The 57,671-nt window shown below is 33.8% G+C and carries 59 protein-coding genes (2 of these 59 running past the window's edge); 42 read left to right on the forward strand and 17 right to left on the reverse strand.

What is annotated here, in order from left to right:
- From RK02_RS01895 to RK02_RS01905, 3 genes are all read right to left on the reverse strand, one after another.
- A protein-coding gene (locus RK02_RS01895) for a fructose-bisphosphatase class III (RefSeq protein WP_016182546.1) crosses the window boundary here: on the reverse strand, positions 1-420 show its 5' portion. It extends 1,491 nt beyond the left edge of the window; 420 of the gene's 1,911 nt are visible here — the first part of the coding sequence; the start codon lies at positions 418-420; the stop codon falls past the left edge of the window.
- Positions 421-529: 109 nt separating this feature from the next.
- Positions 530-1,345, reverse strand: a complete 816-nt coding sequence (locus RK02_RS01900) for a pyruvate, water dikinase regulatory protein (RefSeq protein ID WP_016182547.1) — start codon at positions 1,343-1,345, stop codon at positions 530-532.
- A 16-nt stretch (positions 1,346-1,361) separates the two neighbouring features.
- On the reverse strand, positions 1,362-1,991 hold the full coding sequence (locus tag RK02_RS01905; RefSeq protein ID WP_016182548.1) for a CBS domain-containing protein: 630 nt from the start codon (positions 1,989-1,991) through the stop codon (positions 1,362-1,364).
- A gap of 276 nt (positions 1,992-2,267) precedes the next feature.
- Between RK02_RS01905 and bglB (RK02_RS01910) the strand changes: the two genes are divergently transcribed.
- The 7 genes from bglB (RK02_RS01910) to rhaM (RK02_RS01940) are packed head-to-tail and all read left to right on the forward strand — an operon-like array spanning position 2,268 to position 8,263.
- Positions 2,268-3,368: a beta-galactosidase BglB gene (gene bglB, locus RK02_RS01910; protein ID WP_016182549.1), complete on the forward strand. Its 1,101-nt coding sequence runs from the start codon at positions 2,268-2,270 to the stop codon at positions 3,366-3,368.
- A 13-nt stretch (positions 3,369-3,381) separates the two neighbouring features.
- Entirely contained in the window at positions 3,382-4,392 is a 1,011-nt protein-coding gene (locus RK02_RS01915) for a TRAP transporter substrate-binding protein (protein WP_016182550.1), read from the forward strand.
- A gap of 10 nt (positions 4,393-4,402) precedes the next feature.
- Positions 4,403-4,885 carry a TRAP transporter small permease gene (locus RK02_RS01920; RefSeq protein WP_016182551.1) on the forward strand — a complete coding sequence of 161 codons (483 nt, stop codon included), beginning with the start codon at positions 4,403-4,405 and terminating at the stop codon, positions 4,883-4,885.
- Entirely contained in the window at positions 4,885-6,180 is a 1,296-nt protein-coding gene (locus RK02_RS01925) for a TRAP transporter large permease (RefSeq protein WP_016182552.1), read from the forward strand. Before RK02_RS01920 ends, RK02_RS01925 begins: the two co-directional genes overlap by 1 nt.
- Positions 6,181-6,194: 14 nt before the next feature.
- Positions 6,195-7,022 carry a sugar phosphate isomerase/epimerase family protein gene (locus RK02_RS01930; protein WP_016182553.1) on the forward strand — a complete coding sequence of 276 codons (828 nt, stop codon included), beginning with the start codon at positions 6,195-6,197 and terminating at the stop codon, positions 7,020-7,022.
- Positions 7,023-7,047: 25 nt separating this feature from the next.
- Positions 7,048-7,938 (forward strand): AraC family transcriptional regulator, encoded by an 891-nt coding sequence (locus tag RK02_RS01935; RefSeq protein ID WP_016182554.1) that lies wholly within the window; start codon positions 7,048-7,050, stop codon positions 7,936-7,938.
- A 7-nt stretch (positions 7,939-7,945) separates the two neighbouring features.
- Positions 7,946-8,263: an L-rhamnose mutarotase gene (gene rhaM / locus RK02_RS01940; protein WP_026231328.1), complete on the forward strand. Its 318-nt coding sequence runs from the start codon at positions 7,946-7,948 to the stop codon at positions 8,261-8,263.
- 534 nt (positions 8,264-8,797) lie between these two features.
- Here rhaM (RK02_RS01940) and RK02_RS01945 read toward each other — a convergent pair.
- Genes RK02_RS01945 through RK02_RS01955 form a run of 3 tightly spaced genes read right to left on the reverse strand, consistent with a single transcriptional unit; the run spans position 8,798 to position 9,575 of the window.
- Positions 8,798-8,995 carry a hypothetical protein gene (locus tag RK02_RS01945; RefSeq protein WP_016182556.1) on the reverse strand — a complete coding sequence of 66 codons (198 nt, stop codon included), beginning with the start codon at positions 8,993-8,995 and terminating at the stop codon, positions 8,798-8,800.
- Between the two features lie 54 nt (positions 8,996-9,049).
- Positions 9,050-9,400, reverse strand: a complete 351-nt coding sequence (tnpB, locus tag RK02_RS01950) for an IS66 family insertion sequence element accessory protein TnpB (protein WP_016182557.1) — start codon at positions 9,398-9,400, stop codon at positions 9,050-9,052.
- On the reverse strand, positions 9,381-9,575 hold the full coding sequence (locus RK02_RS01955) for a hypothetical protein (protein ID WP_016182558.1): 195 nt from the start codon (positions 9,573-9,575) through the stop codon (positions 9,381-9,383). Before RK02_RS01955 ends, tnpB (RK02_RS01950) begins: the two co-directional genes overlap by 20 nt.
- A 280-nt stretch (positions 9,576-9,855) precedes the next feature.
- On the opposite strand from RK02_RS01955, the gene RK02_RS01960 reads away from it, so the two are divergent.
- The 24 genes from RK02_RS01960 (at position 9,856) to RK02_RS02075 (ending at position 38,522) form a co-directional block, all read left to right on the forward strand.
- A complete protein-coding gene (locus tag RK02_RS01960) occupies positions 9,856-11,385 on the forward strand; it encodes an extracellular solute-binding protein (protein ID WP_016182559.1) in 1,530 nt (509 codons plus the stop codon).
- Positions 11,386-11,441: 56 nt separating this feature from the next.
- Positions 11,442-12,089, forward strand: a complete 648-nt coding sequence (locus tag RK02_RS01965; protein ID WP_016182560.1) for a DUF1961 family protein — start codon at positions 11,442-11,444, stop codon at positions 12,087-12,089.
- Between the two features lie 5 nt (positions 12,090-12,094).
- Complete coding sequence (locus tag RK02_RS01970) at positions 12,095-12,670, forward strand: DUF624 domain-containing protein (protein WP_016182561.1); 576 nt, start codon at positions 12,095-12,097, stop codon at positions 12,668-12,670.
- A complete protein-coding gene (locus RK02_RS01975; protein ID WP_245555675.1) occupies positions 12,663-15,179 on the forward strand; it encodes an exo-rhamnogalacturonan lyase family protein in 2,517 nt (838 codons plus the stop codon). Before RK02_RS01970 ends, RK02_RS01975 begins: the two co-directional genes overlap by 8 nt.
- On the forward strand, positions 15,166-16,119 hold the full coding sequence (locus tag RK02_RS01980; protein WP_016182563.1) for an ABC transporter permease: 954 nt from the start codon (positions 15,166-15,168) through the stop codon (positions 16,117-16,119). Before RK02_RS01975 ends, RK02_RS01980 begins: the two co-directional genes overlap by 14 nt.
- A 17-nt stretch (positions 16,120-16,136) precedes the next feature.
- Positions 16,137-17,015: a carbohydrate ABC transporter permease gene (locus RK02_RS01985; RefSeq protein ID WP_016182564.1), complete on the forward strand. Its 879-nt coding sequence runs from the start codon at positions 16,137-16,139 to the stop codon at positions 17,013-17,015.
- Between the two features lie 5 nt (positions 17,016-17,020).
- On the forward strand, positions 17,021-17,821 hold the full coding sequence (locus tag RK02_RS01990) for a polysaccharide deacetylase family protein (protein WP_016182565.1): 801 nt from the start codon (positions 17,021-17,023) through the stop codon (positions 17,819-17,821).
- 19 nt (positions 17,822-17,840) lie between these two features.
- Positions 17,841-20,042 carry an AraC family transcriptional regulator gene (locus RK02_RS01995; protein ID WP_245555689.1) on the forward strand — a complete coding sequence of 734 codons (2,202 nt, stop codon included), beginning with the start codon at positions 17,841-17,843 and terminating at the stop codon, positions 20,040-20,042.
- Between the two features lie 8 nt (positions 20,043-20,050).
- Positions 20,051-21,334, forward strand: a complete 1,284-nt coding sequence (locus tag RK02_RS02000; protein ID WP_016182567.1) for a glycoside hydrolase family 28 protein — start codon at positions 20,051-20,053, stop codon at positions 21,332-21,334.
- A gap of 14 nt (positions 21,335-21,348) precedes the next feature.
- Positions 21,349-23,955, forward strand: coding sequence for a beta-galactosidase (locus RK02_RS02005; RefSeq protein ID WP_016182568.1), 2,607 nt, complete (start codon positions 21,349-21,351; stop codon positions 23,953-23,955).
- Between the two features lie 6 nt (positions 23,956-23,961).
- Entirely contained in the window at positions 23,962-24,642 is a 681-nt protein-coding gene (locus RK02_RS02010; RefSeq protein WP_016182569.1) for a rhamnogalacturonan acetylesterase, read from the forward strand.
- The gene (locus RK02_RS02015) at positions 24,642-25,631 is read left to right on the forward strand and encodes an aldo/keto reductase (RefSeq protein WP_016182570.1); all 990 of its coding nucleotides are present in this window, start codon (positions 24,642-24,644) and stop codon (positions 25,629-25,631) included. Before RK02_RS02010 ends, RK02_RS02015 begins: the two co-directional genes overlap by 1 nt.
- 10 nt (positions 25,632-25,641) lie before the next feature.
- Positions 25,642-26,754, forward strand: coding sequence for a beta-galactosidase BglB (bglB, locus tag RK02_RS02020; RefSeq protein ID WP_016182571.1), 1,113 nt, complete (start codon positions 25,642-25,644; stop codon positions 26,752-26,754).
- A gap of 85 nt (positions 26,755-26,839) precedes the next feature.
- Positions 26,840-27,157, forward strand: a complete 318-nt coding sequence (gene rhaM, locus RK02_RS02025; protein WP_026231330.1) for an L-rhamnose mutarotase — start codon at positions 26,840-26,842, stop codon at positions 27,155-27,157.
- Between the two features lie 125 nt (positions 27,158-27,282).
- On the forward strand, positions 27,283-28,032 hold the full coding sequence (locus RK02_RS02030; protein WP_016182573.1) for an IclR family transcriptional regulator: 750 nt from the start codon (positions 27,283-27,285) through the stop codon (positions 28,030-28,032).
- A gap of 156 nt (positions 28,033-28,188) precedes the next feature.
- Complete coding sequence (locus RK02_RS02035; protein WP_016182574.1) at positions 28,189-28,833, forward strand: bifunctional 4-hydroxy-2-oxoglutarate aldolase/2-dehydro-3-deoxy-phosphogluconate aldolase; 645 nt, start codon at positions 28,189-28,191, stop codon at positions 28,831-28,833.
- 4 nt (positions 28,834-28,837) lie between these two features.
- Entirely contained in the window at positions 28,838-29,830 is a 993-nt protein-coding gene (locus RK02_RS02040) for a sugar kinase (RefSeq protein WP_016182575.1), read from the forward strand.
- A gap of 22 nt (positions 29,831-29,852) precedes the next feature.
- A complete protein-coding gene (gene kduI / locus RK02_RS02045; RefSeq protein ID WP_016182576.1) occupies positions 29,853-30,692 on the forward strand; it encodes a 5-dehydro-4-deoxy-D-glucuronate isomerase in 840 nt (279 codons plus the stop codon).
- Positions 30,693-30,719: 27 nt separating this feature from the next.
- On the forward strand, positions 30,720-31,523 hold the full coding sequence (locus RK02_RS02050) for a gluconate 5-dehydrogenase (protein WP_016182577.1): 804 nt from the start codon (positions 30,720-30,722) through the stop codon (positions 31,521-31,523).
- A 306-nt stretch (positions 31,524-31,829) separates the two neighbouring features.
- On the forward strand, positions 31,830-34,220 hold the full coding sequence (locus RK02_RS02055) for a phosphoketolase family protein (RefSeq protein ID WP_016182578.1): 2,391 nt from the start codon (positions 31,830-31,832) through the stop codon (positions 34,218-34,220).
- Positions 34,221-34,385: 165 nt separating this feature from the next.
- On the forward strand, positions 34,386-35,993 hold the full coding sequence (locus tag RK02_RS02060) for an ATP-binding cassette domain-containing protein (RefSeq protein ID WP_016182579.1): 1,608 nt from the start codon (positions 34,386-34,388) through the stop codon (positions 35,991-35,993).
- Positions 35,994-36,144: 151 nt separating this feature from the next.
- Entirely contained in the window at positions 36,145-36,609 is a 465-nt protein-coding gene (locus RK02_RS02065; protein WP_016182580.1) for a MaoC family dehydratase, read from the forward strand.
- 46 nt (positions 36,610-36,655) lie between these two features.
- Entirely contained in the window at positions 36,656-37,327 is a 672-nt protein-coding gene (locus RK02_RS02070; protein WP_016182581.1) for a Bax inhibitor-1/YccA family protein, read from the forward strand.
- 631 nt (positions 37,328-37,958) lie between these two features.
- Entirely contained in the window at positions 37,959-38,522 is a 564-nt protein-coding gene (locus RK02_RS02075; RefSeq protein ID WP_016182582.1) for a GNAT family N-acetyltransferase, read from the forward strand.
- Positions 38,523-38,706: 184 nt separating this feature from the next.
- On the opposite strand, the gene ppdK is transcribed toward RK02_RS02075, so the two are convergent.
- A complete protein-coding gene (ppdK, locus tag RK02_RS02080) occupies positions 38,707-41,319 on the reverse strand; it encodes a pyruvate, phosphate dikinase (RefSeq protein WP_016182583.1) in 2,613 nt (870 codons plus the stop codon).
- A 202-nt stretch (positions 41,320-41,521) separates the two neighbouring features.
- Between ppdK and RK02_RS02085 the strand changes: the two genes are divergently transcribed.
- On the forward strand, positions 41,522-42,040 hold the full coding sequence (locus RK02_RS02085; RefSeq protein WP_016182584.1) for a TetR/AcrR family transcriptional regulator: 519 nt from the start codon (positions 41,522-41,524) through the stop codon (positions 42,038-42,040).
- A complete protein-coding gene (locus RK02_RS02090; protein WP_016182585.1) occupies positions 42,037-42,366 on the forward strand; it encodes an oleate hydratase in 330 nt (109 codons plus the stop codon). Before RK02_RS02085 ends, RK02_RS02090 begins: the two co-directional genes overlap by 4 nt.
- Before the next feature lie 135 nt (positions 42,367-42,501).
- Here the strand turns inward: RK02_RS02090 and tnpB (RK02_RS02095) are convergent, their stop codons facing one another.
- From tnpB (RK02_RS02095) to RK02_RS02125, 7 genes are all read right to left on the reverse strand, one after another.
- Positions 42,502-43,644, reverse strand: coding sequence for an IS200/IS605 family element RNA-guided endonuclease TnpB (gene tnpB / locus RK02_RS02095; RefSeq protein WP_016182586.1), 1,143 nt, complete (start codon positions 43,642-43,644; stop codon positions 42,502-42,504).
- A gap of 16 nt (positions 43,645-43,660) precedes the next feature.
- A complete protein-coding gene (gene tnpA, locus RK02_RS02100) occupies positions 43,661-44,065 on the reverse strand; it encodes an IS200/IS605 family transposase (protein WP_016182587.1) in 405 nt (134 codons plus the stop codon).
- Positions 44,066-44,476: 411 nt separating this feature from the next.
- Positions 44,477-45,895: a HAMP domain-containing sensor histidine kinase gene (locus RK02_RS02105; protein ID WP_016182588.1), complete on the reverse strand. Its 1,419-nt coding sequence runs from the start codon at positions 45,893-45,895 to the stop codon at positions 44,477-44,479.
- Positions 45,886-46,548 (reverse strand): response regulator transcription factor, encoded by a 663-nt coding sequence (locus tag RK02_RS02110; RefSeq protein ID WP_016182589.1) that lies wholly within the window; start codon positions 46,546-46,548, stop codon positions 45,886-45,888. The genes RK02_RS02105 and RK02_RS02110 overlap by 10 nt, the downstream gene beginning before the upstream one ends.
- 23 nt (positions 46,549-46,571) lie before the next feature.
- Positions 46,572-47,312, reverse strand: coding sequence for a lantibiotic immunity ABC transporter MutG family permease subunit (locus RK02_RS02115; RefSeq protein ID WP_016182590.1), 741 nt, complete (start codon positions 47,310-47,312; stop codon positions 46,572-46,574).
- A 6-nt stretch (positions 47,313-47,318) separates the two neighbouring features.
- Positions 47,319-48,068 carry a lantibiotic immunity ABC transporter MutE/EpiE family permease subunit gene (locus RK02_RS02120; RefSeq protein WP_016182591.1) on the reverse strand — a complete coding sequence of 250 codons (750 nt, stop codon included), beginning with the start codon at positions 48,066-48,068 and terminating at the stop codon, positions 47,319-47,321.
- Entirely contained in the window at positions 48,061-48,771 is a 711-nt protein-coding gene (locus RK02_RS02125) for a lantibiotic protection ABC transporter ATP-binding protein (RefSeq protein ID WP_016182592.1), read from the reverse strand. The genes RK02_RS02120 and RK02_RS02125 overlap by 8 nt, the downstream gene beginning before the upstream one ends.
- Before the next feature lie 394 nt (positions 48,772-49,165).
- On the opposite strand from RK02_RS02125, the gene RK02_RS02130 reads away from it, so the two are divergent.
- From RK02_RS02130 to RK02_RS02160, 7 genes are all read left to right on the forward strand, one after another.
- Positions 49,166-49,672, forward strand: coding sequence for an EXLDI protein (locus RK02_RS02130; RefSeq protein ID WP_016182593.1), 507 nt, complete (start codon positions 49,166-49,168; stop codon positions 49,670-49,672).
- Positions 49,673-49,699: 27 nt separating this feature from the next.
- Positions 49,700-50,413: a response regulator transcription factor gene (locus RK02_RS02135; RefSeq protein ID WP_425387161.1), complete on the forward strand. Its 714-nt coding sequence runs from the start codon at positions 49,700-49,702 to the stop codon at positions 50,411-50,413.
- A gap of 1 nt (position 50,414) precedes the next feature.
- Positions 50,415-51,323, forward strand: coding sequence for a sensor histidine kinase (locus RK02_RS02140; RefSeq protein ID WP_016182595.1), 909 nt, complete (start codon positions 50,415-50,417; stop codon positions 51,321-51,323).
- A 136-nt stretch (positions 51,324-51,459) separates the two neighbouring features.
- Positions 51,460-52,383 carry an ABC transporter ATP-binding protein gene (locus tag RK02_RS02145; RefSeq protein ID WP_016182596.1) on the forward strand — a complete coding sequence of 308 codons (924 nt, stop codon included), beginning with the start codon at positions 51,460-51,462 and terminating at the stop codon, positions 52,381-52,383.
- Positions 52,367-53,140 carry an ABC transporter permease gene (locus RK02_RS02150; RefSeq protein WP_245555677.1) on the forward strand — a complete coding sequence of 258 codons (774 nt, stop codon included), beginning with the start codon at positions 52,367-52,369 and terminating at the stop codon, positions 53,138-53,140. Before RK02_RS02145 ends, RK02_RS02150 begins: the two co-directional genes overlap by 17 nt.
- A gap of 6 nt (positions 53,141-53,146) precedes the next feature.
- Positions 53,147-53,932, forward strand: coding sequence for an ABC transporter permease (locus RK02_RS02155; protein WP_016182598.1), 786 nt, complete (start codon positions 53,147-53,149; stop codon positions 53,930-53,932).
- A gap of 30 nt (positions 53,933-53,962) precedes the next feature.
- The gene (locus RK02_RS02160) at positions 53,963-54,850 is read left to right on the forward strand and encodes a metallophosphoesterase (RefSeq protein ID WP_245555679.1); all 888 of its coding nucleotides are present in this window, start codon (positions 53,963-53,965) and stop codon (positions 54,848-54,850) included.
- A gap of 166 nt (positions 54,851-55,016) precedes the next feature.
- On the opposite strand, the gene RK02_RS02165 is transcribed toward RK02_RS02160, so the two are convergent.
- From RK02_RS02165 to RK02_RS02175, 3 genes are read right to left on the reverse strand one after another with little or no spacing between them, the layout of a single operon-like run.
- Complete coding sequence (locus RK02_RS02165) at positions 55,017-55,889, reverse strand: M23 family metallopeptidase (RefSeq protein WP_016182600.1); 873 nt, start codon at positions 55,887-55,889, stop codon at positions 55,017-55,019.
- Between the two features lie 17 nt (positions 55,890-55,906).
- Positions 55,907-56,104: a helix-turn-helix transcriptional regulator gene (locus RK02_RS02170; RefSeq protein WP_425387162.1), complete on the reverse strand. Its 198-nt coding sequence runs from the start codon at positions 56,102-56,104 to the stop codon at positions 55,907-55,909.
- Positions 56,100-56,465 (reverse strand): DUF3796 domain-containing protein, encoded by a 366-nt coding sequence (locus RK02_RS02175; protein ID WP_016182602.1) that lies wholly within the window; start codon positions 56,463-56,465, stop codon positions 56,100-56,102. The genes RK02_RS02170 and RK02_RS02175 overlap by 5 nt, the downstream gene beginning before the upstream one ends.
- A 299-nt stretch (positions 56,466-56,764) precedes the next feature.
- Here RK02_RS02175 and RK02_RS02180 point away from each other — a divergent pair, with 299 nt between their 5' ends.
- Complete coding sequence (locus RK02_RS02180) at positions 56,765-57,115, forward strand: PadR family transcriptional regulator (RefSeq protein WP_016182603.1); 351 nt, start codon at positions 56,765-56,767, stop codon at positions 57,113-57,115.
- Positions 57,100-57,671, forward strand: the 5' portion of a protein-coding gene (locus tag RK02_RS02185) for a DUF1700 domain-containing protein (protein ID WP_016182604.1). Its footprint extends 10 nt past the window's final position; 572 of the gene's 582 nt are visible here — the first part of the coding sequence; the start codon lies at positions 57,100-57,102; its stop codon lies beyond the right edge, outside the window. Before RK02_RS02180 ends, RK02_RS02185 begins: the two co-directional genes overlap by 16 nt.

The raw sequence follows: 57,671 nt of genomic DNA on the forward strand, positions 1-57,671 counted from the left end.
CGTATCCGTATAAATCAATTCTTCAATGATATAGCAATATTCCTTGGGGAGCTTTTTGCGAACCTTCGAGCGCGTGTATTTGCTAGATACAAAGGAGATAAGTTTTAACAGTTGCTTAATCGTTTGCTCTTGCCAAGTAAGCTGTTGAAAGTCAAATAATTGTGGATTGGCCTCAATTTTTTCTGGATAGGCAATTAGCAAGGTTAAAGAATTCATTTGAGATTCAGTGAGTGAGGTTGTAAAGCAATCGCTAATTTTTTCTTTTAAATTTCCAGCACACGTTCTAAGGATATAGTCAAAGGCAGAAAATTCGCCATGAATATCGCTAATATATAATTCCGTTCCTTTTGGTAAATTTAAAATAGCTTCAAGATTAATCAATTCGGTAAGCATTTCTTGGTGGGTTAAATGGGTAGTCATGCAATCATCCTTTTCATTCAGATAACAAAAGAGAGTGGCAAATTGAAGGTTCATCAGTCTGGTAATCAAGTCAAAGGATGAATTTCAAGGTGCTACTCTCAACTATACATTAATTACTTTGCTTTTTTAGATGCTCTTGAATGACAAAAGCAGATTCTTCAATCGATTTTTCAGTTACATCAATTACCGGAATTTCTAGTTTTTTAAATAATTCATTCGCATAAGCTAACTCTTTTTCAATTCGATGAATATCGCTATAATTGGAGTCTTGATTTAATCCGAGTGCTTGTAAACGATTTTGACGGATTTTAACCAAGGCTTCAGGTGCACAAATTAAACCAAACATTTTTTCTTTCGGTAGTTGATAGATTATTTCAGGAATAGGGACTTCTGGAATTAAAGGTAAATTCGCTGTTTTAACCGATTTATTGGCCAAATACATCGACAATGGTGTTTTAGAAGTTCTGGAAATTCCTAATAGAACAACATCAGCCTCTGCAAAGCCATGAGGATCCTTCCCATCATCATATTTAACAGCAAATTCAATCGCACTGATTCGATTAAAATAATCGGCATTTAATTTATGCACAATTCCAGGTTGCTGAATAGGGGTGGTGCCTGTTTTTGATTGCAGGATTTCAAAGAATGGATTCATCAAATCGATATATTGTAAACCAGTTTTTTCAGCAAAGTTACGTGCCGACATTGCTAGCTGTGCATTCACAAGCGTGCTAACAACAATGGCTTTATCCTTAATTGCATCGCGCAAGATTTCAATTAATTGTTCTTCATGGTTTACAAAGGGAAATCGATAATTATTATGAAAGACAATATCTGGGTATTGTGCGGTAACGGCGGCAATCAGCTTTTGTGAGGTTTCACCAATGGAATCTGAGACAGTATAAATCAGAACTTCTTTTTTCATTATTCATAACTCCTTATTATCTATTTATTTCAGTATTTGTTGCGGCTTGTATAATATGCGATAAAATCCGAGTCTTGGTAATTTTACCAACAATTTTACGACTATTTGATGTTTCAACGACTGGTATGGCTTCTAAATCATGTTGTAACATTTGATTGGCTATCTCTAATAGAGTGTCATCAGGTGTACAGGTTAGCACATTGGCTAAACGTGTCATGCAAATTGCAACGGGTGTTTGATGATTATCCGTAGTCAAGGCACCTCGTAATAAATCTTTTTGATTAAGCGTTCCCATTAACAAGCCTTGTTCATCAATGACGAAGATTGAACGTACATTATACATAAATAAATTTGTAATGGCATCTCGAATGGAAGTGGATTGATCAATTAACAATGGTGAGACCATTAATTCCTTGACCGTATTTTTAAATATTTGATCGAATAAAAATGGTTCGATTTGTGTACCTGAATAAGTATAGCCAATTTTGGGCGATGCCTGTAAGATACCAGCCAAGGTTAAAAACGATAAATCCGCTCGCAGTGTCGCCCGAGAAATACCGACGAGTTCAGCAATTTTTTCACCGCTAACCGGTTGATTGTCTTTTACTATATCGATAATTTTTTGTTGACGTGCACTTAATTCCATGAAAACTCCCTCCTTTATTAGTTAATTATTGCAAATTTGACTTTATTATACTACAAAAAAGAAAATAATCAACGTGAATATGTGTATTATTTGTGTGTTTATAGATTAATATGATGATTATTACTTTGTATATTCCTTGAAGGTGCACTACTGTAAAAAATTGAGCAATTACTGCAATTTTTGACATCTTTATTTCAAAAATTGCTATTTTTATATTTTAAGCTTCTGAATATAATAAATATGTCAATTGATGAAAACGTTTTACAGGAGGAAGCTATGAGTAAAGATATTCAAATTAGCAAAGATTTAATCAATGAAAAAATTAACTTATTAATTGAAAATCTAACGACAATTCAGGATACGAAGGGAGAGTTTTTACTAGATTTTGATGGATTAAAAGTTGATGACAAAAGTTGGCATGTATGGAACTGGCCACAAGGTGTCGGACTTTATGGTATCTATAAAAATTATAAAATTACAGGAAATGTACGTGCGTTAGAAATTGTCGAAAATTGGTTTACACAGCGACTTGCTGAAGGTACACCACCTAAAAATGTCAATACGATGGCACCATTATTGACATTAGCCTATTTATATGAAGATACGAAAAATGCTCAATATGTACCGTATTTAGAACAATGGGCCGAATGGGTGATGCGAGAAATGCCAAGAACGAACGAAAATGGCTTACAGCATGCTACTTATGGTCCGGAAAACAAAAACCAATTATGGGACGATACATTAATGATGACTGTTTTACCATTAGCCAAGATTGGTAAGCTATTAAATCGAGAAAAATACATTGAAGAGGCAAAATTACAGTTTTTAATTCATATCAAATATTTAATGGATAAAAAAACAGGACTTTGGTATCACGGCTGGACGTTTGAGGGTAACCATAACTATGCAAAAGCTTTTTGGGCAAGAGGGAATTGCTGGCTAACCATTGCTATTCCAGAAATTATAGAGATTTTAGAGCTTCCAGAAAATGATTTCTTTAGAATTTATTTAATCCAAACCTTAGAAGCACAAATTAAAGCCTTAGCTGAACTACAAGCTCAAAGTGGCTTATGGCATACGTTGTTAGATGATGGCACTTCATATGTAGAATCTTCTGCAACAGCTGGTTTTGCTTACGGTATATTGAAAGCGATTCATAAGGGCTATGTTGATAAAAAATATGCAGCGATAGCTAATCGTGCTGTTGTTGGTTTATTAAAGCAAATTGATGAAAAAGGCGAAGTACAAAATGTTTCGGTTGGTACGGGTATGGGTGACACTTTAGATTTTTACAAAAATATTGGTAAAACAGCAATGCCATATGGTCAATCATTAACCGTCTTGTGTTTTACCGAGTTATTAATTTCTTATTGCTAAGGAGGCAGCGATAATGAAGAGAAATATAGTACTATTGGTCCTATTAATATGTATGCTACCGGTTATAGGTGGATGTAGTAAACAGGTACAGGCTGATAAAAATAATCAAGTGGTTCTAAGATTTGCCTATGCCAGTAATAGCCAACCGGTAATTGATTCAATGAAAAAATTTGGCGCTATTGTGGAAGAAAGAACCCATGGTCAGGTTAAAATTGAATATTTCCCCGATGGTCAATTAGGTGGTGAGACTGAATTAATTGAATTAACCCAAACTGGAGGAATTGACTTTACTAAGGTTAGTGGATCTGCCTTAGAAGGTTTTTCAAAAGACTATTCCATTTTTGGTATTCCATATTTGTTTGATGATGAGCAACATTTTTATAAGGTAATGGAAAATAGAAAAATCATGAACGAAATCTACCAATCTACCAATGAATTAGGCTTTGTCGGTTTAACCTATTATGATTCTGGACAAAGAAGCTTTTATATGAAAAATGCGCCAATCAAGACACTTGAAGATTTAAAGGGTAAAAAGATAAGAGTGATGCAAAGTGAAACTGCCATAAAAATGGTCCAATTACTAGGAGCTTCACCCGTACCTATGGGAAGTGGGGAGGTTTATACTTCACTGCAAGCGAATTTAATTGATGGTGCGGAAAATAATGAATTTGTTTTATATACAGCCGGTCACGGTAGTATTGCTAAATACTACTCATATGACGAACATACTCGAGTACCAGATATTGTGATTATGAACAATAAGGTGAAAGATAGATTGACTAAAAAACAATATCAAATTGTTTTACAGGCTGCAAAAGAATCTACAGAATATGAAAAGAAAGTATTTAAAAAAGCGGTAGAGCAAGAAAAGAAAATCGCTATTAAAAAATATGACGTTCAATTCAATCAAGTAGATGCAACAAAATTTCGAGAGGCAGTTCAACCATTACATGATACTTTTAAAAATAATCCACAGTATCATGCATTGTATGAAGAAATTCGCGCATTAAGTCAAAATAAATAGGAGGCAGACCATGAAATCATTAAGGAATTTCCTGGACAGAGTTTTAGAGCTGTTATGTAGTTCGGTTTTAGTAATCATGATTTTTGTAGTATTGTATCAAGTATTTACACGAACGGTATTAAATAAGCCGAATACAATTTCAGAGGAACTTGTTCGTTTTAGCTTGGTTTGGTTAGCTATGTTATCATCTGCTTATGTTACGGGTAAAAAAAGTCATTTAGCCGTTACCTTATTAAGTGAGCATTTAAGTGAAAAAAATCAATATCTTTTAGAAGTTATCGTTCAAATTTTATTTATGATTTTTTCAGTCGTCATCATGGTGTTTGGTGGACTAAAGGCTGTTTCAGTTACGCTTGGTCAGATTTCTCCATCATTATCCTTATCAATGGGCTTTGTTTATTTAGCTGTACCAGTTTCGGGAGCATTAATGTTTGCTTATAGTTTGTTAAACCTATTTGATTTTTATAAACTGAATAAGGGAGATGGAAAATAATGGCCTTACAAGCAGGAATAATATTATTTGTTGTTTTTGCAATTCTTTTAATCCTTGGTATGCCAATTGCGATTAGCATAGCTGTTTCGTCAATTTCAACATTATTATTGGTTGTACCTTTAGATATTTCTTTCTTCACATCTGCACAAAAGATGGTTTCAAGCTTAAATAGTTTTTCACTAGTTGCCATTCCGTTTTTTGTTTTGTCTGGGATTATTATGAATAATGGTGGGATAGCAGAAAAGCTGGTTAATTTTGCCATGCTATTTGTTGGTAGAATCCCTGGCGGATTGGCACATACCAATGTTTTAGGGAATGCTTTATTTGGTTCGATGTCAAGTTCAGCAATTGCTGCATCAACAGCAATTGGGGGTGTCTTAATTCCCCAACAGGTAAAAGCAGGCTACGATCGGAAATTTGCGACCGCTGTCAATATTGCTTCCGCACCAACGGGAATGGTGATTCCGCCTAGTACAGCCTTTATTATGTATTCTTTAGTTGCAAGTGGTGCCTCTATCTCCTCTTTGTTTTTAGGCGGATATTTAGTAGGAGCATTATGGGCTTTAGGGATTATGGTTGTTGCTTTTATCTATGCTAAAAAAAATAATTATAAATTGGTGAGTCGAAACGAGCTAGGTTCTGTTGTGGTAGTTATTAAAGAAGCGATTCCAAGTATCATGCTTATTGTTATTATTATTGGTGGAATTCTTACAGGAATTTTTACTGCGATTGAAGCTTCGGCGATTGCAGTAGCCTATTCATTATTAATTTCAATGTACTATTATAAAACGGTAACGATGAAAGATCTCCCAAGAATGTTAATTGAATCTGTTCAAACAACCGGAACGATTGCCTTTTTATTGGCTACTTCGTCTATGATGTCATTTGCTATGGCATTCACGGGTATTCCTCAAGCAATTAGTGCAGCTATTCTTGGTTTGACTACAAATAAAATTATGGTTTTACTTTTAGTCAATATTGTACTATTGTTAGTCGGTATGTTTATGGATGTAGGCCCAGCTATTTTGATTTTTACACCAATCTTTTTACCAGTTGTGACTAGTGTAGGGGTAGATCCTGTTCACTTTGGTTTATTTTCAATTATGAATTTATGTGTAGGCTCCATTACGCCACCAGTAGGAACAGGGCTTTATGTGGGAGCTAGTGTTGGTGAGGTTAAGGCTGAGCAAATGCTAAAACCGCTTATTCCATTTTATTTAGCGATCTTGATTGTATTATTTGCGATCACGTATTTTCCACAGATTGTTATGTGGCTGCCAAATATGGCTCAGTAAGGCGAGGGATTATGATGCGAAAACTAATGTATGCAATGAGGGGACATGATTTTCAAGACTATACTACACCTGAATCATTGGCTCAAAAAATGGCGATGAAAAAAATCAATGCAGTACAGCTGGCATTAGCCTATTCATTTTCTGACATAGCAACGGATGATAAAAAATTAAGTCCAGGCTTAGGCTATACTTTTCAACAAGCCTTTCAAAAGGAGCATGTTTTGATTAGTATTTTAAGCTGTTACATCAATATGATTCATCCAGATAAGCAAATTCGTGAGCAGCTGTTGCAAAGATTCGAAAGCTATATACGTTATGCTAGTTTTTTTGGTGCCAAAATTGTAGCAACAGAGACAGGCAATGTTTTACCAGTTATTCAATATACTGAAAAAAATTTTACAGATGAAGCCTTTGAGACTATGATTAGTAGTGTTTTACGTTTAGTCCAGTATGCTGAAAAACAGAATATATGTGTGGGGATTGAACCAGGCATTAATCATCCTTTACATTCTATTGAAAAAATAGTTCGTTTATTGGATAAAATTCATTCACCTAGCTTGGGGATTATTTTAGACCCGACTAATTTAATTACCAGTGATAATTATAATCAGCAATATGAGATGGTAAAGCAATGTTTAGAATTATTTAGTGAAAGAATAGTTGCATTTCATATTAAGGATTTTATAATTAAAGGGGATAAAATAGTACCAGTTAATCTAGGTCAAGGATTAATGGACTATAAAGCCTTATTAGATTTAATTGAGGCGTACAAGCCATATTGTCTAACAGTACTTGAAGAAACCAAAGAAGCACATATTTCTTCTATATATTCTGATTTATAATTAAAGTAAGGATAACGAAAGTATCATGAACGATTTAAGTAATAAAAAAGTAAATTTTGTCAATTCGATGGTCTCTGATCAATTTGAAATATATCATGTCAAAGATGTTGTTGATCGTCATCAGACCTTATACCATTACCATGATTTTTATGAAATACATGCGACTCTGGCTGGTAAAGCTACCTTTTATCTTGACGGGAATCAATTTGAAATTGAAGCCGGTACAGTTTTATTAATTGATAGAAATGATTTGCATCGAATCGTTAGTCAGAGCACAGAGATTTTTGAACGTGTTTATATTTTTATTACTCCTGAATTTTTGCAAACCTTTTCAACTAAAAATACTAATCTAGAAAGCTGCTTCGATTTAATTGATTCAAGAAAAAGCAAGGTATTAAAAATTAAACCGGATATGTTAAAGAAAATGCTCCAGTTCATTGATTCTGAGCCAAGCGATAATATGTTTGGCTCAGATATTATATATCAGCAACAATTAATCCAGTACATCATATTTTTGAATAAGCTAGTCCTATCATCAAAATATGAGCGTGAGCCAACTGTATTGATGCAAAATAAACGGATTGAAGAAATGATTAATTATATTTCTCAAAATCTAGATCATTCATTAGATTTAGATGAAATGGAAAAAACATTCTTTGTTAGTAAGTACTATATTACAAGAGAATTCAAAAAATATACGGGACTGACCTATCATAAATTTGTCCAAAAAAAGAAATTGCTTTATGCGAAGCGTCTATTAAAGACTTATCGCAGTTCAGCAGATATTTATCAAAAATGTGGTTTTAATTCCTATTCGCATTTTTTAAAATCATTTAAAAAAGAATTTGGGATTACGCCAAAAGAATATATTGAAAAAGAAGCGAAAACTCAAAGAATTTATTATCAAAATGATTGAGGTGACTATCATGAAGCAAGCTTTTAAAATGCACCTGTATCCTAATCTGGTAGAAGAATATAAAAAAAGACATGACTGTTTATGGCCAGAAATGGTTGAATTGTTGAAGCAGCATGGTGTAAAAAGCTATTCGATTTTTTGGGATAAGGAGACAAATGATTTGTTTGCCTATCTAGAGATTGAAAATGAAGCACTTTGGAATAAGGTTGCATTAACAGAAATCAATCAAAAATGGTGGAGATATATGCAAGATATCATGGAGACGAATGAGGATTGCTCACCTGTATCAATGCCATTGAGACCAGTTTTTGATTTAAATGAATAAGAGAAAAAAGTAATCAAAAATTAATATTTTTCTGCATAATAAAAATAGTTAATTTGTGCTCTTGCATTATTAGTTAAGGCACATTAGTTATTGTATATTAAATTAATTCTGTATGATTGGATATTAAAAAATGTATTTATTTAAAATTACTGAAATTAATTGAACTAGCTTGTATCAAAATCTAGTTCTATTTTATAATCGTAATAATCATATAAATGAGATATTACAGTTTTTTTATTGAATTAATTGGCTATATTTTTGCCTAATTCGGTTAACAGATAACTCCTTTTGTGTAGTATGTCGGCTATACTATAACAAATTGGAGTTTTTTTGTATTGTAAACAAAAATGACTTAAGTAATGTTGGAGCGTAAGCGTCCAATAACGATATACCTCGTTATTGGGGGATTAAAAATGAACCCTGATTCACCAAACAATATCCAGGGTAGTCGATTACTTGTATTAGCAGCGAAAAGCTAAAACACGTCAAGATTTCCATCGACCTTGGCGTGTTTTTTCTACAGTTATAGGCGCTTTACCACTGATCATCAAATAGATTCATTTGTTTATGATGACGCTTCGTTTTTGGAGAGGATTTTTTCGATAGTTTTTCTGTAAGATCAGCGACTTGTTCGCGTAAAAGCGCAAGTTCATTGGACATTGCTTCAATTGTTTTTACCTGTGTTTCAATTGTTTTTGTCAGTCTTTCAATCGTTTTTTCTGATGATGACATCTTCGTTAACTCCTCAAGATTTTTCTTTATTATACGCGAAAAAAAGCCGGCATTTCAATAGAAATGACGACTTTGACTCTCCAAAATTTTTGGTGTAATAGAAAATCCTTTCATTAACCATTCAACTTGTTCAGGCGTTAAAGCCCGAACCTCCGCAATACTTCTTGGCCAAGTTAGTTGTCCATTTTCAAAACGCTTATAAAGCAACCAGAATCCTTCACCATCCCAGTAGAGGGCTTTAAATCGATCACTTTTTCCACCACAAAAAAGAAAGACGGATTTTGAAAAAGGGTCTAAAGCAAATTGTGACTGAATAAGGTAAGCCAGTGAATCGATACCTTTTCGTAAATCCGTTTTCCCACAAACAATGTAGACGGGCCCCAGATCACTTAAGTTTAGTCCCATAAGCGAACACCTTCTCTAAAATTTCATTTCGTTGAGAGGCATCAAGTGATGAGAAAAAGCTGAGCTCAATCGATCCCACTTTACAACGAAGCAATAGCTCGTTTTTGGTTCGTTGCTTGCAGTGTTGCGTGCCAGTTTTGGGCATCGCTAGAGGGACAATGGGTTGTTTCATCATAAAAAATCCTCCAATCTTCTGTTTGAATACAGTATAACTGGAGGACTAGATAGATGCGATACACCTTGTTATTGGGCGCTTACGTTGGAGCGGCAATTAACTATCAGTGAAGATAATGAATTTATTTGAAATACTGTATTTTATCAAAAAAATTTTCATCTATTGACTTTTTTTGTTATACGATACAATTATGGTTATTTATCAAAAATAGTCAATTGAAAGAAAAATAAAACGCATTATCATAAAAATGTAAACGTTTTACATTCAGGAGGAATAAACAATGAAAAAAACAATTAGTTTAGGTATTGCGCTTACAAGTATGTTTTTATTAAGTGCATGTGGTAGCAAGAAAGATACCCAAAAAGGAGAATCAGAGAATAACAATACGATAAATATACTGTCTCCATTTATCGAAACAGAACCACCTACCAAAGATAGTGTAGTATTGAAAAAATTAGAAAAGGAAACAGGAAAGAAAATTAACATTACATGGACGCCTAATACTTCATATGAAGATAAAATGAATATTACCTTAGCATCAGATAATGTTCCTCAAATTATGGTTGTTCAACAAAAATCAGGTGGCTTTATCAAATCAGCAGAAAATGGAGCATTCTGGGATTTATCTAAATACTTAAAAGATTATCCCAACTTGAAACAAGCAAATCCTGATGTATTGAATAACTCTTCAGTAAATGGCAAGGTATATGGAATTTATCGTAAAAGAGATGCCATGCGAACAGCGGTCATCATTCGTAAAGACTGGTTGAAAAAATTAGGACTTGATTTACCAAAAAATACAGAGGACTTATATAATTTAGCAAAAGCATTCACAGAAAATGACCCTGATGGCAATGGTAAGAATGATACTTACGGTATCATCATTCCAAAATGGCCTGGTTCAATAAATACGAATAGTCCATATGATGTTTTTGCAACATGGTTTGGAGCTGGTAATACTTGGGTAGAAAAAGATGGTAAATTAGAACCAAGCTTTATGAATGATGAATATTTAGAATCAATGAAATATGTTAAAGATATGATTAGCAAAGGATATATCAATAAAGATTTTGCCACATTAGCAGCAGATAAATGGAATGATCCTTTCATTAACGGTCAAGGTGGAATTATTGTTGATACATTCTCAAGAGCAGACACCATTAGTAATTTATATGAAAAAGCGCATCCAGGTGAAGATATTGTAGTGTTTACTGGTAACTTAGAAAATGCTAAGGGTGAATTTAATCCTCTTCCAACTGGAGGTTATTCAGGTATTTTAGCTATTCCTAAAGCTAGTGTAAAAACGGAAAAAGAATTAAAAGATATTTTGAAATTCTTAGATAAATTAAATGGTAAGGATATTCAAATTTTGATTAACAATGGGATTGAAGGTAAAAACTTCAAACTTGAAGATGGTATGACAGTAGCTATGGAAGGTAACGAAGCTGAAAAAATTTCTAATGATGTAAAGAGCTTCTCTCAAATTGGTATGAATGTTACAAAGGAAATTCAATTCTACTATCCAAAACCTGCAACTCCTGAGAAACAAGAAAAATTTGATTTACGTCAAAAAATTATGGCAAGTGATTTAAAGAAAGCTGTATTCAATCCAGCAGCTTCATACATTACTGATACTTTTGTTACTAAAGGTACGCAACTAGATCAAATTATTAGTGATGCACGTATTAAATATGTTGCTGGACAAATGGATGACAAGGGGTGGAAAGATACAATTCAATTATGGAAAGATCAAGGTGGTACACAATTAATTAAAGAAACTAATGATCTTCATAAAAAATTATCTAAATAGTCTTTGATAATGCATGTGGGGATTTTCCCACATGCATTTAGAAAGGAAAATAAGCTATGAAATTATTGTATAGTAACTCACTTTCAGATAAAGATTGTGTGAATGAATTTATTTACGAAGGGAATGTAATTAGAGAAGTAAATCAAGGATTAATCCTTTCAAATGGTGATGATCTTTCAAAAGGTGACCACGCTCATTGGACAACTTGGTTAAATCATAAATTTCCAGATAATATTTGTATCACTTGGGAATTTAAACCGTTGAGTGATGAAGGATTATGTATGTTTTTCTTTTCTGCGCTAGGTTTATTAGGAGAAAGTATTTTTGATGAAAAACTTGCTAAGAGAGATGGCTTTTATGCTCAATATCATTCTGGAGACATTAATACTTATCATATTTCTTACTATAGAAGAAAGTATGAGACTGAACGGTATTTTGAAACATGTAATTTAAGAAAGAGTAAGGGATTTAAGTTAGTTGCTCAGGGTGCAGATCCTATTCCGTATTATAAAGATGCAATTGATTTTTACCAAATAAAAGTTATAAAACAGGGTTGGCTAATCAACTTTTTCATAAATGATTTACTCATTTTTAAATGGGAGGATGAAGAAGATAACTATTGGAAAGATGGCTATATTGGCTTTAGACAAATGGCGCCAATGAAAGCTATCTATCGGAATTTGAATGTATTTCAATTGGAGTGAACGTGATGGTTGAAAAATTCTATCGAGGTACAGAGATAATCTATACTTGCTTTTTAATAAATATATTTGTATTAATTGGGACTTTGCTTGGTGGTGTGATTTTTGGTATTAGTCCTAGTATCCAGTCAGGTCATGCGCTTACAAAAAAATATATGATGGGTAAAAAAGTTCATTTTATTAAAGAATATATAGAATTATATAGAAAAAATTTTTTGATTGCGAATAAAAATGTTCTCCCTATAATCATTTTTTGCGTAATCCCTTTAATACTTCTGCATTTTAAACACGTATCTTTAACTTATAGTGCACCAATTGTAATTATGATTTTGAACATCCTTTTTTCAATGTCAGAATATTATGAGTTAAGTAGTAAAAATCTATATCTTAATGTCTTTAGATTTATTACTGCAAATATTTTTGGAAATATCTTAGGGATTTGTTGGTTTTATATTTGTTGGTATTTATCCATGTTAATACCAGGCCTAATTCCGTTTTTAAGTATTGGACTATGGATATATGGAAATATGGCAATATATACAAAGCTTTATACAGATAACGAAAATGCAAAAGTAGGTGAATGAATTGAATTTAAAATGGTTGGATAATAAACCAAAAATGAAAACAGGGGTTACATGGGGGATCCCTTGGAATAGAGGAGAATTGTCTCAAGAAAAGTTCAGTCAGTCTGAAATATTAGTAGCTAATAAATTAACTCAAAAGAAAATTTTAGCATATTGGCCAGATGGATCAGTAAAATGGACCTCTCATGCTGCTGTATTTGATGTAAATGAAGAAGTAAATCAAGTATCTTTGGAAGCAACAACAAAGTCAGAAACAGTATTCATTGCAAATGAAAAATTTAATGGAATATTTATTGAAAATGGTATCTTTCAAGTATTTTTCCCTAAACACGGTGAAGGTAAGAATATTATAGATTATGTAAAAGTAAATGAAAAATATAGTTTGAAAAATTTACGATTAGTTTCTGTTTTTGATAAGGTACCTATGTCTTTTCAATTGACAAATGCTGAAATTGAAGACAATGGACCTATCAAAGCAGTTATTCGTTGTGACTTGAATTTATTAGATCATATCGGAAAAATTTTGCAATCGGTTACTATACGTTTTAAATTTTATTCACAATTATCAAAATTTGAAATTCAACATACCTTATTTATTCATTCAGATAAATGTTGTGATGGTGTTGGATTATTTTTTGATGTACCTCTTGAAGGAGAAAATTGGAATCGTCAAATCAAGTTTGTTGGTGAAAATCAAGTTTATTGTGAAGCTAGTCAACTATTAATTTCTAGACGGCATTATGAAAAGAATGAAGCCTATAAACATCAAACAAAAGGACAAATTGTTACACTTGATGAGAGTGATGGTGCGATGCTCAGCCATGCTAAGAAAAATGCGGTTTGGAACAATTTTTGGTTAAATCAAGTAACTGCTTCATCTTTTGAAATAAAAAAACAAACCAAAGAAGGATATTCGAGAATCCAAGTTGGTAGTGGAAATAGAAGTAAAGGTGCTGTATATGTTGGTGATGGCAACGGCGGCGTAACTATACAAATTGATAAATTCTGGCAAAAATATCCAAGTGGGATTGAGGTTGCAGGTTTATCAGAGCGGTCTTGTACGATGAAGGCGTGGTTATGGAGTCCGGAAGCGCAACCAATGGAATTTCATCATTATGATTCTGAAAGTCATATGTTAAGTGCTTATGAAGGGATGGACGAATTTCGTTCTACCCCGATTGGTATAGCCAATACAAGTAGTTTGTTTGTCAACATTGCCACTAAACCGGCTTTTAATAATGAAATATTAGCATTTGCACAAGAAAATATTCACCCAGCTCATCTTGTGTGTTTGCCTCAAGATTATAAAAATAGTCATGTATTTGGTACCTATTCTCTTCCGAATGAAACAAATAGTTATTTGGAACACCAAATGGAGATATTGAGAGAATTTTACTTTGATGAAGTGGAGCAAAGAGATTGGTATGGATACTGGAATTTTGGCGATGTGATGCATACTTACGATAAGTATAGACATCAATGGCGATATGATTTAGGTGGTTATGCATGGCAAAATACAGAGTTGGTACCTAATATTTGGTTATGGTTAGAATTCTTAAGAAGTGGCGATGCAAAAACGTATTATTTTGCTGAAGCGATGACTAGACATACTTCTGAAGTAGATCAGTATCATTTCGGTGAGTATAAAGGTCTTGGTTCCAGACATAATGTAATGCATTGGGGATGCCAAGCAAAAGAAGCTAGAATTTCCATGGCTGGTTTACATAGATACTATTATTATTTATCTGGTGGCGATGAACGAATTGGCGAAATTTTAGAACAAGTGAAAGATAATGAATACTCATTGAAAAATTTACCTCCGATGCGTGAATTTTTCAATGTGGAAGAGGAAGATATTATTCCTATTCGTACGGGTCCAGATTGGGCAGCTTTAGTTTCCAATTGGTTTACACAATGGGAACGTACTGGAGATAAAAAATATTTAAACAAGATTTTAACTGGAATCGATTCGATTAAGAAAATGCCAGATAGATTACTTTCAGGCCCAACTGTTCTGATGAATATGGAAACAAAAGAATTATCCTATATGGGCACAGGTAATGATGGTGGATACCACATGATTATTTCTTTTGGTGCTCCTCAAGTTTGGTTGGAATTAGCTGAAAACATTAATGATGAGAAATGGAATGCAATGTTAGCTGAATTTGGATGGTTTTATAGTTTATCAAATGAAGAGAAAATCAAAGAATCTGGATCAAAATTGGATGATAAACATTTTGCTTGGCCAATGTTTGCAGCTACAATAATGGCTTATGCAGATTCTGATTATCATACTCGTAATAGGGTGAACGAACTATTGGTAAAAAGTAATTTATCTGGAATCCCGTTACCTGTTGAAAAAACAATGAGTACAGTGGAAACTTATAAAACTATAAAAGAGATGCCTTGGATTTCGACGAATGTGGTCTCTCAATGGTGTTTGAATTTAATCTGTTCACAAGGGTATTTAAGTGAAGGTTTGGAGGCGAAAAAAGATGGAAGTGACTGAGAAAAAAGTTGAACAACCCGATAAAAAATCAAAAACTAGATCATTATTGACACATTTAAAAAATAATAAATGGTTATATGTACTTCTAATACCAGGTTTAACATATTTTTTGGTATTCAGATATGCTCCGATGTATGGATTGATTATAGCATTTAAAGATTATGTACCTTTTTTGGGCATTACTGGTAGTAAGTGGATTGGTCTACAAAACTTTAGAGATTTCTTTACAAATCCGGATTTCTTTAGAATTTTAGGAAATACTTTGATAATAGCACTTCTTAATATTATCTTTGCCTTTCCAGCGCCAATTATTCTTGCTTTGTTACTAAATGAAGTTAGAAAAAAAATCTTCCAAAGAGTAGTTCAGACGTTTGTATATGTTCCTCACTTTTTATCATGGACAATTGTTGTTAGCTTATGGTACATCCTTTTTAATGTCGATCATGGAGCTATTACCAATTTAGTTACTTCACTAACAGGAAAAGAGATTGATTTTTTATCAGATCCATCATGGTTTAGAACAATGATTGTTACACAAACTATTTGGAAAGAAACTGGATGGGGTACAATTATCTATCTTGCGGCCTTATCAGGTGTAGATCAAGAACAATATGAAGCGGCAATTATGGATGGCGCAGGTAGATTTAGAAGGGTATGGCATATTACATTACCGGCTATTCGTTCGACAATTATTATAATGCTAATATTAAAAGTCGGTGCTATTCTAACAACAGGTTTTGATCAAATTTACTTAATGACAAACCAATTAAATAGACCAGTTGCTGATGTTTTTGATACTTATGTATATATGATGGGGATTACCAATGGTGCTTATAGTTATTCTACTGCCGTTGGATTGTTTAAGTCAGTAGTAGGTATTATTTTAGTATTGGGAACAAATCGCTTAGCCAAGTTCTTTGGTGAAAGTGGATTGTATTAAGAAAAGAAGGTGATTAGATGAATAAATTTCATAACACGAAAGCAGGTAAAATCTTTGATGTAGTTAATATTATCTTTTTGTCTATCTTAGGTTTATTGATGGTATTACCATTTATCTATGTTGTTGCTGGCTCATTTGCTACTGAACACGAAATTGCTTCTCGTTCATTTTTCTTATGGCCAAGAGAATTTTCATTAGAATCGTATAAATATATTTTTTCAACTTCTACTTTTATTCGAAGTCTGTTAATCACAATCGGTGTTACAGTAGTCGGTACTATTATTCAGCTTTTTTGTACCTTTACCTTTGCTTACCCACTATCAAGAAGACATTTAAAAGGTAGAAAACTTCTTTTAAATATGGTAATTTTTGCAATGTTGTTTTCAGGTGGGATGATTCCGACATTCTTAGTTGTAAAGAACCTAGGATTAATTGATAGTTATTGGGCATTAATTTTACCAATTGCCATTAATCCATTTAATTTAATGATTATAAAAAACTTTTTCCAAGAGATGCCAATTGAGTTGGAAGAGTCAGCCAAAATGGATGGATGTACAGAAATTGGGATTCTATGGCGTATTGTATTACCATTATCTAAACCAGTAATTGCTACATTTACACTATTTTATGCAGTAGGAATTTGGAATGACTTTATGAGTGGTTTGCTTTATATTAACGATTCAGCTAAATGGCCAATCCAATTATTATTGAGACAAATTACAATGTCATCAAATGCAGCCAATGCTTTGGCTAATATGGATCCGAATTATATTCCACCTGAACAAGGATTAAAATTTGCGGTAATTATTGTTGCAACATTACCAATTCTAATTTTTTATCCATTTCTTCAAAAACATTTTGCAAAAGGAATGTTGATTGGTTCAGTGAAAGGATAAAAACAATGAAAAAAATATATGTAACTTATCCACAAGGAAAATTTAAAGCATTGACTTTGAGTTATGATGATGGGAAAATCTTTGATAAACGCTTAATTCAAATTTTAAATAAATATGGAATACGCGGAACCTTTCATTTAAATGCAGGTTTAATCCAGCAAGATGCTGAGAGAATCAAACTAAGTGAAATAAAAGAAGTGTATGCTAAACACGAAATAGCTACTCATACTTATACACATCCAACGATTGCCAGGTGTCCGTTAGCTAAATTACCAAATGAATACTTGCAAGACCGCTTAGAGTTAGAGAATGCAGTAGGCTATCCAGTTTTAGGTCATTCCTATCCGAATGGTTCATTCAATGAAGAGATCAAACAGCTCTTACCTGCATTGGGAATCAAATATGCTCGTACGATTAAAAGTACAGATTCGTTTGCTTTGCCACAAGATTGGTTAGAATGGAATCCCACTTGTCATCATAATCATCATTTGTTAGAACATACAAAAGAATTTATTGAACTCTATAAAAAACAATATTTATATTTATTTTTTGTATGGGGACACAGTTTTGAATTTGCTCGAGATGACAACTGGAATTTGATAGAAAAATTTTGTGAATTAGTGGGAAATCGGGAGGATATCTGGTATTGTACTAATATAGAATATTATCGATATATGGTAGCAAGTAAACAATTAATTTTTTCTGTTGATTCTTTAATTGTTGAAAATCCAACTAATATTGATATATCAATTTCTGTTGATAATACGTTATATGTTATTAAACCTGGGATAAACTATTTAGATTAGGGTGTCGAATATTTTGAATATGAAAAAAGTGCTTCAGTCAAAAACAATAAAGCTTTTATTGTGGGTTTCAATCCCACTGTTATTTATGTATATCTTGCTTAATTTTATGATTATTTTGCCGTTAAGACAAACATATCAGGAAAATCATGTAAAGAATATGAGTTTGAATATAAATAATTTGGATATAGAATTGAATCAGCTTGAAGTACTTTTTAGTTTCTATGGGCAGTCCTTTAAAGAAGATGTTGATCGGTATCAAGATTTAGAAGCATTTCCATATGAGTTGATTAATCAACTGTCAGATAACTTGTTTTATTTATCGAACTCTCATCGCTTTGTTTCAAATGCTGAAATAGTTGATTTTTCTCAAAATCCTTTCATAATCAGTCAGGGAGGAACTTATCCGATTTCTAATCAAACTAAGAAAAATATGGAGAAGAAGTTTCATCCTTATAAAGATATAAAATACGAATGGATAAATTTGGGTAATGAATTGTATTTTGTAGAAAGAATCTTACAAACTAAAGAAAATGATAAAGCAATATTATTAAAAGTCAGGGTGGACAAACAATTACTTTTCGATGAGCTGAATAGAATGAATGCACAATCAGGAATGGTCGCAGTATCGTTTACCCCTGGAAGAATTGAATCAAAACAATCTTCAAATATTTCTTGGCTCAATAAATATAAAAAAAGTGAAGAAGTTCGTTATAATAAGCGCTTTTTTAGCCTAACTGTAAATAAAATGAATCGCTTAAAGCAAGAGTGGATTATTTATTCAATTGCACCAACCGATAAAATTATTGCGCCTGCTATTCGAATTAAAGATTTATTATTGATTATCACTATGACATCGGTAATCGTAATTATTATTCTGAATGTATTATATACGAAAAAAGTCTACCAACCATTTACTGATGCTATAAATAAGGTGATTGGTGATGAAAACAGAGATAAGAAAGATGAAGTAAATTATTTTATTACTAAATGGCAGGAATTGCTTGAAGATAGAAAACAGTTGGATATATTGTCTCAAGAATATGATGTTGCAAATAAACGTAACATCATACGAAGGATTTTAGATGGTTATTATACTTTTTTATCTAATGAGGAATTATTGCGATTATTAAATGAGAATCAATGGAATGGTTTTTCTGAAAATATGGATATGTTTTATATTCAAATCAATGATACAAGTATAAGTGATGACAAACATTCTGTTGATGAAATGTCCTTTTTTGCTTTTGAAAATATTGTTTCAGATTTATGTAGTGAGTATTTTTATCAATGGGTTTCTTTACCACGTGGTGATATGAGTCTATTGGTTGTGGCAGAAGGTGAAAGAAAACGAGATACGAATCTAGAATTCATACAAAGGGTTATGCAAGAGTTGAATCGTGTCATAGGAAATTATGTGAGTGTATCTTTTAATGATAAACCGGTTCAATTGTCTAATTTATCTTTTGAGTATAAAGAATTGGTTAACGCTATCAACTATCAAAAAATGAAAAAAGAAAATCAATATTTCACTTACAAAGATGTATATCAACCAACAAAATATAATGTTTATTCAATAAGTGATGAACGCGAAATACTTCTTGGAATTAAAAATGGTGATTCTGCAATGCTTAAATCTGCAGTTAATAAATTTTATCAGTCTGTTTATATCTCTAGTCAGACACTGAATGATTTGCTTTTCGTCACTAGCAAGCTTTACGAATCAATTGAATTGTTAGCTAAGGAAAATGGTCTTTCCCATAGGGAATATTTATCGAAGAAAATAATTCTTTCTCGCATATCAAAAATTATTTCTATTCAAGAGATTGTTGATTTTATTAATGATGAGTTTTTGGTTCCGTTTTCTATTGTATGGAATTTAAAAGTAAAGACTTCAAATTTAGCAAAGATGAACGAGATTTGTGATTTTATAAAAAAAGAATATATGAATGAACAATTATCTTTAGAGTTTGTGGCAGAAAAATTTCACTTATCACCAACCTTGTTGAGTAAAGAGTTTAAAAAACAAAAAAATACTAATTTTGTAGATTATGTATCACAGATCAAGTTATCTGAAGCTAAAAGATTATTAGTTGAATCTGATTTAAAAATATCAGTAATTGCAGAAAATCTAGGCTATAACGATTCTTATTTTAATCGATTGTTTAAAAAACATGAGGGTGTGACACCAGGACAGTACAGAAAAAACAATAAAAGATTTTAGGTGAAATAATGAGGTACAAAAATATCGAAGGTTTATCTAATACGACGATAATGCTTCAAGAAAATATTAATTTAGCGAAGCGTCTTGATAGAAAACTAATAATTCCTGCCGGAAAGTATATTGTAGGTTCACTCTTCTTACCTACTAATTTTAAGTTAGAGTTATTACCAGGGGCAGAAATTATTGGTAGTAATGATATTACAGACTATAAATTGATTGAAACAAAAATTGCTGGTGTGCATATTAATTGGCCTGCAGCAATTATTAATATTATAAATGCTGAAAATGTTGAAATTTCTGGTGGAGGAAAGATAAATGGTCAAGGTGTTTATTGGTGGAAAAAATTTTGGGGAAATGATCAAAATGCTGGAATGTTATCAGAATATACCCAACGTAATTTGAGATGGGCGGTAGATTATCTCTGTTACCGACCTAGAAATATATACGTAGCAAATTCTAAAAATATCCAACTGCATCATTTTGAAAGTATTGACTCGGGATTTTGGAACATTCATTTATATCAATGCAAAAATGTAAATGTTTCCTCATTGGTTATTAAAAATGGAGAAGGTCCTAGTACAGACGGTATTGACATTGATTCTTGTGAGAAAATAAAAATTAATAATTGTGATATCAAAGGCAATGATGATAATATTGCGGTCAAATCAGGAAGAGACTTTCTTTCTTATAAAAATAAAGTGACAAGTAGAAAAATAAAAATTGAAAACTGTATCTTTCGCGAAGGATCAGGAGTTTGTTTTGGTAGTGAAACTGCAGGGGGGATTGAGGATATAGTCATTCAGAATTGTGAATTTTATGATACTGGTGCTGCAATCAGGGTTAAGGCCTTTTCAAACAGAGGTGGATATATTAAAAATATCATGGTGAATAATATTAGCTTGGAAAATGTAAAGTATTGTTTCCTTTTTCAAGCTGATTGGTATCCAAAATATAGTAAAATATCAAATATTTATAATTTAACTGATGAAGAAAAATCTATTCTAAAATATCTAATTGAAAAAAATGATATACCGAGAAATCTTGTTGATATTGAAAATATTCATATTTCTAATTTTAAAGCAGATTATAATGAGTTTTGCCACTTTCGTACACGAGCATTCTTTATTGAAGGCGCTATCAATAACCCGATTAACAGAATCAAATTTGAGAATATAAAGATTAAGGCCGATGAGTTTGGAAAAATTAGTGGTGTCAATAGTTTGATATTTGATAATGTCGACTTATCAATAAAAGAACAAACTAGTTCAAATAATGACATTTATACAAAATAAGGTAGGGGAATGTTGTGGAGATAGTTTTATTAGGTGACTCTTTAGTTGCTCAATATGAAGATAGTAAACGCCCCTTAGCTGGTTGGGGAGAGTTTTTAAAAAGTGAATTAATTGATGTAGATGAAAATTTACATATTGATAATTTAGCAGTCCCAGGAAGAAGTTTTTCTGAATTTTTTTACCAAGATTCCCAAGCAGTAATAGATAGACTACAAAAAAATGATATAGTAATTATCTCATTTGGGCATAATGATGCATTACATCGTAATAATATTGACGTGAAAAATTTTGAAAATTTATATCATCAATTCTTGGAAAAAATTTCGAAAGCGGAAGCAAAACCGGTGGTTGTTACACCTCCATTACCTCTTGAAAAATTTTCTGAACTTGATTTTGAAAAGTTTTATCAGATTTTAGACATTGAAAAGAAAGTTGCACGAAAGGAAAATTTGCCTTGTATAGAGCTGGATCGATACACCAAATTATTAAAGTATAAATATCAGGATATTTCTAGCTTATATCTGCAATTAAGAGAAGGTGATTCTGAAAATTATCCAGAAGGGATTAAAGATCCCGTTCATTTTAACATTCAAGGTGCGAAGGAGTTATCGAAATTTGTAGCAAAAATGCTAAAGGCCCAAGTTTTAGAAATGGATATTAACGAAAATTACTTTGGAGCATGTATGTATCCAGAAGTTTTTGGGATTGATATATTTGAAAAGGACGTTGTTCGTGCAAAATCATTAGGAATGAATTTTATTAGAATGGGAGAGTTTATCTGGTCAGATATTGAACCGATAGAAGGACAATATCATTTCGATTTATTGAAAAAGTCTTTACAAATTTGTCAACAATATCAGATGAATGTTTGTCTATGTGTACCAACACCGACTCCTCCACGATGGTTTACAATGAAATATCCAGATAGCTGTATCGTTGATGAAAGAGGTAAGCAGACGCATGGTTCGAGACAACATTGTTGCACAAATAATCCTGATTTTAGAAATAAATGTTATCAAATCGCGTACCAAATTGGCTGTTTAGCTAATCAATATACATGTGTGAAGTTTGTACAATTAGATAATGAATTTAAATGCCATGTTGATTTATGCTTTTGTGATGAATGTAAAAAACAATGGATAGAATACTTACAGAAGGAATTTATTACTATTGAAAAACTAAATGCATTTTTTGGTACTAACATATGGAGCCAAACTTATCGCAAATTTTCGGAAGTTGTTTTGCCTAGTGCGACCCCATTTTTACATAGTGTAGCATTGATGAATTCATTTAAGCAGTTTCATGAATCTAAAATAAATGAATTTGCTAAAGAGCTCTCTTACATTGTACGAATGAATGCAAATTGTCGAATTACACACAATAGTTCTTTAGGATTCAACCTAGATAATGAAGAATTATTTTCTTTTTTAGATGACTCAGGTTTTGATACTTATGCGTCTGCTCAAGATTATGCAGCATTTCAACTTAATGTGGACCGTTGGCGTAATTTGAAACCAAATAGGAGTTCTGCGTTACTATTAGAAACTTCTACTTCTCATGCTGGACACATCCAAAATTATGTTCAGCCCCATCCAAAAGATTATTTATCATGTGAGTTATTTAGCACCATGGCTGGCAATTTGAAAGCATTCAATTTCTGGCATTTTAGAGGCCATAGATTTGGTGTGGAACAACCTCATAGTAGTGTGCTAACACCTAGTGGTGAGGAGTCGTTAAGTTATGATGAGGTAGTAAAGACAGGAAAACTTTTTAATTATTTATTACCAATTATTGAAAAAACGACATATATTCCTTCTAAAATAGGATTGATTTATTCTGATGATGCCAAAAGGAAATACACTGTAGAAACGGGAGGCCATTATAATTATCGCTCCTTAATTACCAATTTTTATAAAAATTTAATTGATGCTGGATTAAATGTTGAAGTGATAAGTGATAAGCATTCATTACATGATTTCGACGTAATTTTTATTCCTTTTGTAAGAAATATTTCTAGTAATTTGTTGGATGAACTCGATGAATTTATTCAACGGAATGGAAAACTTATTGTCGGACCAATGACTGGTGACAGGGATGAATTTGGAAATTGGCATACAGAAAATGGCTTAGGTGACTTGGGTGAATTACTTTGCTTAAGTGGAATCAATCAAGAATATTTTCCAAATGAACAAGTATTTCTCAATGAATTAATGCATACTACAGAAAGGTACGTAGGTTACTTTACTCTAATAAAAAATCATTTAGATTGGGAACCCATTATTCGTTTTGATAAAGAGAATAGTTTTGTATTGCGTAGAAACAATACAATATTTATTGGGGCTTTACCCGCTGATTTTTCAAATAGCTATTTAAAGAGAATAATTATTTCTGAAATAGCACAAATTGATAGTGATGACTATCATTTAACGTGTTCTAAAGGAATCGTTAAATACAAACGTTCAAGAGATGGCAAGGACTACGTATTTTTAGTCAATATGTCATCAGAAGCTAGTCTATTTATATTGAAGAACAGTATGATAGAACTGTTTCATCATACGCGGTACAAAAATGGTGAATACTATTTAGCGCCTTATGAAAAGTTAATTTTAGTGGAAGAGTGAGAAAAAATGAAAAAAATTTATATTATCGGTGATTCTACAGCAGCTTGTAAACAGGAATCTGAGCGCCCAGAATATGGATGGGGAGAGATGTTATCTGAATTTATTCCAAGTGAAGTGAAGGTGGTAAATTTAGCTAAAAATGGCGCATCTTCAAAAAGCTTCAGAAGTTTTCCGGAATATAAAAAGCTAGTGTCAAATTTATCTGAGGGTGATTTGTTACTGATACAGTTTGGACATAATGATCAAAAGTCCGATGAACGTGGAACGAAATCAGATGGTGATTATAAAGAGAATTTACAACATTATATTGAACTAGCAAAAGTAAAGCACGCTTACCCAGTTTTATTAACTTCAGTAACCCGTAGAGCATTTAACAATCATAAATTTGATATATATAGTTTAGGAGATTATCCACGGGCTGTTAGAGAATTATCTCAAAAATTAAGTGTACCAATGATTGATTTAAACAAAGAGACCATTTCGCTATATAAAAAACTAGGTGAAGAAGTATCTAAAAATTTCCATTTATTTTTAGGTAAAGATGAATATGATAATTTTCCAGATGGACGGGAGGATAATACACACTTTTCTAAATTAGGTGCAAAAATGGTAGCCAATCTAATTTGTAGAGTCGATGACGAACATAATATCATTAAGGAATGGTATAAAGATAAAGGAGTAGAATGATGGCTTATTCAACTGTTAGTTATGATGAGATGATTTATCGAAGAGTTGGTGATTCTGGCTTACTATTACCAGCTATTTCATTAGGCCTTTGGCATAATTTTGGAAAAAATGATGAATATCATACACAAAAAGAAATTATTTGCGGTGCTTTCGAAAGAGGAATTTGCCATTTTGATTTAGCAAATAATTACGGGCCACCTGCAGGACAAGCTGAGGAAAATTTTGGAAAGATTTTTCAGGAAGAATTAAAACGCCATCGCGATGAAATGATTATTTCATCTAAGGCAGGATATCATATGTGGGAAGGTCCTTATGGAGAATGGGGCTCAAAAAAACATATTTATGCGAGTTGTAATCAGAGTTTAAAACGGTTAGGCCTAGATTATGTTGATATTTTTTATCATCATCGACCCGATTCAAATACACCACTTGAAGAAACAGCACATGCTCTAGATTTGCTAGTCAAACAAGGAAAAGCTTTGTATATAGGTATATCGAATTACTCGCCGGTTCAAACGGAAAAGATATCAAATATTTTTAAGAAACTAGGTACACCATTTATTATTCATCAAGTTAGATATAATATGATTGATAGTAAAGCTAAAAAAGAATTATTTCCAGTTTTAAAAGAACATGGTTTAGGTGCTGTTGCATTTAGTCCACTTGCACAGGGACTGTTAACAAATAGATATTTAAATGGAATTCCTAGCGACTCAAGAGCATCCAGAACAGATAGTAAGTTTTTGTCGAAGGAAGATGTGAATGTAAGACTTTCCTTGATTCAAAACTTAACAGAAGTCGCAAAAAAAAGAAATCAGTCTTTAGCACAAATGGCTCTTGCGTGGATACTAAATGAAGAATCTGTTGCGAGTGTCATTGTAGGTATATCACGTTTAGCACAATTAGATGATAATATTGAATCGTTGAAAAACTTAACGTTTTCACAAGAAGAATTAACATCAATTACAAAAATTATTAATAATAATTAGAGGTATTAAAATGAAGGATATTATTTTAGAAGAATTATTTGTACCAAAAAAATTAGTAGAAGAAAAAATTGATCTATTAACGACAAATTTAACAACAATAAAAGATAATACAGGAGAATTTTTGTTAGATTTTGATGGTTTAAAAGTCGATGATAAAAGTTGGACTGTATGGAATTGGCCTCAAGGAGTAGGACTTTATGGCTTATATAAAAATTACAAAATTACAGGAAATAACAAGTCTTTAGAAATTGTCAATCACTGGTTTGAAGAACGTATGATTGAAGGGGCGCCACCAAAAAATGTCAATACGATGGCTCCATTACTAACAATGGCTTGTCTATATGAAGACACGAAAGATTCACGTTATGTACCGTATTTAGAACAATGGGCTGAATGGGTGATGCGAGAAATGCCAAGAACGAATGAAAATGGCTTGCAGCATGCTACTTATGGTCCGGAAAACAAAAACCAATTATGGGATGACACATTAATGATGACTGTTTTACCATTAGCCAAGATTGGTAAGCTATTAAATCGAGAAAACTACATTGAAGAGGCAAAATTGCAGTTTTTAATTCATATCAAATATTTAATGGATAAAAAAACAGGGCTTTGGTATCACGGCTGGACGTTTGAGGGCAACCATAACTATGCAAAAGCTTTTTGGGCAAGAGGGAATTGCTGGCTAACCATTGCTATTCCTGAAATTATAGAGATTTTAGAGCTTCCAGAAAATGATTTCTTTAGTATTTATTTAATCCAAACCTTAGAGGCACAAATTAAAGCCTTGGCTGAACTACAAGCTCAAAGCGGCTTATGGCATACGTTGTTAGATGATAGCACTTCGTATGTAGAATCTTCTGCAACAGCTGGATTTGCTTACGGTATATTGAAAGCGGTTCATAAGGGCTATATTGATAAAAAATATGCAGCGATAGCTAATCGTGCTGTTGCTGGTTTATTAAAGCAAATTGATGAAAAAGGCGAAGTGCAAAATGTTTCGGTTGGTACGGGTATGGGTGACACTTTAGAATTTTACAAAAATATTGGTCAAACAGCAATGCCATATGGTCAATCATTAACCGTCTTGTGTTTTACTGAGTTATTAATTTCGTATTTCTAATAAAACTGTACTGATATAGTTAATAAGCATGCTATTTTTATATTATATTAATTTTTAATGTAATATTTTATGAAAAGAGGTTACTATCATGAAGCAAGCTTTTAAAATGCACCTGTATCCTAATCTGGTAGAAGAATATAAAAAAAGACATGACTGTTTATGGCCAGAAATGGTTGAATTGTTGAAGCAGCATGGCGTAAAAAGCTATTCGATTTTTTGGGATAAGGAGACAAATGATTTGTTTGCCTATCTAGAGATTGAAAATGAAGCGCTTTGGAATAAGGTTGCATTAACAGAAATCAATCAAAAATGGTGGAGATATATGCAAGATATCATGGAGACGAATGAGGATTGCTCACCTGTATCAATACCATTGAGACCAGTTTTTGATTTAAATAAATAAGAGAAAAAAGTATGTAAACACTGTCTATATTGGCGATGGTTACATGCTTTTTTTATTGCATATCTTTTAAAATTTGGTTATGATAAGAATAAATTATTTCTTATAGAGTGAATGAGGTATCTTATATGGAAAATAAAAAACCATACGGCACTGTTTTAATTAAGGCGGCTAAAATTATTGATTGTATTGCAGAAGAAGAGAATATTACCTTGCAGGAAATTGCTGCACGTTGTGAAATGACCACCTCAACGACTTTGAAAATTTTAGATACACTTGTTATAGTGGGCTATGTCAATAAAACTCTAGATAAGAACTACAAATTAGGTTCTAAACTGATTCGGTATGCGAATAAACACATTGATCAAATTGATTTAATTGAATCAACTTTACCCTATTTAGAGGAGTTGCGTGATCAGGTTGACGAAACGATTCATTTGGGGATTTTAAATAATGATGAGATCTATTATATCAATAAATTAGAGCCCATTAATCAAGCGATTCGAATGTCCTCTAAGGTGGGGATTAGTCGTCCATTATATAGTTCAGCGATGGGCAAGGCGGCCTTGGCTTATTTTGATGAAGCCTATTTTAATCAATATCTTGAAAAGCATGAGCTTAAGCCTTTTACAGCGAATACTATTACAAATCCCTTAAAATTAGCCAAAGAGCTCGCAGAAATAAAAACCACAAATATTGCCTTTGATGATGAGGAAATGGAAGAAGATATTTATTGTATTGGTACAACGATTCTACGCGATCAGCAAATGGTTGGAGCGTTTAGTATTAGTGTACCCAAATATCGATTAACTGATCATTATAAAACAGAGCTGATTGAGAAAATAAAAACTACCAAAGCACTTATTGAAAAAAGCTAATAACCATGCACCGTTTAGTAAATTTTGCTAATCGGTGTATATTTTTTTGATTTTTTTACTAAAAGCACTTTCATTTTTGAGAATTATAAAGTATACTTTAGATGTAAATTTCTTAATAATAAAATTGTATTTCCAAATAAGAAAAAGGTGACTGAAGTGAAAAAAGTAACTATTTTACAAAAATTAGAAAAATGTGGTGTGATTGCAGTAGTGCGTGGGAACACGGATGTTCAGGCTATCAAGGCAAGTGAAGCGATTATTGAAGGCGGCATTACGGGGATAGAATTGACTTTTACAGTACCTAATGCTGAAGGTGCGATAAAGGATTTGATTGAAAAATATCAAAAAGATCCTAGTGTTGTAGTAGGTGCTGGAACGGTATTAGATGCAACTACAGCTAGAATTGCTATTATGGCAGGTGCTCAATTTATTGTTAGCCCATCTTTTGATATTGAAACGGCGAAATTATGCAATCTTTATCAGATTCCGTATTTACCTGGCTGTATGACGGTCACTGAAATGAAAGAGGCATTAGAATATGGTGCAGATATTGTTAAACTATTTCCAGGATCTGCATTTGGCTCAAGTATGATTCGTGCATTCAAAGCACCCTTGCCACAGTTAAATATCATGCCAACCGGTGGGGTTAATCTTGAAAATATGGAGAAATGGTTTAAAGCGGGTGCTGTGGCTGTTGGTATCGGAGGTAATTTATTGGCGCCATTAAAGGATGAAAATTATCCATTAATTACGGAAATTAGTCAAGAGTACATCAAACGTTTAAATGAAATCAGAGGTTAGAAAAATGAAGGTTGTAACTTTAGGTGAAATATTGTTAAGATTGTCCACCGTTAACAATGAAAGATTAGCTCATTCTTCACAGCTTGCGCTGCATTTAGGTGGCTGTGAGGCAAATGTTGCTATTTCCTTAGCAAATTTTGGCCATGAAGTTGCTTTTGTGAGCAAGGTGCCTAATCATGCTATGGGTTTTGCAGCAATTAATCAATTAAAGCAATATGGTGTTGATACAAGGTATGTTATCAAAGGTGGAGACAGATTAGGGACGTATTATTTGGAGCAAGGTGTGGGCATTCGGTCGGCAAAAGTGATTTATGACCGTGCTAATTCTAGCTTTGCTCAAATAACTGAAAATGAATGGTCAACTGAGTTATTTACAGATGTGGAATTGTTCCATGTTTCAGGTATTACCTGCGCGCTATCTGAGAATTGGCCAAATTTAGTCATTGAATTAATCAAATTAGCTAAAAAAGCCGGATGCAAGGTCAGCTTCGATATTAATTATCGTTCTAAACTATGGCCTTACGATCAAGCAAGACGGGTGTTACAGGTAATTCTACCACTTGTTGATTATTGTTCAGCCGGTAAGCTAGACGCTAAGTATTTACTAGAATTACCTATTGAGGAAAATACAACAACTGAAGATTGTTATGAACTTATTTCTCAACGATTTCCTAATATTAAGTGTTTCTATGCAACCAATCGTAAAGTTCATTCGGCTAGTATCAATGAATTGCAAGGCATGATTTGGCTGCAGGGTAATTATTGGGAGTCAAAAAATTACTATATTGATAGTATTGTTGATCGTGTTGGTGGAGGAGATGCTTTTGCAGCTGGTATCTTACACGGTTTAATGGAAAAATATGATGGGCAAACAGTAATAGATTTTGCCACAGCAGCTTCTGTTTTAAAACACTCCATTCCTGGAGATTGTAACCAATTTTCAGTGGAAGAGGTTTTAGAATATTTACAAAGCGATTCAAGTCGGATTGTTCGATAAAAAAGAAAGAGGGTTAAATAAAATGCAAAAAATGGAAGTACGTTACACACATAGTCCAGAAGATATTAGACATTATTCAACTGAGCAATTAAGAAAAGAATTTTTAGTAGAGGAAGTTTTTGTTCCGGGAGATATTCGCTTAACTTATACACACAATGATCGTATGATTTTTGGTGGAGTGACACCTACAAATGAAGCGTTAGAAATAACTTTATCAACAGAGTTAGGTGTTGCGTATTTCTTAGAGCGTAGAGAACTAGGAGTTATTAATATTGGTGGACCGGGCTTCATTACTATCGATGGTCAAAAAGAAGAAATGAAAAAACAAGATGGCTACTATATTGGTATGGGTACGAGAGAAATTATATTTGAATCTCAAAGTCCTGAGAATCCAGCTAAATTCTATGTAAGTTCAGTACCAGCGCATCATACTTATCCAAATGTTAAGATCAGTATCGATCAAATCAAACCATTAGAAACTGGCGAAAAGTTAACCTTAAATGAACGTAAAATCTATCAATATGTTCATCCGAATGTTTGTCAAAGCTGTCAATTACAAATGGGTTACACCATTTTAGAGCCAGGTAGTTCTTGGAATACAATGCCTTGTCATACGCACGAACGTCGGATGGAAGCCTATGTATATTTTGATATGGAAAAAGATACAAGAGTATTCCATATGATGGGTAAACCTGATGAAACCAAGCATTTGGTAATGGGAAATGAACAGGCAACGATTTCTCCAAGCTGGTCCATTCATTCTGGGGTAGGTACAAGTAATTATTCCTTTATTTGGGCAATGTGTGGAGAAAATATTACCTATACGGATATGGATATGGTTCCAATGGATCAATTAAAATAAAACTTAATGAATATGGAGGAGAAGAAAATGAGTTTTGAAATGGATATGTTTCGTTTAGATGGTAAAGTTGCTTTAGTAACAGGAGCAGTTTATGGGATTGGCTTTGAAATTGCTAAATCATTAGCAAAAGCAGGGGCTACTATCGTGTTTAATAATTTGGACCAAGCTTCAGTTGAGCAAGGTCTGGCTAATTATGAAAAAGAAGGGATCACAGCTCATGGTTATGTTTGTGATGTAACCGATGAAGCAGCCGTAAAAAATATGATTTCAAAAATAAAAGCTGAAGTTGGCAGCATTGATATTTTAGTCAACAATGCAGGGATTATCAAACGCATTCCAATGATTGAAATGGAAGCAAAAGATTTTCGTCAAGTCATTGATGTTGACCTAAATGCGCCGTTTATCATGTCCAAGGCAGTTATTCCAGATATGATTAAAAAAGGTGGAGGGAAGATTATCAATATTTGTTCCATGATGAGTGAATTAGGACGAGAAACCGTTAGTGCTTATGCAGCAGCTAAAGGTGGCCTAAAGATGTTAACGAAAAACATCGCTTCCGAATATGGAGAATTTAATATCCAATGTAATGGAATTGGTCCTGGCTATATTGCTACACCACAGACTGCACCACTAAGAGAGCGACAAGAAAATGGCGAACGTCATCCATTTGATCAATTTATTGTTGGCCGTACACCAGCAGCACGTTGGGGAACGGCTGACGATTTAGCTGGACCTGCCGTATTTTTAGCATCTAATGCATCTGATTTTGTGAATGGTCATATCTTATATGTTGACGGCGGAATTTTAGCTTATATCGGTAAACAACCTTAGAATTTAGTTTCTCATAAGTATAACTTATTATTGCATAATTTTTGGCACTCAACTTAACGTAATGGTTAAATTGAGTGTCATTATTTTTGTAGAAAACAGCTTGACAAATATAGTAAAAAGGACTATAACTATTATAGTAAATAATACTAAAACGAACATGTGCGTATTTTATTTTTTTTAGTTGTTTAAAAGTATTTTTTACCAAAATAATTCTGCTTATAAAATCAATATTTCAGCTGCTTTGTTTACAAAACAACTCTAATAGGTATTTTATGTGAGAAGATAAACGAACAGGAGAATGAGAAGATGACGACAAATTATAATTCATCAGATTATTTAGCAAAAGTTGACGCGTGGTGGAGAGCAGCCAATTATATTTCAGTTGGTCAAATGTATTTAAAGGATAATCCACTTTTAAGAAATGAAGTAAAACGAGAAGATTTAAAAATTCACCCAATTGGTCACTGGGGTACCATTGCTGGGCAAAACTTTATTTACGCGCATTTAAATCGAGCAATTAATAAATATGATTTAAATATGTTTTATATTGAAGGTCCTGGTCATGGTGGACAGGTAATGGTTTCTAATTCTTATTTAGATGGAAGCTATACGGAAATCTATCCTGAAATTACACAAGATGCTGCAGGATTGAAGAAATTATTCAAGATTTTCTCATTCCCTGGTGGAATCGCTTCACATGCTGCACCAGAAACACCTGGTTCTATTCATGAAGGGGGCGAATTAGGTTATTCTTTATCTCATGCAACAGGAGCGATCTTAGATAATCCAGATGTCATTGCAGCTGCGGTAGTGGGGGATGGTGAATCAGAAACGGGTCCATTGGCTGCTGGCTGGTTTTCAAATACTTTTATTAACCCGGTAAATGACGGGGCAGTTTTACCAATTTTATATTTAAATGGTGGTAAGATTTCTAATCCTACTATTTTAGCAAGAAAGACAGATGAAGAATTAAAAGCTTACTTTGAAGGCTTAGGTTGGACCCCAATCTTTATGACTGAAAGCCAATTACCAAAAGCGCATGAAGTCATGGCAGCAAAAGTGGATGAAGCAATTGAAATGATTCAAGCAATTCAAAGAAAAGCGCGTGCAAAACGTGCAGAAGATGCCGTGATGCCACATTGGCCAGTGCTGATCATTCGTACGCCAAAGGGTTGGACCGGTCCGAAACAATGGGCAGATGAACCAATTGAAGGTGGTTTTAGAGCCCATCAAGTACCAATTCCAGTCGATGCTGATCATATGGAGCATGTGGATCAATTAATTAATTGGTTGAAATCTTACAATCCAGATGAATTGTTCGATGAAAATGGGACCTTTAAAGATGAATATAGAGCTATTTCACCTAAAGGGTTCAAGCGGATGTCAGTCAATCCAATTACAAATGGGGGTCTAAATCCAAAACCATTATCGATTACTGATTGGCGTAAGCATGCCATTGACACAACAATACCTGGCCAAGTCATTGCCCAAGATATGATTGAGTTTGGTAAATTTGCTCGTGATTTAGTCGTTGAAAATCCAACCAACTTCCGTATTTTTGGCCCAGATGAATCTAAATCAAATCGTCTAAATAAAGTATTTGAGGTAACCAATCGTCAATGGCTTGAAGCCAAAGATAATGCTTATGATGAATGGATTTCACCAGTTGGTCGTGTGATTGATTCACAATTATCTGAACATCAAGCAGAAGGGTTCTTAGAGGGCTATGTTTTAACTGGTCGACATGGTTTCTTCGCTAGCTATGAAGCCTTTTTACGAGTGGTGGATTCAATGATTACCCAACATTTCAAATGGTTACGTAAAGCCAAAGAACAAACTTGGCGTAATGAATATCCATCATTGAATTTAATTGCTACTTCTACCGTATTCCAGCAAGATCATAACGGTTATACGCACCAAGATCCAGGTTTATTGACCCATTTAGCGGAAAAGAAACCAGAATTCATTCGAGAATACTTGCCAGCTGATACCAATACTTTGATGGCAGTGATGGAAAAAGCGTTAGCCTCAAAAGAAAAAATTAACTTAATTGTTTCTTCTAAACATCCACGTCCACAATTTTATTCTGTGACAGAAGCAGAAGAGTTAGTGCGCGATGGTTTACGGATTATTGATTGGGCTTCAACTGCTAAAAATGAAAAACCTGATGTAGTCATTGCGGCTGCTGGTACAGAACCAAACTTAGAGGCTCTAGCGGCTATTAGTATTTTGCACAAAGCCTTCCCAAGCTTGAAAATCCGTTTTATCAATGTAGTTGATCTATTAAAACTTCGTCATCCAAAACATGATGCAAGAGGATTATCTGATGAAGCTTTCGATGCTTACTTTACTAAGGATGTACCGGTAATCTTTGCCTTCCATGGTTATGAAGGGTTGGTTCGTGATATCTTCTTTGATCGTAGTAATCATAACCTTTACATTCATGGCTATCGTGAAAATGGGGATATTACGACACCTTTTGATATGCGTGTATTGTCAGAAATGGATCGTTTCCATTTAGCTAAGGATGCGGCTTTAGCTGTATATGGTTCAGATGCTGCTGTTTTTGCTCAAAAAATGGACGATACTATTCAATATCATCATCAATATATTCGTGAACACGGCCAAGATATTCCTGAGGTTGAAAATTGGCACTGGGAAGCTTTAACCAATCATAAAGAATGTCGCTTTTCTTAATCTAATCATAGAATCTATTTTGAACGATGTGTACTGAAGATTCAGTATACATCGTTTTTTAGCTAGATATATTAGGGTTATTGTTTTATATATTTTTGTGTGATATTATAACGTAAAAGTTTTTAGCGTTAAATAATATATTCATTAAAAAAGGATTGTTGTTGGATGAAATGGATTAATCAAAATATCAAAAATAAAAAAATTTTAGTATTTCAAATTATTCTTAGCTTATCTGTTGTTGCGATGGAATTAAGTCTTCCTTATATAGAAGGTATGATGATTAATCAATTGATTGCTAAAAATGTGGTTTTATTATATAAGTTATTATTTATTTTAGTTATTGCATTTATTTTACGAATGCTTGTTTCATATTTTTCCGCAAAAATTAACTATTCATATATTCCGCAAAAAAGTATTGCTACACAAAACAGATTCGTAAAAGATTTTTATTTAAAAGATACTTTTGCCATCAGTAAAAATTCCCCAGCTTATCTTCATGATCGAATAAGCAACGATATTGAATCTTTTATAAAATATTATTACTCCATTATCCCATTGATAATTGGGGAGGGTACAGTGATGATTTATGTACTTATCTTCGTTTATAATCTAAATAAAATATTTTTTAGTATTTTTCTACTGCTTATGTTTATTTATATCATCATACATTTGTTCAGTCAGTCTAAATTGATTTCACTCGGTTATCGCTTAATGGAAATGGGAAATCATTTGTATGGACGGAGAACTAGTCTCTATCAAAGGCTGATAGAAATTAAAGCGAAAGAAACCATGCAATTTGAATATGAAAGATTACAGTCTTTGTCCAGAAAATTAAATCTATTGATTGATAAAAATTTTATTTGTAAATATTTTGTCTCTAGCTCAAAATTATTTTTTTCCTTTATAATACAAGTGGTGTTTTTTGTAATGGGTGGTAGTATGATTTTTTCTGGCCAGTTAACAATTGGCTATTTTATTACGGTAATGCAGTATTTTTGGCGCTTGTTAACTAGTTTAGATAATATGATGGAGTTTGGTGATGAGTATCGTAAAATGCTTGTCGCAAAAAATCGTTTACTAGAGTTATGTGATTTACCAGCTGCTAATGTAGGGGAGATTGTAGTAAAAGAAATATCATCTATTGCATTTAACGATGTGAATATAATGATTAATGGCAAAGCACTTTATATTCAGCCACTTACTTTTTCGTTGACGAAAAATAATATCTATCAATTAATTGGCAAAAATGGTGCGGGCAAAACGAGTTTATTATTAACTTTAGTGGGAGTATATAAGCAAAATTATACAGGTGAAATTTTGCTTAATGGTCAACAGCTTAGTTCAATAAACGACCTAGCATTGAGAAATGATTGTATTTCTTATATGCTACAAAATGAATATATGCAGGATATTTTGGTAGAAGAATACCTAACTACTTTTTTAACTATTGCTGAAGTTGAAAAACTTTTAGACTCCCCAACATTCAAGCCAATATTTACTGGTGAAAAATTCAATTTAAGAAAAAAGTATCAATCAAAAATGAGTGAGCTTTCTGGAGGCGAGCGTCAGATTATTCAGTTTTTTGTAACAATTACTAAGCCGAATACTACGTTGCTTCTGTTAGATGAAACATTTGCTAATGTGGATAGCTTTTTTGATAATCAGTTACCTGCTTTGTTTGATGATCTTAAGAAAAATAAGATTATCGTATTGATTACTCATCGAATGATTCAAAATTTAGCACAGGAATCCATTTTTCTTTCAGCAGATTAATTATTGAATTGTAATTGAAGCTTTTATTAATGGCTGATTTTGAGTGGAAAATTTTAAACTAAATGAAAAGATAGAAGCTAGTTGCTAAACTTGCACTTTAGGTAGCGTTTAGGGTAAAATGTAGGTAAGTAATTATATGGAGGAATGTAATTTGAATATTGGCAAACCCAGAAAGCTTGGCAGAACCATTGAAGAAATTGAAGAAGGTGATTCGTTATCGTTGACTGAGTCGATTGAAGACCAGCAGCTGTTATTGTATTTAGGCTTAACTAATGATGCGAATCCACTATATATCCAGCATGATTATGCAAAACAAACGGAATATGAACGTCCAATCGTTCCTAGTGTGATGTTAATGGGACTAATTACGAGTGCAATTTCTAAGCACTTGCCAGGTCCAGGCTCTCATGTTGTGAATTTTTCAATGAATTTTGTCGAGCCAGTTTATCATTATGAAACCCTGACTTTTATGTTTGAAGTGATTAAAGTAGACAAGATGAAAGGCGTGGTAACCATTTCTGTTGAAGCAGTCAATCAAGAAGAAAATCGAGTATTGGATGCTGTGGTAATGGTACAACCGCCTATGATTCAATCTGAGGAACCAGTAGAAGAATAATTACGAATTGGGATTAAAGTATAGAATAGAAGAAAGTGGTGGTTAGATGAACCCAGAGATCTCTTTATCAAAAGGTTTAAATCGTTTTTATGCAAAGGTATATGCTATTTTTGGTGTAGGTTTAGCGATTAGTGCGCTATCAGCTTACCTATGTTCAACCGTATTTTTAAATCAATTTTTAAATACGATGAACAATATGACTTTTATGTTCTTATGGATTTTTGAAATTGTATTAGTCTTGGTAATGGGACGACAAGCATTTAAAAATCCAGCATTGACGCTAGCTGGTTTTTTAGTCTATTCCTTATTAAATGGAGTAACCTTGACTGTTACCTTATTAACATATGATTTTGGTACGGTAACAACCGCTTTTATAAGTAGTGCAGCGACTTTTCTTTCAATGGCTGCCATCGGTGTATTTGTTAAGAGAGATTTATCGGTAGTTGGCCGAACAGCGATGTCATTTTTAATCGGTGTCTTAATCTTAATGATTGTCAATATGTTCATGGCAAGTAGTACGCTAGATTACTTTATCTCATTTGTGTTGATTTTAATTTTTAGTGGCCTAACCGCTTATGATAATCAACGTATTCGTACATTGTATTTTGAGCATCAAGCAGAAAACGATTTTGGTTTAGCTAGCTTCATGGCTTTACAATTGTATTTAGATTTTATTAACTTATTCTTGGCATTTGTTCGTATCTTTGCCAGAGATTAGTCTATTTAACAGCGGTGATTTATCCTGATTTTAGGATAAGTCATCGCTTTTTTGGTATAATAGCTAGCTTAGGAAATTTATATCATGATATAATTTGATTAAAAGCAAGCGTTTCAAAATATTTTCAGTTCGTGTTTAGTCAGCTAATAGGAAAAGATGATTACGATGGTGAAAAAGCTTCAATTATTCTGAGCTTTGTTATTCATGTTATAACTTTTTGTAGGACGTAGTCAGAATAAAACAAGTCCAATCAATGAAAATCCAACTGTCTATATTGGAGATAATTCAAAAGTAGCAGCTATAGCCAATCGCTTGCCTATCCTAAAGGCGTTTCATATCACTCAATTGAAATCCAGTCTAAGAAAGAACCCTGTGAATTGAAGGTGTTTTTGGATAGTAACGCTAAAAAGCTAGCTAACTTACAGAAATGTGTAGCCAAAGCCTTTAATTAAAGAAGGATAGCCCTGTTTTGGGGTGTCTAAAGGATTAAAAATAGAAAAAATAGCATTTGCAACCTTAAATTGCCTAGATGCAAAAGTATGTTGATGGAAAGAGAGAGCATTTGATGCTAGCAACAGAGAAAATTTTGATCGTATTTTCGTGCTAGCTAAAAATTGTGAGGAAAATTTATATGAGAGAAAATGAAACTTGCCAAATTGCAACAGAGAGATTAATTTTGAGAAGATGGACCCAAGAGGATGCAGAAAGCTTGTTTACCTATGCCCAAAATCCCAATGTTGGATTGATTGCTGGCTGGCCCCCAGTTCAAAATATTGAGCAGAGTAGAGAAGTGATTACGAATGTTTTTGGTGGAGCTGAGTGCTATGCAATCTGTGAAAAAGAAAATAATCGGGCAATTGGGGCGATTGAATTGAAATTAAATGGACATACAGATATGACTGAAAGCGATGATGAATGTGAATTAGGCTATTGGTTAGGCGAGCCGTTTTGGGGGAGAGGATATGTGCCTGAAGCTGCAAACGCCCTTTTACAAAGAGCTTTTGAAAAATTAGGAATGGAAACAATTTGGTGTGGGTACTATGATGGAAACGAGAAGTCAAAAAGAGTTCAGCAGAAGCTTGGTTTTAGGTATCATCATACCTGTAATCAGGTGTCAGTCCCCTTACTCAACGAGATTAGAATAGGGCACACGAATATTTTGACAAAGGAAGATTGGGCAAATAGGTTGCGTTAAGCGAGGCGCTTTCGAGGCGATTGATAAAAATGGCAGATAGCGAATGATTATAGGAAACGTATCGCCGAATAAATCGTTTTTTTGCCTTATATCATAAAGGTTGCAGATGAACGATTGATATGAGTGAATCAATAAAAAAGTGGTGATTTATCCTAATTTCAGGATAAACCACCACTTTTGGTGTTTAGTTTAGTCTAGCTTTGGCTGCGGCTAAGCGTGCGCAAGGAATTCGATAAGGGGAGCAAGACACATAGTCTACACCGATTTGTTGTAAAAAGAAGATAGAGTCAGGATCTCCGCCGACCTCGCCACAAACACCGATTGTCTTTTGCTTAGCAATACTTCTAATATGTTGAATAGCGATTTGCATTAATTTTCCTACACCGTCACAATCTAGCTTTTGGAATGGATCAAAGGTTAGGATTGCTTTTTCATGGTAAAAATGAATAAATTTAGCAATATCATCTCTAGAAAACCCATATGTCATCTGGGTTAAATCATTGGTTCCAAAGCTAAAGAAATCAGCGTATGGCGTGAGTGTGTCGGCTTTGAGGCAGGCTCGTGGCAATTCAAGCATGGTACCGATTTGATATTCAAATGGCTGGATATGATTTTCAGCAAATATTTTATGAATAGTTGCTTCAATTTGTTGGCGAATATAGCTTAGCTCATTTGCTTCTGCAATTAATGGAATCATGATTTCTGGAACGATATTGATTCCGGATTTTCTTAGTGTAATCACGCTATTAAAGATGGCACGAACCTGCATTTGATAAATCTCTGGATGCGAGATTGCTAAGCGGCAGCCGCGGTGACCAAGCATGGGATTTTTTTCTTGTAATTTGGCTATTTTTTGTTTTAAGTATGCTATATCAACTGCTAAATCTTGGGCTAATTCTTCTAATTCATGTGCTGTATTTGGTAAAAATTCGTGTAGTGGTGGATCAAGCAAGCGAATAATCATTGGTTTGTCCTGTACTAATTGATACATTTGTTTAAAATCTGCTTCTTGATAATGCTGCAATTTAGCTAAAGCTTTATTTCTTTCGTCAAAATTATCGGCAAGAATCAGCTTGCGCATGGTTAAAATCCGGTTTTTATTGAAAAACATATGCTCAGTTCTTGCTAGTCCAATTCCAGTGGCGTTAAAGTCCAATGCATTTTGAATATCTTGAGGGGTTTCGGCGTTTGCTCGTACCTTCACTGTAGCAATTTCATCAGCCCATAATAAAATTTGTGACAGTATTTGGTCGTGATTGACCATGGTACAAGGCAGCTCACCTTGGTAAATTAAACCTGTGGTACCATCTACAGAGATTATATCGCCTTGTTTTAAGATTAAGTCTCCACATTGCACGGTTTTTGTCTGTTCATCGATATGCAAGGCTTCACAGCCAGTAACACAGCACATGCCCATCCCTCTAGCCACCACAGCGGCGTGAGAGGTCATACCACCATGACTGGTTACAATTGCTTGACTAGCAATCATGCCTTCAATATCTTCAGGCGAGGTTTCCTCTCTAAGTAAAATGACCTTATGCCCTAAGCTAGCTAGTTGTTGGGCCTCTTTGGCAGTAAAGGTGATGATGCCACTAGCTGCACCTGGACTAGCGGGTAGACCTTTAGCGAAGGCTTGTGTTTTATTGAGGGCGTTTGCTTCAAAGGTTGGGTGAAGGAGCTGTTCTAAATCATCCACCTTGATTCGTCGAAGGGCTTCTTTTTTATCAATCATCTGCTCCTGAACCAAATCATAACAAATCTGAATTTGCGCTTTTGCTGTTCGTTTCCCATTTCTTGTTTGTAATAGGTATAACTTGCCTTCTTCAATAGTAAATTCTATATCCTGCATATCACGATAATGCTTTTCTAATAATTGGGTATAGTGTAATAATTCTTGATAGGCTTTTGGCAGCTGAGTTTGTAGATGATGGATGTTTTCAGGAGTCCGAATCCCAGCTACTACATCCTCACCTTGTGCATTTAATAAATATTCGCCAAATAGGCCTTTTTCACCAGTTGCTGGATTTCTAGTAAAGACGACACCAGTAGCACTAGTTAATCCACTATTCCCAAAGACCATCTCCTGTACATTCACCGCGCTACCTAATGTATCACTGATTTTGTGCAATTGACGGTATACCTTAGCTCTTTGGTTATTCCAAGATTGAAAAACTGCTTTGATGGCAGCAAATAATTGATCAACAGGATCTTGTGGAAATTGTAATCCTTGTTTTTGATAAATGGCTTTAAATTGTTCGATGACGACTTGATGCTGCTGCAAAGAAAATTGCTGACAAGTTTGTTGAAAATCGTCCTCCGCCTTTTTTAGTAGTAGATTGAAATTTTCTTTAGGAATGTGATAAACGACATCGGCAAACATTTGTAATAATCTGCGATAACAATCAAAAGCAAAGGCAAGATTCGTCTTTTTGGCTAGTAATAACACACGTGCATCATTTAAGCCCAAATTTAAAATGGTATCCATCATACCAGGCATTGAAAAGGGCGCACCACTACGTACAGATACGAGTAATAAATTTTCATCTGTGCTTTGTTTAAAGTTTTTCTGCGTAAGTTCCTCCAACGCTGCAACCGCTTTTAAAACTTGGTTACTTAAAACCTGTTCAAAAAAGTTTGGATCTTTAAGGTAGACCATACAGCTTTGAGTAGTAATGGTAAAGCCTTTGGGTATAGGTAATCCAATTTGTGTCATAATCGCTAAATTTGCACCTTTTCCTCCAAGGATAAATGGGTCTGGAGCTGCGGCTTCTTGAAAAAAGTAGATGTTTCTTTGCATAAATAAGCCTCCTGATCAATTTAATATGATACATATATAACTTGAATATTATCATATACTTGTTTATTTAACTTGTCAAACCATTTTTTTACACTAAATGTGATGAATAAATTAGGAAGTGTGTTTGAACTATCAATTGATTTTACTAAAAAATAGGATTATATTAGAAAGGTAATTATTACAAGCTTAAAGGGGAAAGAAGATGCAGCACTCAACGAAAGATGAATTAGAAAAGGCATTAAAGGCACTATTATTAAAGAAACCTTTAGATAAAATAACTATTACTGATTTGACCAATCATTGTGGGATTAGTCGGATGGCCTTTTATTATCATTTTAAGGATATTTATGATTTAGTTGAATGGGCTTGCCTTGAGGATGCCAAAAAAGCACTAAACAATCGTAAAACGAAAGAAACTTGGCAGGAAGGCTTTTTAGATATTTTTGAGGCGGTTTATGAGAATAAGCCGTTTATTATGAATGCTTATCATGTTATAAAAAGAGAACAAATTGAGAATTTTCTTTATGCTTGTACATTTGATTTGTTATTAAATGTCGTAGAGCAGCAGTCACAAGATAAATATATCACCACTGAGAATAAAATTTTTATTGCGCAGTTTTATAAATACGGTTTTGTGGGACTAATGCTCGATTGGATTAAAAATGGGATGCAGGATGATTATCATTTAATTGTCGAAAAGCTGGCGATAGACCAGATGTGATTCCAGATGGTTGTGTTAATTTCGCTTTTTTAGGTCAATTTGCGCAAACACCAAGGGATACAATTTTTACAACTGAATATTCAGTCCGAACAGCGATGGAAGCAGTGTATGGTTTGTTTACTATCGATCGAGCAGTTCCAGAAGTATGGGCGAGTGTTTATGATGTTCGTGCTTTACTAGATAGCAGTGTTCGTTTAATGGATGGCAAATCACCATTGGATATTGAATTGCCTTACCATCTAGATGTCATTAAAAAACCACTAATTAAAAAAATACAAGGAACGATTTTAGAAGATTTACTAGTGAACTACTCACCACTTCGCTAAACCTAACGGTTCTTAACGCTTGAAGTGGGAGCTTCTTGGGAATAGAGCATACTTGATAGCTTATTTCTTCACTAACAGCGGTTTCTCTTATTTACCAAGCTATCCCCGTAGTTCCTACGGTTTTTTTGATTGTGCCTAAGCTGAAGTTTGTATTCTTAGACCTTCAATCAATATATTGATACTAGCGTTGATATCACGGTCATGATGAGTATGACAAATAGGGCAAGTCCATTCTCGAATATCGAGCGATTTCTTGCCATCTTTATGTCCGCACTCTGAACAAATCTGACTAGACGGAAACCACGTATCCACTTTGATGATTTCACGTCCATACCAGTCCGCTTTGTATTGCAACTTAGCCACAAAGCTAGACCAAGATACATCAGAAATACTTCTTGCTAATTTATGATTACGCAACATACCTTTTACGTTTAAGTCTTCAATACAGATAATATCGTGATTTTTGATAATTTCTGTACTTAACTTATTCAGAAAATCAGTACGTTGATTCATTACTTTTTCATGCAATCTAGCTACTTTGCGTTTTTGTTTTTGGTAATTTTTAGCTTCAGATAAAGGGATACCTTTTTTCTTAGCTAATAAGGCACGTCTAGACAACTTACGTTGTTCACGTTTAAGCTTTTTCTCCATTTTTGAAGTGAATTTATTATTATCAATTTTTTGTCCATCTGAAAGAATCGCAAAGTCTGTAATACCTAAGTCAATACCAATGGCAGAATTGGTTTTAGGTAACTCGCTAATTTCTTCTTTACATAACAAAGAAATATAGTATTTACCGCTAGAATGGCGTGATATTGTAGCAGATTTAATCATCCCTTTTGGTTGTCTATGAAGCTTAATTCTTACTAATGATTTCAATTTAGGAACTTTTATGAATTTACTATCAATCAAAGCAACTGTACCATTTTGATTATTCGTTGTATAACTCTGAACAGGATTTTTCTTACTTTTGAAACGTGGAAAGCCAACAGATTTATCCCGAAAAAAATTCTTGTATGCTTTATCTAAATGAAGTTGGGCATTGGCCAAAGCGAGGCTATCGACTTCTTTCAGAAATGGAAATTCTTTCTTATATTTAGCCGGTGTTGGAAAAGTCATTTTTTTAGAAGGATCATTTTTAACTTCTTCATATGCTTTTTTTCGGTCATTAAGCATTAGATTGTAGACCTTACGAACGCAGCCGAAAGTTTTGGCAAAGAAGATTTCTTGTTCCTCTGTTGGATAGATTCTGAATTTGTACGCTTTTAGTCGTTCCACAAAGTTCACCTGCTTTCTATTTATGATTGTTTCCTTGATTTTGGATGTATTTCTTTATCACATCAATTGGTGCTCCACCAGTCGTCAACAGACAAAAACTTTTAGACCAAAACATTTCTTTCCAAAGAAACTGTTTGACTCTTGGAAAATCACGTTTTATCAATCTTGAACTAGCGCTTTTATAGGCGTTGATGAATTTTGTCAATTCTGTTTTAGGATGAGCTTTGAACATAATATGAACGTGGTCTTTATCATGATTCCACTCCACTAAAGTAATGTGATACGATTCTGAAATTCTTTCAAAAGTAGCTTTAGCATAATCAGATATTTCATCATCAATCACTTGTCTACGGTATTTCGTTACTAAAATAAGATGGTAATAAAGAAGAAAGACTGAATGTTTATTTGTATCTAATTCCATTTTATATCAACTCATTTCTAATACAGACTGATTATAACATAGAACGAAATAAAAAGACAATATACTGTATTGTCGGTCTTCGAGTTACCAACAGTAACCCTCATACCGAATGGCATTCATCACCCACCTATAGAGGATGGGCGACTTCTGCCTGAATTAAGTTAAAATATGGGGTATTAAGAAAAGATAGGCTATCAGATAAATAGGTGCGTAATCAAAAATATCGTTTTGTCATTTAACGATGAAATGTAGGGCTAGGAAGATAGCTTTAAAAACAGGAAGTTTCTCGTTGAATGTATTTTATAAAACAATGGTTAACCTTGTTGATGAATGAAAAAGCAGAGGTAGAAGACAATTTTCTATCTCTGCTTTTGTTGAATTATACTAATTAAATGGTCAAATTAGCTAGGTTTAAGTATTTTTTTTTGGTTCGTATGATGGAAGGATAATTTGTACGCAAGCATATCCCTCTGGCGTATTAGATAAATAAAGTTCGCCACCGTTTGCTCTAAGCACATTTGCCACGAAATACAATCCCATTCCTTTGATTGTTTGGAGATGATTTTGACTTTCAGAAAAGCCTTTATCTGTTGCATGAGTTAACGCAGCATTTGAAAAGCAAGATCCAGAATTAATAACTTTATATTCGGCTTTTTCATTTGTAACCATAAAACTTAGATTAATTGACTGGGGAGAACGCCCATGCTCACAAGCATTAAGAATAATATTAGTTAAGGCTTGGTAAAGTGTACTTTCTTCAATCATTGTATAGGCTCCAGTCTTATGAAATTGACTTTTCCACTTGTTCCCATAGTGCTTACTTAGCATTTGACCTTCTTGCTCTATTTTTCGATTGAATTGATTGAATGCTAAGGGTTCCTTGACAGCATCTTCATTGCTAAATTGTCGTTGTAATCTATCTGCGACTTCAGATAATCGATTCAAGTTAAAAATAATTGACTCCGTATATGTCACTAGACTTGAATATAGCTGTTCTTTTTCGTTATCAGAACTTGCTTTATTTAGTTGATTGAGATCTTCTTTCATAAATTCAGCATTTGCACGCGCAACAGTCAATGGCGAACGATAATCATGCAGCATTTGAGTTGTTTGCTCTCTTATTTTATGCTCGCTTGACCAAAGCGCTTCTAAAGTTGCTTTTAAATCAATGCGCATATGCTCTGTAAGGCTTCCTAGTTCCTTAAATTCAGAGATTGTTAGTGTGGGAACAGGAATCGTTAAATCACCTTGACCAATTGCAATAAGAGCGTTTTGTAGGGGAAACACGTCTTTATAAATTCGTTTAGTAATTGATTTTGCAAACCACATAGTTGGAATAAAAATAATAAGAGCAATTATGAGTAAAAACAACAGTTCCACACTTGGGAGATGTGCATTTGCCCAATCTGATGAATAAAATACACCAATATTATATTTAAAAATGCAGATGCCGTCTTTATATACAACCTTTAAAAAGTAATCTTTAGAGGAGGTTTGTTTTCCTTTCAAATAGGCCAGTGCATTTTTTTTATTCTTAGGTGTCATATTCGATTGGATTATTTTATTTTCTTGGTTTAGTTGAATGTAGCCAATATTACTAGGTACCCAGGTTGGATTGAAACTTTGACTAGAGATTATCTTTTGTTTTAAGGATTCGACTTGTTTTTCTTCGTGATTGGCAAAAGTGTATAAATCATATTTAACACCATAATTGAAGCCAATATATAATAGGAGAAAGAGAAAGCCAATAATAGCTATGAAGATTAAGGAGTAGATCGATAATATGCTTTTTAAGCTATTTTTTCTGGAATATAGTTTTTTTATTCCCATTTGTAGCCAACTCCCCAAATAGTTTTAATTGGATCCAGCTGATAGCTGGAGAATTTTTTCCGAATATTTTTTATGTGTTCTACTATGGCTGCGGATGCTGATTCGGTCCAGTATCCACCGACCAATTCGAGAATATGCTCTCGCGAAAAAACCTGTCCTTTATGCCTAGCTAAGAGTTCACAAATCTCATATTCCATTTTGGTAAATTTAATTGTTTCTCCGTTAATTTGGATTTCTTTGGCTGTTAATAGAAAACGAATCTCTCCAAAAGATAGCGAAGCATGATGAACTCGTTGTTCTCTCCTTAGATGTGCCTGTACGCGACTAACTAATTCTAAAGGGGTAAACGGCTTACGAATATAATCATCCCCACCAAGTGCCAATCCCTGAGCAACATCAGTTTCTTTGGATTTGGCGGTGAGAAATATGATAGGACAATCGACTTTTTCACGGACGTTTCTACAAAGCTCAAAACCATCCATATCTGGCATCATTACATCAAAAATCATCAAATCGAATTGATTGAGGGGTAAGCTTAAGACTTCTTTGGCCGAGGAACATGTATAGACAGAGTATTGTGCGCGTTTTAAGCTTTTCTCTATAACCGCTTGAATTTGTTCATCGTCATCAACAACAAGAATGTTTTGTCCCATATTTTTTCCTTCTTTCATCAAAATTATTCATCATTATTCTCAGGTCTACCATCCCATTTATTAAACCATTTTGGAATAATAATTACAACAGCGAGAGTAACAAGGATACATACCAACAAACCATATCGTAGCTCAGAGGAAATTTGAAGAATATAATTTGGATGAAAAGTATCTAAGAGCATAAGTGATGAGAATCTAACTGCCCAAGCTGGTGGCAGGTAATACCAAATTTTATCCAAAAGTCCCGTGCATGCTAAGGCGCCGATTAAAAAGAAAATTGCTCCAGAACCTACTGCCCAGGATGTTCCAAATTTCAAAACAATAAATAGATGGATAAAAATGAGACAAGTAAGTGGAATAAGCATAAGAATGGTCGTCAAGATATAGGATAGAATAATCATTTTCCCATATAACAAAGCAAATCCTATAACAGCAAGTATCAAGCTGAGGCTAATCATGATTGTTAATAAAATAATTATCGATAGAAGCAGTTTAATGCGGGATTTTCCAATGCATAAAAGATTAAAAAATGCCCCTGCACGTTGTTCTTGCTGCATGATACCAGTACACAATATCACAACTAGGCTATCCATAAATAAGGATAGTGCTTGAAAAAAACCAGTGATATTTTGTTCGTTACTCCATGAAGTAATGGAATAATAGGTGATAAAGAGTCCAACAAGTAAAATCGGCCAAAGAATAGCTAGATAGATTAGGGGGCTTTTTAGTATTTTATACATCTGTGAATATAAATATCTAATCATCGAATCTTACCTCGCTTCTGATTTTGTATAAAGTTTAGTTGAAATAACAGATAAAATTGTTGTTAATATTACAGAGGAAACTAGGGCAATAAAAGTATCGTAAGAGTGAGTATAGCTCAGATTTTTTTCAATCGGTAAACCATTTGGTAAAAGTCCCAACACAGAAATCATGGAACGATTGACCCATGCCCAAGGGCAAAACAGCCAGTATGGTTTAAGCGCTAATAACACACCCGAAAAAGAAGTCACTAAATTTAAAATGACCGAGAAAATAAGTCCTAATTTTTTTGAAAGAATAAAGCAAAAGGGGATTTGCCACATCGTTGTAATAAACATAACTATAATTCCGGAAAATATGGAAACAAGACTTAATTGCTTAATCTGATTGATTCCAAACAAGCTGAAAATAAAGGGAACACAAACAACAGCGATACTTAGGAGCAAGCAGGAAAGAAAGGCATAAAATAAAACTATTAAAAGTTTGCAGCTCCATATTTTATCCTGAGAAATAGGGAGGCTACGAATGGCGCGTAGTCCGTGCTTTTTGTTATCAATATTAACTGCTGTTGCACTAATTAAGGAGAAAGTGACGGGTAAAAAAACCACATAATACCAATTAAATAGGTTCAAAGAAAAATAACCTTGTTGAACAAGTGCCATTAGTGTCAGACATAGTGGACTAGCGATGGCAATCCTCCTAGTAGCACTTCTTTTTGTCTTTAAAAATTCAGATAATAGTATATTTGTATTAATCATGGGATCCTCCTTGTTGGTGACTAACAACCTCCATAAAAAGTTTTTCTAAATCAACTGATGGATCAAATGCACCTTGATATCCTAAGTGACCAGCTGCAATGATTCCTATATAATCTACGACATGTTCAACTTCAGATAAAATGTGTGAAGATAGAATAACGGTAGTTCCTTGTTGCGAAAAAAGCTGAATTAGTTTTCTTAGCTCCTTTATTGCAATTGGATCAAGTCCATTTGTAGGCTCATCGAGGATTAAAAGCTTAGGCTTGCTAAGCAGTGCCAAAGCTATTCCTAGCCGTTGTTTCATTCCCATGGAAAATTGTCCCACACGTTTTTTCCCTGTGTTTGTAAGACTTACAATTTGTAAAACTTCTTGAATTCTTTCTTTCTCAATTCCTAGAGCCAGTGAACGCACACGACAATTCTCATACGCAGTTAAGTTGGGATAGAGTGGTGGATTTTCAATTAATGCACCAATTTCGGAAAGATTTGCACGATTCCAAGGACTATTATTGAATATCATTTTCCCGGATGTAGGTGTAATCATTCCGCAAATCATTTTGAGAAGGGTGGATTTTCCAGCGCCATTTGGTCCCAATAAGCCATATATTTTTCCACGAGGTACATTAATATTGATATTCTCTACCGCCTTTTGTTTTCCAAATTGCTTTGATAAATTTTTAGTCTGTAAAATAAAATCGTTCATAATGTATGATCCTCCTTGTTTTTTCTTTACATGAGTCATTTTAGGGTAAAAAAATAAGGAATTTATAAGGAGGGTAGAAATAGCCAAATTTTCTAATATTTAAAGTGACTGGATATGCGGCTTTATGACAGAATAAATCAAGCAAAACAAGATTAAAATAACAAGGATGGTGTAGAGCCATCCTCTATTTTTGTGGAAAAGCAGAGAAAATTTACTTATTGCATTTTGATATGAGATTATCAATATCCAGGGAATAATTACAGTTATCATTAGATATAATTAGTAGAAGGATACGGCCTATCTTGACAAAATAGGTGTATATGTTTATAATTATGAACATAACCATAAAGGCGATAAAAACGTATATTACTTAATGAAACGAGGAGGTATGGTTATGGCTACAAAAAATATCTATGTTGCAGAGGCAGATTTACATTTATTTGATGAGGCAGCGCAGTATGCTGGAAGTGTTTCTGCTGCAGTTGTTCAGGCCCTTCAGGATTTTCTCAAGGTTCAACGCTACAAAAGTGAAGGTTATGATGAGATAGAGTTGAACCTTTATGAGAAAGGGGTAAGAAGAAAGGTGATGTTCTATGGTATGGAGATTACTCGTGTAGAACGTCCGGTAGAAGGTGGTACAAGGATTGATACAATATATAAAACGGCAAAAGAGCAGCTAGCAGTGGCTACAAAAATTCGTAAGGCGCTTCCTGATTGGGCGAAAGGAAATTCACGTGTATGGGAAAACCCACAGTCTTGGTCACATGATTTTTGGAATCTAGGAGATAGAGTGTTAAATGTATATCCGGACATAGAGAGCCTAAAGGAGAAGGATACGTATCTGGCCGAGTGCTGTGAATCTTCTCTTTCGGCAAAGCCTTATGAGTTTTTGGATATTTAGAGTAAATAATAAAATGAAATGGCTGGGGTGATTTATTTGAACAATGTTTTAATGATAGATGATGATTTGAGGCTATGTGATGTCATAAAAAAAGCTATGGCTGCGGAAGATGTTGCATTGGATTTTTGCGAGTCTGGGTTAGAAGGAATTTCTAAGCTAAAATCTGGCAACTATCAGGCGGTTGTGCTGGATGTCATGCTCCCGGGTATGGACGGCTTTGAAACCCTTCGACAAATTCGAGAATTTAGCAATATTCCTATACTAATGCTTACTGCAAGAACAGACAGTATCCTAAAAATCGAAGGATTTAGAACCGGTGCGGATGATTATCTAACGAAACCGTTTGAGCTACCCGAGCTTGTTGTTAGAATTTTATCTTTGATTCGCCGCTACACTGTATTTAATGGAATTGAAGAAGTAAATGCAGAAATATGCTTTGATGGTCTGAAGATCCTTCCTGATGACCGCTCTGTACATGGTGAATTTGGTATATGTGAACTTCATCCAAAGGAGTATGAGATTCTATTTTTCTTAGCAAAAAATCAGGGTAAAATTTTGACGAAGCAATCTATTTACGAATCCGTATGGAAGGACGAGTATATTTACGATGATAACAACATCATGGCAGTGATCAGTAGATTACGAAAGAAGTTACAAACTGTTACAAATATGAATGACTATATAGAAACGGTAAAGGGTGTCGGCTATAGATTTAATAAAAAATATAGGAGGCAGACCTGATATGAATCTATATATTTTTGTGATTATAATTTTGCTGGCTGTCGTTCTTTTTGGAGTTTTTCAATACTACAAGTTGAAAAAAAGCATGAATGAAATCGTAGAGGTTTTGATGGATGTAGATAGTGGTAACGGCAATAGGAGAATATTATCGAAACCACGAGATTTTCTATCACCTGTTGCTTTTCGCATCAACCATACAATTGCAGATTATGAAGATCAAATTTCGCAACTGAGAGTAAAAGAAAAAACGACCAATCAGCTGCTGACAAGCTTTTCCCATGATATACGTACACCTCTAACGGTAATACGTGCGTATTTAGATGCAATAAAAAATGGAACTGTAGTTGGAGAAGAAAAAGAAGCCTATTTAGAAGTGATAAGAGAAAAAGCAGCGGATCTTAGCTCTTATACAGATAGTATGTTTGAATGGTTTAAACTTAATTCAAAGGAATATGCTTTATACTTCGAGAGTGTGGATATAAATGAATTGACTCGTAGCTATTTGGTTAATTGGATTCCCGTTTTTGAAGAAAGAAAAATGGAATATATAGTGGATATACCGGAATATCCATCAAGGGTTTTGGTCGATAAAAATGCGTATTCCCGTATATTTGGGAATATTGTCCAAAACGTAATTTCCCATAGTCATGCCGACAAAGTAGAGATTCGGATTGACGATGATAGCGAAAAGGTCAGTGTGACAATTAAAGATAACGGTATTGGTATTCCTGAAGAAAGCATTGGTCATGTTTTTGAGCGATTATATAAATGTGATCCTTCACGCAGAGGAAATGGCAGTGGTCTTGGCTTATCCATTGCGTATGAGCTTGCTCAACTTATGAAAGGAACAATCCTTGTAGAAAGTGTTCCCAATCAGTTTACGCTATTTAAAATTGAGTTTTGCAAATAGTTGAAATCTCACGTTTTTCTTATTGACGTGAGATTTTCTTTTCATAATTGCAAGGTTATTGCAAGGTTGCTATCAGGTTTGTGTAATGTCCGGATGATAAAATTTTCCATGAAAAGAAAACTTAGGAGGTCTAGGGATGAGTAAATATATTATTGAAACAAATCATTTAACGAAATTCTATGGAGAGCAGAAAGCTCTGGCGGACATTAATATTCATGTGAAGCGAGGTTCTATTTATGGTTTATTAGGTAGAAATGGTGCCGGTAAAAGTACCCTTATGAAAATCCTTCTTGGACTCACTTCAGCAAGTGAGGGCGAAACATTTGTTTTCGGTATGAATGTAAAAAAGGACTTGCATAAAATCTTGCCGAGAGTAGGGAATTTGATTGAAACCCCCGGATTTTATCCGAATTTGACCGGATATGAAAATTTAAAGTTGTTTGCCAGAATGCGTGGTGTCACGAAGAAAAATGCAATAGAGGAAGCCCTGACGCTGGTTGGATTAAACAATGAGAATAAGAAGCTTTTTTCAGAGTATTCACTTGGCATGAAGCAAAGGCTTGCCATTGCTTTGGCGGTAATGCACGATCCTGAACTGCTAATCTTAGATGAGCCTATCAACGGGTTAGATCCTATTGGAATAGCAGAAGTTAGAAAACTGATACGAAGTTTGTCTGAAGAACGAAGAAAAACGATTTTGATTTCAAGCCACATTCTATCGGAAATAGCTTTGGTAGCAGATGATATAGGAATTATTGACCACGGAACTTTATTAGAGGAATCCAGTCTTGAGGAATTGGAAAATAAAAATAAAGTATCTATTCAGTTCCAGCTTTCAGATGTTGGGCAGGCTTCGATAATCTTGCAGGAAGTATTTAAAACGGATAACTTTAAGATTTCCGGTAAAGAAAATATTGAGGTATACGACACGAATTTGCCAATCGCAAAAATGAATAAAGCATTTGTAGAAAGTGGAATTGATGTGCATAAGGCTTATCTATTTGAAGAATCATTAGAAGATTATTTCAAGAAAATTACAGGAGGTGAGGGCATTGCTTGATTTGGTACTATGTGAGTTTCAAAAGTTAAAGAGAAGGAAATTTATCACTTTAACAATGGGTGTAGCCTGCCTTTTTCCGCTTCCTGTTTTGTTTCTTGCTCTTAGGCAGCAACAAGCGTTTTACATGTTATTCAGAATGGTATTTATATTTGGAGAAATGCTGTTTTTGCCTTGTGTATTAGGGGTGTTATCGACAATTATTTTCTTAACAGAAGATGAAAATGATGTTTTAAAAAATATACTGACTGTACCGGTCAGCAGGACAAAAATCTTTCTATCAAAGTGTATTATGCTTATGATACTGGCGATTATTTACTGCTTATTAGAGTTGAGTGCAAGTATATTATTTGCTTTCATGATCGGAAATGCCACGAACGCATCTTCATTTATATTATTTAGCATTTTAAGCGGTGTATTTATTTTTACTTGTTCCATGCCGGTCGTGCTATTTGTCATTACATTTGGCAAAAATTTTACAGTATCCAATATTGCGTCATTTATCTATGGAGTTATTTGCTTTGCATTGGCATACCTATGCACTGGCCCCGGAGGAGAGGTGCTTCTAAAATCGAAAATAGGAGTGTTGCCAATTGTAATGGTATTTCGATGGTATCTTGGATATTTTCCTTTAGAGGAACGCTTGGAAAAGTTTAACTTATATGTCGTTCCAACGACTTTGATGTTAGGTTATATATTGATATTCCTTGCAATCACAGTGTTCATTGGAATATTGGTGTACAGAAAGAAGGAGGTGTAAGAGAGAATGGGTCAATTATTGATTTGTGAATTGAAGAAACTCAAGAGATGTAACGTCTTTTGGATCATACTTGCCGGAGCCTTCTTTTCTGCGTTTATGACATATGTTCAATTTGTAATGTCAAAGAGCGTGGACAATCAAGTTAGTAATTTTATGGAATTCTATATGGCAGCGATTTGGAATAACTTTTTCGTAGCTTTTCCATTTTCAATTACGATTACAGGCGGAATGATTTTTAACCAAGAGTATAGTAATGCTACATTGAAATCCATTATGACCGTGCCTGTTTCGATTAAGAGATTGTCCTTTGCTAAGGTCATTATTATTGGTGTATTAGCATTTATCCTATCGTTGACAAATTTCATTTTTGTTGTCATCGGAGCTGCGTTATTGCATCTTCCTGAAATTACAACTTTTCATTTAATAAAATCCTTATTGCAGATTTGTGGTATTGGAATGTGTATTTATATATCCGTTTTACCCCTGATTATATGGGGCTTTAGGAAAGTGAATGGATATTATCCGATGATGTGTATTGCATTTATGTATGGCTTTTGTGGGAATTTTCTTATTCCTAGGGGATTGAGCGATTATTATCCAGTTACTGCTGGCTTACGGATCATCCAATATGATGTTCTTCCCCAAGGAAATAATGCAGTGGCATATATCACAATGTTGGCTGTGCTACTTCTATCAGTGTTAATGATTGTCTTTATTCCATATTCTTATGAAAAAGCGATTCATCTGAAAGCCGAGAAAAAGGGACAAAGAGACAAAGTACACAAAAGATAAGGAGCATAAAAATATGTAGTGGGTATAGAAATGAGCAGATATAACATAGTAAAAGGGATTAGAGGATTTTTAAAATGGAAATATTTCATACGTTGGTTTTTATTGATTATTTCTTTTCTGACTGTATGGACAATATGGGAAAACCTTACTGTAGGAACGACCTATTATCATATAGAAAACGAGCGAATACCGAGAGTCTTTGATGGATATAAGATTGCAGTTGTATCTGACCTGCACAATGCTGAGTTTGGTAAAGAGAATAGTCAGATAATAAAAATCATAGAGAAAGAAAAACCGGATATGATTGCCATTACAGGGGATTTGGTTGACTCTAAAAGACTGGATATAGATGTGGCAATTACATTGGTTCAGAAACTGATGAAGATTGCCCCATGTTACTATGTGACCGGAAATCATGAAGCGTGGATTGGACAGCGATTTTCTGAGTTGGAAAGAAAACTATTAGATGAAAAAGTTGAAGTTCTTCGTGATCGTGTGATACAGCTTGAAAAAGACCAGCAATCCATACAGATTGCCGGTGTAGATGATCCTGATTTTGCAGATAGAGATTGTTCGATACAAAGCAGTGTGTTACTTTCAAAAATTAAAGATCTGAAGCTATCCGATGAATATTGCGTCTTGTTATCCCATAGACCAGAGTTGTTTGACACCTATGTATCGGAGTATGTTGATATGGTGTTAAGCGGTCATGCGCATGGCGGGCAATTCCGGCTTCCTTTTGTAGGTGGCATCATAGCACCAAATCAAGGGCTTTTTCCAAAATACGATGCAGGGATTTATACAAAAGAGCAAACCACAATGATTGTAAGCAGAGGTATCGGAAACAGTGTTATTCCGGTGCGTTTCAATAATCGCCCAGAAGTAGAGATGATAGAGCTGAATAGCCAAGAGCATTAAATGCGTTGGTTTCACCAGCAGTAAAAACAGAATAAAGAAAACTATATAATATGGATGGGCTTCATAGCCGTCCTCATATATATCCCAATATGAAGAAATAAAACATCTTTCTTTATATTGGGATATGCTTATTTTTTGACTCTAAAAATATATTTGCGTTTGCACTTTATAATTTGTTTGAAACAGTTTGTCCACGATGGATATATTGACATCTATCGCAATTTTTTTCTTCTGATAAAACACGGCTATCATACTTGTCATAATTGATCGTGTCGGTTATTTGTAAATCTTTGAAGCAAATCGGGATTCCGGAAGAAAAAATAAAGCTCTTCCTGTTTTGTATTTGAAAATGAAGATGAGGCTCTGTAGTATTTCCGGAATTACCACATAGTGCTATTTTTTGCCCTCTCTTTACTCTTTCATTTTCTTTGACTGCTATACTGTTGTGTTTCAGATGTGCCAAAAACGAATATTCATTATCATCATGTTTAATGATAATATGGTTTCCGGCCAGATTTTTAATTAGCGGGTCAGTGCCGTTGTTTTTCATTATGGCAGAATCTTTTTGATGGTCATATACTTTCACAACCAATCCATCCGCAGGAGCTAAAATTTCTTCTTCATAACAATAATAGGAATCTAGGCTCATTTTATTGCCTGCATAGCTCTTTCCGTTTTCATCTAGTTTAATAAAGTCATAGGCGTATCTTTGTGAATTAATAGACCAAGAATGGGATAAAGCCTTAGTAATGCCTCCGTTTACTACAACCCAATTTCCTTTTAGCGGAAGTGAGTATTTTACTTTCCCTTGATGATTCTCTATGCTGGGGACGGGATTATCAATAATGGGAATGATGAACATGGAACATAATTGAGCAATTGATTGAAATGTTAGTGGAAGCTTTATAATTGCTTTTAAAATGGCAAATAACCAAAATAACCATAGTATTTTCCAAATGACGTTATCTGATATGAATATTGGAAGCCCTAGTAAACCAAACCATTTTATTTTTTCAATCAATCTGATGAATTTTCTCATGATAGTAACCTCCTTTGCTATTCGTCCATAACGGTAAAAACTTCTTCTATTTTTAAATCAAAAACTTCAGCAATCTTCCATGCAAGAACAAGTGATGGATTATATTTTCCTTTTTCCAAATTTCCAATGGTTTCTCTTCTGACATTCACTTTTTCTGCTAAATCACCTTGTGATAAATTGTGAATAGCCCTTAGTTCTTTAATCCTATTTTTAATCATTGTCTATCTCCTTGATTTCTCTTAATTCATAGTAGGATGTTAAAAGAGAATAGACGACGATAGAGATCATCCAGTTAACTGCAAATGCTACAACTAATGAATTTACTATACTTTTTTCTAAGATAAAGTAGCATATTCCAGTAATCGGAAGTAAAGAGAGACATCCAAAATGAAAAGCATATGCAGCTGACTTGTTCATGTATTTTTCCATCATTTCATCAGGCTTAATAAAAAGGTATTTAAAATAAATTGCAAAGGCAAAAAATGCAAAGAAAAATTTATTTGACGATAAAAATCCTATAAAGCCAAAAAGAGATAAAAATCCCAAAGAACTGTACACTAGTTTATTTCGTTTCATAAAATTCTCCTCATATATCAATTTCATTGCTTTTGAAAAAGCGTTTGTGAAAATAATGTGATATATATATATCAATATGATAGAAATACATCACTTTATGATAGAAATATACCACATATCAATTTACTTTTCAATACTTAATGCGTGTATCCCAAAGTGATTACTAATCAAATAGCTCTAAAGTGAAGATGCAAAAGTCCACTTACTGTGGGTAATTTTGCATCTATCCCTTTCACTTTGATCACTATATTGACTCCACACTGTACTGTGTAGTACACTATATATGAAGGAGGAAGGGTATGAATATTGAAGATTGGAAATCACAACTAAAAAGAGGAACACTTGAATTTTGTATTCTTCTTTTGATTCAGTCAGAACCGTCTTATGGGTATGGAATCATATCGAAATTGGAACAATATCCAATTGTTGCGGCAAAAGAAAATACGATTTATCCGCTACTACGCCGTCTGCTAAAAGAAGGGTATATTGATGCTAATTGGCGGGAAGGAACAGAAGGACTTCCTCCTAGAAAGTATTATTCTCTTACAGAAAAAGGCTTGGAGTATATCAGCGCGATGTCTAAAGAATGGACAAATTTAGTTTGTTCCATAGAAGCATTGAAAGGAGGAGCATCATGGACAAAAGATTAGAAGAATATCTTGCTAAAATGGAAAAATATTTAAAACCATTACCTTTTGTGGAACGTCAAGATATTATTAAAGAATTACACAGTGAAATACAGGATCTGCTAAGAGAACAGACTCCAATTGAGCAAATTTTGGAAAGACTGGGAAATCCAAAAGAATTAGCAAAATCTTATCTCGGTGAAAAATTAGAGAGAACCGGAAGATTTAGTTGGCGGCAAGTTCTTGTTGTGTGCGGATTTTATAGTTTGGTCGGTTTTAGTGGCATGGTAGTGATTCCTACACTTGCGATCGTTGCTCCTTTGTTCATGTTGTGTGGCATCATCGTACCACTTGCTGCTCTAGTTAAATTATTAGGACATTTATTTCACTTCTATTTTCCTCTTTTGCAACATATAGGAATCAATATTCCGGGATTGGTCATGAATCCTTGGGTAGATTTTTTGCTGAATGTGATTGTTAGTATTGCAATTACATATGCAGGATACTGGTCATGGAAACTATTGGTTTTATATTGCAAGAAAGTGAGTCAAACAGCAAAGTCAATAAATCCTAAGAGGGC

Origin of the sequence: Enterococcus columbae DSM 7374 = ATCC 51263 (assembly GCF_000406925.1) — a bacterium.
Lineage (GTDB): Bacteria > Bacillota > Bacilli > Lactobacillales > Enterococcaceae > Enterococcus_E > Enterococcus_E columbae.

What these genes read in the sequence shown, in the direction of transcription:
- RK02_RS01900 (WP_016182547.1), bottom strand. Translation starts at nt 1,345, where the DNA reads ATGAAAAAAGAAGTTCTGATTTATACTGTCTCAGATTCCATTGGTGAA.
- RK02_RS01905 (WP_016182548.1), bottom strand. Translation starts at nt 1,991, where the DNA reads ATGGAATTAAGTGCACGTCAACAAAAAATTATCGATATAGTAAAAGAC.
- bglB (WP_016182549.1), top strand. Translation starts at nt 2,268, where the DNA reads ATGAGTAAAGATATTCAAATTAGCAAAGATTTAATCAATGAAAAAATT.
- RK02_RS01915 (WP_016182550.1), top strand. Translation starts at nt 3,382, where the DNA reads ATGAAGAGAAATATAGTACTATTGGTCCTATTAATATGTATGCTACCG.
- RK02_RS01920 (WP_016182551.1), top strand. Translation starts at nt 4,403, where the DNA reads ATGAAATCATTAAGGAATTTCCTGGACAGAGTTTTAGAGCTGTTATGT.
- RK02_RS01925 (WP_016182552.1), top strand. Translation starts at nt 4,885, where the DNA reads ATGGCCTTACAAGCAGGAATAATATTATTTGTTGTTTTTGCAATTCTT.
- RK02_RS01930 (WP_016182553.1), top strand. Translation starts at nt 6,195, where the DNA reads ATGCGAAAACTAATGTATGCAATGAGGGGACATGATTTTCAAGACTAT.
- RK02_RS01935 (WP_016182554.1), top strand. Translation starts at nt 7,048, where the DNA reads ATGAACGATTTAAGTAATAAAAAAGTAAATTTTGTCAATTCGATGGTC.
- RK02_RS01945 (WP_016182556.1), bottom strand. Translation starts at nt 8,995, where the DNA reads ATGTCATCATCAGAAAAAACGATTGAAAGACTGACAAAAACAATTGAA.
- tnpB (WP_016182557.1), bottom strand. Translation starts at nt 9,400, where the DNA reads ATGGGACTAAACTTAAGTGATCTGGGGCCCGTCTACATTGTTTGTGGG.
- RK02_RS01955 (WP_016182558.1), bottom strand. Translation starts at nt 9,575, where the DNA reads ATGATGAAACAACCCATTGTCCCTCTAGCGATGCCCAAAACTGGCACG.
- RK02_RS01960 (WP_016182559.1), top strand. Translation starts at nt 9,856, where the DNA reads ATGAAAAAAACAATTAGTTTAGGTATTGCGCTTACAAGTATGTTTTTA.
- RK02_RS01965 (WP_016182560.1), top strand. Translation starts at nt 11,442, where the DNA reads ATGAAATTATTGTATAGTAACTCACTTTCAGATAAAGATTGTGTGAAT.
- RK02_RS01970 (WP_016182561.1), top strand. Translation starts at nt 12,095, where the DNA reads ATGGTTGAAAAATTCTATCGAGGTACAGAGATAATCTATACTTGCTTT.
- RK02_RS01980 (WP_016182563.1), top strand. Translation starts at nt 15,166, where the DNA reads ATGGAAGTGACTGAGAAAAAAGTTGAACAACCCGATAAAAAATCAAAA.
- RK02_RS01985 (WP_016182564.1), top strand. Translation starts at nt 16,137, where the DNA reads ATGAATAAATTTCATAACACGAAAGCAGGTAAAATCTTTGATGTAGTT.
- RK02_RS01990 (WP_016182565.1), top strand. Translation starts at nt 17,021, where the DNA reads ATGAAAAAAATATATGTAACTTATCCACAAGGAAAATTTAAAGCATTG.
- RK02_RS01995 (WP_245555689.1), top strand. Translation starts at nt 17,841, where the DNA reads ATGAAAAAAGTGCTTCAGTCAAAAACAATAAAGCTTTTATTGTGGGTT.
- RK02_RS02000 (WP_016182567.1), top strand. Translation starts at nt 20,051, where the DNA reads ATGAGGTACAAAAATATCGAAGGTTTATCTAATACGACGATAATGCTT.
- RK02_RS02010 (WP_016182569.1), top strand. Translation starts at nt 23,962, where the DNA reads ATGAAAAAAATTTATATTATCGGTGATTCTACAGCAGCTTGTAAACAG.
- RK02_RS02015 (WP_016182570.1), top strand. Translation starts at nt 24,642, where the DNA reads ATGGCTTATTCAACTGTTAGTTATGATGAGATGATTTATCGAAGAGTT.
- bglB (WP_016182571.1), top strand. Translation starts at nt 25,642, where the DNA reads ATGAAGGATATTATTTTAGAAGAATTATTTGTACCAAAAAAATTAGTA.
- RK02_RS02030 (WP_016182573.1), top strand. Translation starts at nt 27,283, where the DNA reads ATGGAAAATAAAAAACCATACGGCACTGTTTTAATTAAGGCGGCTAAA.
- RK02_RS02040 (WP_016182575.1), top strand. Translation starts at nt 28,838, where the DNA reads ATGAAGGTTGTAACTTTAGGTGAAATATTGTTAAGATTGTCCACCGTT.
- kduI (WP_016182576.1), top strand. Translation starts at nt 29,853, where the DNA reads ATGCAAAAAATGGAAGTACGTTACACACATAGTCCAGAAGATATTAGA.
- RK02_RS02050 (WP_016182577.1), top strand. Translation starts at nt 30,720, where the DNA reads ATGAGTTTTGAAATGGATATGTTTCGTTTAGATGGTAAAGTTGCTTTA.
- RK02_RS02055 (WP_016182578.1), top strand. Translation starts at nt 31,830, where the DNA reads ATGACGACAAATTATAATTCATCAGATTATTTAGCAAAAGTTGACGCG.
- RK02_RS02060 (WP_016182579.1), top strand. Translation starts at nt 34,386, where the DNA reads ATGAAATGGATTAATCAAAATATCAAAAATAAAAAAATTTTAGTATTT.
- RK02_RS02070 (WP_016182581.1), top strand. Translation starts at nt 36,656, where the DNA reads ATGAACCCAGAGATCTCTTTATCAAAAGGTTTAAATCGTTTTTATGCA.
- RK02_RS02075 (WP_016182582.1), top strand. Translation starts at nt 37,959, where the DNA reads ATGAGAGAAAATGAAACTTGCCAAATTGCAACAGAGAGATTAATTTTG.
- ppdK (WP_016182583.1), bottom strand. Translation starts at nt 41,319, where the DNA reads ATGCAAAGAAACATCTACTTTTTTCAAGAAGCCGCAGCTCCAGACCCA.
- RK02_RS02085 (WP_016182584.1), top strand. Translation starts at nt 41,522, where the DNA reads ATGCAGCACTCAACGAAAGATGAATTAGAAAAGGCATTAAAGGCACTA.
- tnpA (WP_016182587.1), bottom strand. Translation starts at nt 44,065, where the DNA reads ATGGAATTAGATACAAATAAACATTCAGTCTTTCTTCTTTATTACCAT.
- RK02_RS02105 (WP_016182588.1), bottom strand. Translation starts at nt 45,895, where the DNA reads ATGGGAATAAAAAAACTATATTCCAGAAAAAATAGCTTAAAAAGCATA.
- RK02_RS02110 (WP_016182589.1), bottom strand. Translation starts at nt 46,548, where the DNA reads ATGGGACAAAACATTCTTGTTGTTGATGACGATGAACAAATTCAAGCG.
- RK02_RS02115 (WP_016182590.1), bottom strand. Translation starts at nt 47,312, where the DNA reads ATGATTAGATATTTATATTCACAGATGTATAAAATACTAAAAAGCCCC.
- RK02_RS02120 (WP_016182591.1), bottom strand. Translation starts at nt 48,068, where the DNA reads ATGATTAATACAAATATACTATTATCTGAATTTTTAAAGACAAAAAGA.
- RK02_RS02125 (WP_016182592.1), bottom strand. Translation starts at nt 48,771, where the DNA reads ATGAACGATTTTATTTTACAGACTAAAAATTTATCAAAGCAATTTGGA.
- RK02_RS02130 (WP_016182593.1), top strand. Translation starts at nt 49,166, where the DNA reads ATGGCTACAAAAAATATCTATGTTGCAGAGGCAGATTTACATTTATTT.
- RK02_RS02140 (WP_016182595.1), top strand. Translation starts at nt 50,415, where the DNA reads ATGAATCTATATATTTTTGTGATTATAATTTTGCTGGCTGTCGTTCTT.
- RK02_RS02145 (WP_016182596.1), top strand. Translation starts at nt 51,460, where the DNA reads ATGAGTAAATATATTATTGAAACAAATCATTTAACGAAATTCTATGGA.
- RK02_RS02155 (WP_016182598.1), top strand. Translation starts at nt 53,147, where the DNA reads ATGGGTCAATTATTGATTTGTGAATTGAAGAAACTCAAGAGATGTAAC.
- RK02_RS02160 (WP_245555679.1), top strand. Translation starts at nt 53,963, where the DNA reads ATGAGCAGATATAACATAGTAAAAGGGATTAGAGGATTTTTAAAATGG.
- RK02_RS02165 (WP_016182600.1), bottom strand. Translation starts at nt 55,889, where the DNA reads ATGAGAAAATTCATCAGATTGATTGAAAAAATAAAATGGTTTGGTTTA.
- RK02_RS02175 (WP_016182602.1), bottom strand. Translation starts at nt 56,465, where the DNA reads ATGAAACGAAATAAACTAGTGTACAGTTCTTTGGGATTTTTATCTCTT.
- RK02_RS02180 (WP_016182603.1), top strand. Translation starts at nt 56,765, where the DNA reads ATGAATATTGAAGATTGGAAATCACAACTAAAAAGAGGAACACTTGAA.